Genomic DNA, 57671 nt, shown 5'->3' with positions numbered 1-57671 from the left:
TGTATAACTGCGCTAGAGCAGCTTTTTTGCTATGAAATCGAAAGTTTTGAATAGAATATAACTTATAAAATGTAAGGTATATGAAAGGTGTGAATTCTGTATAAGTCTTGTCCAATTAATAAAATGGGGTTAAAATTACATATTGTTAATGAAAAGTTGGAGGAAATACATCATGGAATTGTTTCAATTACCGAAAGCATTCCTGCAAATGAATACAATCTTTATCTCCATATTGATCGAAGCACTTCCTTTTGTGCTCATTGGTGTATTTATTTCAGGGTTCATTCAAATGTTTGTGACAGAAGATATGGTAGCAAAATGGATGCCGAAAAACCGATTTCTGTCTGTTTTAGTAGCTACTTTTTTAGGTATGATGTTTCCGGGCTGTGAATGTGGCATCGTTCCGATTGTAAGACGATTAATCGGAAAAGGGGTTCCACCATATGCGGGGATTGCATTTATGTTAACTGGGCCGATCATTAATCCAGTCGTATTATTTGCAACATACGTTGCCTTTGGAAGTAGTATGCACATGGTATGGTATCGTTCTATTGTAGCGATTATCGTAGCAATTATTGTTGGAATTATATTATCATTTATGTTTAAAGAACATCAATTACGAGATGATCACTTCCCAGAAGTGAATCATAAGCGTCCATTACGTAAAAAAATGTGGGATGTATGTACGCATGCTGTTGAGGAATTTTTCTCGATGGGAAAATATTTAGTATTAGGTGCGTTAATTGCAGCGGCAGTTCAAACGTTCGTACAAACTTCAACACTTCTTGCTATAGGACAAGGGCCGTTCTCTTCACCAGCTGTTATGATGGGACTTGCATATATATTATCACTTTGTTCAGAAGCGGATGCGTTTATTGCTTCATCATTCCAAAGTACATTTTCAACAGCATCACTTGTCGCGTTCCTTGTATATGGACCGATGGTGGATATTAAAAATATGTTTATGATGCTTGCAACATTTAAAACGAAATTTGTAATTGTCGTTATAGCTACAGTTACACTTGTTGTTTATGCAAGCTCACTACTCATTTATGCGATGGGGTGGTAGGTTATGTTTCGAGCATATATATTATTAGGTTTTACAATCTTAATCGAGCAGCTTCATATTTCAGGTAATATTACGAAGTATATCAATATGAAGTATGCCTATTTATCAACAACAGCAGCTATTATTTTAGGCTTTTTAACGATCGTTCAAATTATTATCGTATTCCAAAAAGAACATCAGAAAGAACAAGGAAAACAAGATTGTAGTTGTGATCATAGCCATTGCGGGCATGACCATTCAAAAGATGAGAATACATGGTGGAAAAAAGTATTTTCGTACTCATTGTTTTGTTTTCCGATTGTCTCAGGATTGTTTTTCCCGATTGCAACGTTAGATTCAGATATCGTTAAGGCGAAAGGATTTCATTTTCCTGTTGCGCAAGCAGAAAGTAAAGATCCGTTTATGACAAGGCAATTCTTAAGACCAGACACGAGTATTTATTACGGAAAAGAAGGATACCGTGGTGTAATGGAAAAAGGGAAGAAAGAGTTTGTTACGAAAGATAATATTGCTTTAAAAGATGAAGATTTCTTAAAAGGTATGGAGACGATTTATAATTATCCTGGCGAGTTTACTGGGAAAAAACTATCCTATAAAGGGTTTGTTTTCAAAGATGATTCATCTAAAAAAGAACAATACTTCTTATTCCGTTTCGGTATTATACATTGTGTAGCGGATTCTGGTGTATATGGTATGTTAGTGAAAAAGCCAGAAGGTGTAGAATGGAAAAACGATGATTGGATTCAAATAGAGGGAGAAATTTCTACTGAATTTTATCAGCCGTTCCATGCGAATATCCCTGTCTTAGAAGTAACGAAATGGAATAAAGTTGAACAGCCGAAAGAACAATATGTATTTAGAGGAGCCGATTGATAAAATCGGTTCTTTTTTGTGGACTAAAAGTTCTGAAAGTTGTTAATATTAAACGTGTAGTTCATTTAGTATAGTGATTATTGAGATATTAGGGATAAATCATTAAAGGGGTGATAACAATGACAGAAGTAAAGGGGAAAACTGCCAATGAATCAAGGGTGTTCAAAACGAGCCGAGTATTTCCAACAGATTTAAATGATCACAATACGCTATTTGGTGGAAAGATATTAGCCGAGATGGATATGGTTGCTTCTATTTCAGCAACGAGGCATGCGAGAAAAGAATGTGTTACAGCATCTATGGATTGGGTTGATTTCTTACATCCTGTTCGCTCTTCTGATTGTGTTAGTTATGAATCCTTTGTAATTTGGACGGGTAGAACTTCTATGGAAGTATTTGTGAAGGTAGTAGCAGAAGATTTAATTTCAGGCGAGAAGCGTATCGCAGCAACGTCATTTGTTACTTTTGTCGCACTTAGTAAGGAAAATAACCCAGTTCCTGTGCCGCGAGTAATCCCTGAAACAGAAGAAGAGAAAGAATTACATCGTATTGCAGTATTACGTGCAGAACAACGTCATATACGTAAGGCAGAGAGTAAGAAAGTAGCTACATTACTAACTTTTTGAATTGAATATTTAGTTGTTAAAGGTATTATAACAGAGCGAAATGTTCTTCATATGAAAAGCGGACACCTAAAAATAGGTGTCCGCTTTTATAGTTTTTCTATCCGCATATCATGTGACAATAACTACTTAGCAGAAGCAAGCAGCACCGACGATGATTAAGAGGATAAATAATACGACTAATAGCGCGAATCCATTACCATGTGCGAAGCCCATTGTTATTTCCTCCTTTTATTTTAAGATACAACATACAATATGCAAATGAGCTATCGTTTGATATGGACATATATCATGCAATGACATATTTTCTTGAATTATATTGTATTAAAAAAGGGAAGATATAGAAATAACAGTAAGTGGAGAAAGGAAAATATCCATGAAACACTTTTTCGTTGTAATCCTTTGTTTAATAGGTGTATTCATTTGGATGAACATCGATTTGGAAATGGGGAAAAAAATGGCTAGTGAACATGAATTAGGACAAGTTCGATTAGGCGAATTTCAACTGTATACGAACGGTGAAGAGTTATATAAGAAATTATTTGAGGATATACATAACGCAGAAAAAAAAATATATATTCATTTTTATATTGTAGGTAAAGATGAAATAAGCAAAGAGTTTTTGCAGTTGCTCGAGAAAAAGGCATCGAGTGGAGTAGAAGTGAAATTGTCAGTCGATCGAATAGGTGGATATAAGCTGGAGAAAAAGATAATTCGTCAACTAAAAAGCAATGGTGTCCAGTTTACGTTTAGTAAAAAGCCTAAAATGAAACACATATTCTATTCGTTGCATCAACGGAACCATAGACGCATTGTTACAATAGATGGAAAAGTATCATACATCGGTGGTTTTAACATCGGAAAGGAGTACCTTGGACAAGATCCGAAATTTGGTCCGTGGCGTGATTATCATGTGCGAGTCAAGGGGAATGGCGCCACGGATATGGAAAGAAAATTCGCTGCTGACTGGAAAGAAGATACGGGAGAAAAAATGCCTGTACATGAAAGTTTACCTACAATAGGCAATGTAAAATATCAATATTTATTTTCAGATGGAAAAGGTTTATGGGAAAAATATGGAGCGCTTTTAAAGCAGGCTAAAAAGTCTTTAATTATTGCTACGCCATATTTTATACCAAGTAAAGAAATGATGAAAGCGTTAAAAGATGCATTAAACCGCGGTGTCAATGTGAAAATTCTCGTCCCATTTAAAAGTGATGCCGTATTGTTAAAACAAGCTGCCTATCCGCATTTGAAGGACATGTTACATGCTGGAGCGGAGATTTATCAATATCGAAACGGTTTTTTTCACGGGAAAGTAACAATCATTGATGGAGAAATTGTGGATATTGGGACAGCGAATTTTGATAATAGAAGTTTTTATTTAAATTGTGAATCTAACTGTATTATATATGACAAAACAGTTGTTGCTGACGTATGGAACCGATTAAAAGAAGACTTCCATAAATCAAAAAGATTTTCGGAAGAAGATTTTGAGAAAATTAGTAAATGGGATTGGTTTTTAGCAAGAATAGCAAATGTTATAGCATCATATTTATAGCATATAGACAAAAAGAAGGGAGGCACTTTCATGGACTGTATGAAAGAATTAATGAGATATAGTTATATGCTAATTTACAAGGTAGGAGAGTATACTGGAAGGGTTTGTGATGAAGAGTTAAAGGATTTATTACAACGACATTTACCGTATATGTTACAAGCTTATAATGAACAAGTGAACTTTCAAGAAGGAGAAAATGTACAGCGGATAACTTGTGAACCAATGTCATTTCATTTACCCGAAATAGAAAAGGAAATAGACGATAAATACACAGGGGATATTCGTATCGCAGTTTGTTATATCTCACATTTAAAACGATTAGCATTAAAGGTGGCTCAAGTAGCAGTTGAAGTTGCAAATCCAGAATTTCGCTCGTTTTTGGAAAATTGTTTCCTGAAAATGAACCGCTATGCTTATAGTGTATGGCAATATGTTATGAAGAAGGAATATAAAATTAACCATGTATATGAAAATGAGAAATTTGCATAAGAAACTAAGGTGACAGGGGCCTTAGTTTTTTTGTTATTAGAAAATTTACAAATATTTACCGTATATTTACTATTTGTCAATCTCTCCTTTAAAAATAGAGAGTAATATGGGATTGTACATATTCTATCAAAAGGAGGAAACGCAAATGAACAAATGGGTTAAATCATTAACTGCTATGGCACTTGCAAGTTCTTTATTAATGGTAGGTTGTAGTAAAGATGAGGACAAGAAGAAAGAAGACGATACAACAACACAACAAGAGGACAAAAAGGATAAAGAAACAAGTGGCACTGAGAAATCTACGGATTCTAAAGAAAAGAAATAAAGTAATAATAGAGCTTCCTCTTATAAATGAGGAAGCTTTTTTGTTGTAAATTGATTGAGATTATTGAAAAATAGAGAAAGAATGAAAAGAGGAGGAAAACAAATGAAAGTATGTATATTGGGAGCAACAGGGCGAGTAGGTTCAAACGTAATAAAATTAGCATTAAAGGACTCAGCTGAAGTGACTGCATTAGCGCGTGATTTAAATAGAATAGAAATATATCATGAAAGGTTACGAGTAATAGAAGGTAATGTATTGAATGAAAATGATATAAAGAAAGCGATAGAAGGAAGCGATATAGTAATTAGTGCACTTGGAACGGATCAAAATGGGACGTTAGCGAAGAGTATGCCGCGAATTATAAAGCAAATGGAAGAAGAAGGAGTTCATAAAATCATTACAATAGGAACAGCCGGTATTTTACAAGCAAGAACAAATCTAAATTTATATCGTTTTCAATCAACGGAATCAAAAAGGAAATCGACAACAGCAGCAGAAGATCATTTAGCTGCATATAAGATACTTAGTAGTAGTAATTTATGTTGGACGGTCGTTTGTCCGACGCATTTAATTGACGGTGATGTGACAGGGGTATATCGAACTGAAAAAGATGTATTACCAGAAGGAGGAGCAAAAATAACAGTTGGTGATACAGCGCAATTTACGTGGAATCTGTGTAGTAAAAACAAATATGAGAATAGCCGAATAGGTATTTCATATTAAAAAACCATCCCGAAATTGGGATGGTTAAAAGACGATATAACATACAAATATGATAATCATAATGATTTGGAGAATGGCTTTCGCTACTGTACTGCTTAAAAAACCAACTACAGTAGCAACACCTACTAGAAAGGCGTCTTTTGGCGCTTTTTTATGCATTAGTTCTGTAATAAATACCGATAAGAACGGTATGATAATTAAACCGAATGGTGGGAAAAAGAAAGATCCGACGATGATAGAAATCATACCGACACGTTCTCCCCATTTAGAACTTCCATATTTTTTTAAGAAATATCCATTTGCAATAAAATCAGCAACGAAAATAAATAGTGTGAAAATCGCTTGAATAATCCAAAAAGAAATTGTTAGTTCTCCGCCATTTATACCGAAATGGTAAATTAAATATCCAGCCCAAACAGCGAGGATACCTGGAATGATAGGGTAAATAAAAGCGAGAAATGAAACAATGAAACAGGCAATGATACAGATTGTTAATAATACTGTCACTTTATAACTCCTTCTTCGTGTCTAATTTATGTACCGCAATTTTTTTCACTTGATGTCCATCAAGTTCTAGTGCTTTAAACTGAAAACCGGCAAATTCAATGGAATAACCAGCCTCAATATTTAAATCCACTGCTTGAGAGAGGAGCCAGCCACCAATTGTATCTAAATCGCTATCATCAATATGTAGGCCAAACATATCATTCACTTCAGAAATGAGCACCTTACCATCTAAAACAGTAAGCTTCGGCGTACGTTTTTCAATCATAGGTGATTCATCCGCATCAAACTCATCTTGAATTTCTCCAATGATTTCTTCAAGAATATCTTCCATTGTTAAAAGTCCAGCAGTACCACCATATTCATCCATAATGATTGCCATCTGAACGCGATTTTTTTGTAGATGAACTAACGTTTTACGAATTGGAACAGTTTCAAATACAGTTAGTACTGGATGTATGTAAGATTCAAGTGGCTTATGAATGCCTTTCGTTTGATCATGAAATACTTCTTTCGTATTGATCATCCCGATAATGTCATCTTTATCTTTTTCAATGATAGGATAACGTGTATATTTTTCGGTTGCGACGATATCCATGTTTTCTTCTAACGTATTTTCAGTAGATAAGCAAATCATTTCAGTACGAGGGACCATGATTTCTTTTGCAACGCGGTCGTCAAATTCAAAAATATTATTTACATATTTATATTCGGTTTGATTTATTTCGCCGCTTTTGAAACTTTCACCTAAAATGAGTCGTAGTTCCTCTTCAGAATGGGCAAGTTCATTTTCTTTCGCAGGTTCTAAACCGAGTAGTTTTGTGAAAAAGATAGCAGTACTATTAAGTAGCCAAATGAACGGATACATAATTTTATCAAATAAAATAAGTGGTCGTGCAAACTTAAGTGTGATTGCTTCTGCTTTTTGAATTGCGAAAGACTTTGGAACTAATTCACCTAATACAACATGGAAAAATGTAATCACACTAAAAGCAATAATAAAGGATAAAGTATTTGCCATTGTTCCAGTAATATTAATCTTTTCAAAGAGCGGTCGTAGTAAATGTTCCACAGTCGGTTCACCAAGCCAACCAAGCCCTAAAGAAGTGATTGTAATCCCGAGCTGACAAGCTGATAAATAAACATCTAAATTAGATATGACACTTCTTGCAGCTAAGGCTTGTTTATTGCCTTCATTTGCAAGCTGGTCAATTCGACTTTTTCGTACTTTTACAACAGCGAATTCTGATGCGACGAAAAAGCCGGAAATAAGGATAAGTACAAAGATGAGAAAAATATTTAATATGTCCAAGTGTATTCTCTATTCCGTCGTTTGGAATAAAGATGTCACCTCCTGCAATTATGTTATACTTTTATAATAAATCTAAATGAAAAGAATAGTCAAAGAAAAAGGGCAAATATTGGTATGTTTCTGTAATAGTTTTTGAATTTGTTGTTATTTTGTCCGCTATACAGAAGGAATAACCCTCTACTTGGAGATTATAGAGGGTCATTTCAAATTACGGTTTTGAAATACTTCTCGTTAAGGCGTATGATTGTTGTTTGAAGTAGTTTGTTGTCCAAAGTGTTTGAAGGAAAGAAAGTATGCTATATGGGATATAGAGTAGTAATAAACCAATTGTAACAATAATGGGTGCATTTCCGCCAAATTGAACGACAAATTGTAATAATCCGTTTGCATGAAAAACGCATTCCATAAAAACGAATGAAATAATAATGGAACTTAAAATCGATTTATGATTCGAAGTAAGCGCTAAAAACAATGTATCTACAAGAAAAGAAGAGTGTTTTATTTCATATTCATTTGTGTTATTTAAGAAAGGAATCCATTTTTTTATTGCTTGCATAACGATAATCATGGAAGTACTACATACGATGATAAAAGATGAGTAGTAAGGAAAGTTTATAAATTGTGCGACGTATAGAAGTAGTAATAAGACTGAACATTGTAATATTACAGTGCAAAAGGAGTAAGGTATCCACTTTAATACAGTAGTGAACTTTTTAAAAGAGTTAGGTGCTTTAAAAAATAAATGGCCGATACCTAAACTTATGAAGAATCCGATCGCAAGAGTAAAGGTAAAACGAACAATGGATAAAAAATATATTTCCCATATGTAAGGGAATAACGGTGTTGGATGATTCGAAGTATGTATCATTTGATTTGCTGAGACAAAGATAGATTCATGCATCCAATCAATTTTTGGAATTGATATAGAAGAAAGGTGAGCGAAGTTTTGAAAAATGCTAATAAAGCCATTTTGATAAGAGTAATTGTGTGTAATAAAAAGAGCTGGAATAGGACTTATGACAAAAATAACAATAACACCAAATAAAAATTTGCATATATGTGAGCGTAACAATGACATATAACCACCTACTCTTAGAATATTCAGAAAATTCTTATTCTTATTTTAGCGTTTTTTGAATGAAGTTACAATATATTTTTCATTGAGTTATTCAGAGAGAAGGTTGATAGTGAAAAATATGCAAGTGAAGGATTAATGAATAAATTATGACAAGAAAAAGAATAATTTTCAGAAAAATAAAATAAATTATTTATTTTTTTCTGAAAATATAATATAGTTATGGCACAGAAAGTATTTTAACATAAGGAGGCTATTTATGAGGATTAAAGGGAATTATGTGCTGAAAAGGGAAGTTTTATTTTGCTCAAGTTCAATTACAATAGGGGAAGCGCTAGAGCATTTAAATAAAACTGGCTATCGTTGTGTACCGGTTTTAGATGAAAAAAAAGAAAAATATTTAGGGAATATATATAAAGTAGATATTTTAGAATATAAAGGATCACTAGAAGAAAGTGTATTACAATTATTGAACGATAAAGATGGATATGTGAGAGAAGATTCTTCTTTCTTTAAAGTCTTTTTTACAATTAAAAAACTACCTTATTTATCAGTGATTGACGAAAAAGGGGTGTTCCTAGGAATTTTAACCCATAAGAAAGTTTTTGAGTTATTAGAGGATGCATGGGGCGTTCATTCTAGTAAATACTCTGTTATGATTGGAACGCAAGATTATAATGGAGCTATCCAAAAGTTATCGACAGTGTTAAAAAAATATACTGGCATCCAAAGTTTAATGACTTTTGATAATGATGCATTATTAGTTCGTAGAATTATGTTTACATTAGGAGAAGAGTTTAACGATGGTGAATTAGAACTGCTATTGAAAGATTTAGAAGATCACGGATTTAGAGTTGTGTACGTAGAAGAGATGAATAATCCACGTGAAGTTGAAACGATAGAGTAATTCGCAAAAGCCATCTCATATGTTGGATGGCTTTTGTTATGTCATTTACAAAAAAATATTTTAAGATAACTTTATGTAAATGGTGTACTGACTGAATAAAGTTTGTGTAGAAGAATGAAAAAGTAGATAATTTGGATTTTCAAAAAAATCACTTTGAAAATATGTTTTTATTTTTCAACTAAATATGTTACTATATGTGTGATAAAAGCAAAGAGGTCTGACAACTAAACTCCACGTAATACCACTCTAATGACTTAAATATTCAAAAAAATCAAAAATCAATAATTATATTAATAATTAGAGTAATAAATAAGGGGAATGGAGAAATTATGGAGAAAGACACTGCTTTGTAAGGGGCATATTTTATCATCTTGAGCAGAGAGGAGGATGCATAGCATTATTGTAAAGATAGAGATAAACAATGAAAAAGTGCTATGCAAATGAAAAGTATGAAGGGACGTTTAAGGCCAGGTGATACGGTAGCAATTGGTTTAATGCTATTTGCATTGTTTTTAGGAGCAGGGAACTTAATTTTTCCACCAGTTTTAGGGCAACAAGCTGGAGAAAATGTTTGGATTGCTACAATTGGATTCCTTGTAACGGGAGTCGGATTACCCCTATTAGCTGTTACAGCTGTCGCGTTTGTAGAGGGGGACTTGAAAGCGCTATCTTCTAGAGTTCACCCTATATTTGCGTTTGTTTTCCCATTGGTTAGTTATTTAGCGATTGGACCATTTTTCGCGATTCCGCGTACTGGAGCCGTTTCGTTTGAAATGGGTATGAAGCCATTTCTATCAGATGCAATGGTTTCAGAATGGTACATGCTATTTCTTTTCACTATAATTTTCTTCGGAATAACGTGGTATTTATCATTAAATCCATCTAAATTAGTGGATTGGTTTGGAAAGTTTCTTACCCCATTATTAGTATTAATTGTTGCTGTTATTGTCGGAAAGGCAATTATTGATCCGATTGGAGAACCAGCTGCGCCGTTAGCTGCTTACAAAGAAAATGCTTTCTTTGGTGGATTTATTCAAGGGTATTTGACGATGGATGCAATTAGTGCGCTTGTATTTGGAATTGTCGTTGTACAAGTTATTCGCTCTAAAGGGATAAAAGAGAGTAGTCAAGTTGCAAAAATAACAGTAGTTTCAGGTATTATTGCAGTACTTGGTTTAACGTTAATCTATTTATCGCTTGCTTATCTTGGTTCAACAAGTACATCACTTGGGGTATCCGAGAATGGTGGACTTATTTTAACGAATGTTGTAAATGAGTTATATGGAACAAGTGGTAAAATTTTATTAGGACTTGTTATCATACTCGCTTGTTTAACAACTTCTGTTGGATTAACATCTGCGTGTGCAGGGTTCTTTTCAAATTTATTCCCAAAGTTTTCGCATAAAATGATTGTAACGTTAGTATGTGGATTTAGTTTAATTGTATCGAATTTAGGATTAACACAATTAATTACAGTCACTTTACCAGTGTTAATGATCATTTATCCAGTTGCAATTGTATTAATCGTTCTTTCGTATTTCCATAAGTGGATAGGAAAGCGCAATACAATTTATATTGGAGCAATACTAGGTGCCTTGTCCATTAGCTTATTTAATGGTTTAGAAAGTGCGAATATCAAAATTGACGCAATTTCAAATGTACTCCAAATGTTACCTTTATATAAAGAAGGAATAGGGTGGTTAGTCCCAGCATTTATTGGTGGGGTACTCGGTTTCTTCTTCTATAAATCAAATGAATCAAGTGAAATGCAAAAGAAAGGTGCTTAGGCGCCTTTCTTTTTTTAAAGGGGATTTTTGTATTTTGTCTAAGTAATAATTGGGAGGAATGATATAATGGCTAATTTTGAAGATTTTTTAACTTTGGATTTACGAATTGGAACTGTAACACATGCAGAGGAATTTAAAGAAGCTAGAGTGCCAGCAATTAAACTAGAAATTGATTTTGGGGAGCTTGGGATAAAGCAGTCAAGTGCTCAAATTACGAAAAGGTATAATCCAGAAGATTTAGTTGGTCAGCAAATCGTTGCGATTGTAAATTTTCCGCCAAAACGTGTAGCTGGATTCAAATCGGAAGTACTTGTATTAGGAGGAGTACCTGAAGCGGGTGATGTTGTATTACTTCAGCCTAATATGGAACTGCCAAATGGTACAAAAATTAGTTAGTGTAAAGGTGGGGGAACATGGATATTGGACGAGAATATTTACAATGTGCCATTTCGAATTTTAAAGCAACAAAGAAGCAAGGAGAACGGGTGATTTCTCAATTATCATATGAACAGATTGAATGGTCTTCTCATGAAGAAACAAATAGCATAGCAATCATAATTAAGCATCTGCACGGTAATATGCGTTCGAGATGGACGGATTTTTTAGCGTCTGACGGTGAAAAAATAGATCGTAACCGAGATGCTGAATTTGAAGGTGGTTATTCTTCTAAGGAAGAGGTACTAACAGCATGGAATGAAGGTTGGGAATATGTTTTTAAAACGATGAATGTGCTAACGCCGGAACACCTATTAAGGACGGTCTATATACGAGGTGAAGCACATACTGTCATACAAGCAATTGAAAGACAAATTTCACATTATGCTTTACATATTGGGCAAATGATTTACATTGGTAAAATGTTAAAAGAAAATGAGTGGGAGTGTTTAAGTATTCCTAGAGAACAGTCTGCACGTTATGTAGAGAAAAAACGTTCAACATAATAATGTGAGAGAAACCGATATAAAATGGGAAGTAAGAAAATGAGCCAAATAATAGATGGTTCTGTGATCATAAGAAGACTGCCAAAAATAAGTCCATATATAATAAGAAAGGAATTAAAAAGTGTATTCACAGGGATAAATCGTGAGATAAACACTTGCTTTCGTTTAAAACAATCACTGTGAAATAAATACAAGCGTAAGTACCGTGTAGCAGTAATAAGATCTTTCTTTCGCGTAATTCTTTTTTTGCATATATGACAGATGAACGGTGGTCGCATTTCATTACGCTCCATTTTTTGTATTTGTAATAATGTAAGTTAAAAGTAGGTATAAGGTGTATATCCCTATATATGCTCCTGCGATAAGAAAAAAAGGATTGAGTAATATTCCATGAATGCTTGTCATGAAAACAAGATTTTGTATTAGAACGTCATATATATTAATAGAAAGAATTGTTCCGATTGTATACAATGCGAAGTACGCACAAATATGTAACGCGATACGAATTTTAGTGCTTTTAGCAAACAAATAAAACATAAATGATAGAGCGATTGGTAATATTCCGATTAATAGCTTCAATTCATTTCACCTTATTAACAATATAGCCGGAATTTAGACGGTCTATTCTCTAGAGCTTGTACATAACTTGAAATAGAGAGGGTGATAGTATGAATCGAGGCTTTTTTTATGTGAAATTCACGAGTGTACGTAAGTTAGTATTATTTATTATTGCTACAGTACTAGCGACTTTTTTTCTTATTAGTATGATGGTAACCTCTATGAAAGAGACAAAGTCAACGTATTTATATAATTGGTTAAATGAGTTATCAATGAATGGTTACATGTACGTTCTTGGGAAAGAGAATCATTATTTTACACAGGAATATCGAAATTTAAATCAAGATTTTTCAATATCTTCGTTTCTCTTTTCTATGGCTACGAATATTCGTTTTAACGATGTACGCAGTTTTGTCGGCAAAGAGCTACCAGGTTTCGGTAAGTACGATACAGAAATTGTTATTGCGGGTGAAGGAACAAATTATTCTAACTTGCCTATAGAGTCGAGCGTTCCACTTGAAGAAGTAGTAAAAGAACGGACTGGAGAAGGTGGACAGGCTCCAAAGTCGGATAAGAATAAAGAGAAAAAGCAACCAGCTCAAACGACAGGGAAACGACAAGTTGCATTTATTTATCATTCGCATAGTTGGGAATCTTATTTGCCGTTATTGAATTTAACAAATGATCCAAATCCGAATAAAGCAACAAGTTCCGTCACGAATATTTCAATAGTCGGCGACCGATTTCGTGAACAATTAGCAAGTGAAGGGATCGGAGCAACTAACGACAAGACTGATGTTGGTCAAAAGTTGATTAGTAAAGGGTTAAATAGTAATAGTTCTTATAAAATGTCACGGGAAATTGTACAAGAAGCAATGACGGGAAATAAGGAATTGCAGTACTTTTTTGACTTACATCGTGATAGTGCACGGAAAAATGTTACAACAAAAACGATTGGAGATAAATCATACGCTAAACTCGCATTTGTGATTGGAAAAGGTAATAAAAATTATGAAAAGAACTTGCAATTAGCAACGGCTTTACATGAGACAATTAATAAGAAGTATCCAGGGGTTAGCCGCGGTGTCATTCAAAAAGGGTTCCAAACAGGCAATGGAGTCTATAATCAAGATCTGTCAGGGCAAGCGATATTAATAGAAGTTGGCGGAGTAGATAATACAGAGGAAGAATTAAATCGATCAATTGATGCACTTGCAAAAGCGTTTGGAGAGTATTTTTGGCAGGCAGAAAAAGTGAATGGATAAAGTGAAACATAAATTAGTGGGAGAGTCTGAAAAACGTGAGTGTAATGCTTGCGTTTTTTTGTATTGATGAGACGTCACAGAATAGACATAATTTGTCGTTGTTATAGTAATATCGAAATTTGTCAAATTATACTGGGAGATTTGCAAAGGAATTTTCGGGAAAGTAGAGAAAATCTTTTTACAAGGAAAGTTTTTTATTATGAAACTGGTAGGGTGATTGAAGTGATTAGGGAGATCCAAATAGGAGATGCAGCATCATTTTTGCAATTAAGTAAGCAACTAGATGAAGAAACGAAATTTATGTTATACGAACCAGGAGAAAGAAAATTTACAGTTAAGCAACAAGAGCAAATGATTCAGCGATTTGTAGAAAATAAATATGCAACAATATTGGTAGCAGTTGAAGAAGAGAGAATAGTAGGGTTTATTTTAGTGAATGGAAATAGTATTCAAAGAAAGAGACATGTAGCAGGTATTGTTATTGGTATTTTGCAAGAGTATAACGGGCGAGGTATTGGGACCACATTGTTTAAAGAGGTCGAGAAGTGGGCAAGATTACATGATGTATGGCGTTTAGAATTAACGGTAATGGCCCACAATACAAGAGCTCAGGCACTATATAAAAAAGTTGGATTTGAGAAAGAAGGTGTCAAAAGAGCTGCTCTTATTATCGATGGAGAGAACATCGATGAGTATGAAATGGCCAAATTATTAAAATAAGAGGTCGTTATATGAAAAAAAGATGGATACTACTTGGTATCGTAGCGGCGATACTCATTGTTGGAGTAGCGGGAATCAATTATAAAATGTATAAGGATAAGCAGGCGCGCGAGGTAAATGTAAATAACATATTTCCGAAAGCGAAAGAAACGATTGCGAATATGGATGGCGATATTGCGGTAATTAGTAATCCGAATTCAATGCTTGTGCTTGTGAATAAAAGTAGACGTTTACCAGAGGGGTATAGACCGCCAGATTTAGTTATTCCGAAAGTGCGCTACTCAAGTGAAGGTGATCAAGAAAAGAAAAAAATGAGGAAAGAGGCAGCAGCCGCGCTTGAGGAAATGTTTCAGCAAGCGGATCAGGAGCGCATCTTCTTATTTGCAGTCTCTGGATTTAGATCTTTTGATCGACAAAAAGCATTAAATACGATGTATAAAAAACAAGATGGAGAAGCAAAAACAGCAATGTCGAGTGCAGTTCCTGGAACGAGTGAACATCAAACAGGACTAGCTATGGATATCACATCACAATCTGCTAAGTTTCAGTTAGAAACCATTTTTGGAGAAACGAAAGAAGGTCAGTGGCTTTCTGAAAATGCCCATAAATTTGGTTTTGTCATTCGATATACAAAAGAAAAAGAATCACTGACTGGCTATCGGTATGAACCATGGCATGTAAGGTATGTGGGGAACCCACAGGCTACATATTTATATGAAAATCAACTGACACTTGAAGAAGTAACGCAGTGAACAATTGAGGGGAGAGAAGTATTATGACGGTGTTATATAAGAAAAAAGTACACGCATATGTGACAAGAGAAAAAGAAGGAGTTATGCAACTGCTTGTTTTTAAACATCGTGATATACCTGAAGCTGGTATACAAGTGCCAGGGGGAACAGTTGACGAAGGGGAAACGTTAGAAGCAGCGATTTTACGTGAAGTACAAGAAGAGTCTGGGTTACGTCATTTATGCATAGAACGATTCCTAGCTGATTACATCATACATGTGAAAGAAAAAAAGGAATATCAAAAGCGCCATTTCTTCCACGTAACATTACTAACAGATGTAAAAGATGGCTGGGAACATATTGTAAGTGCCGGTGAGGAAGATGAAGGCTTAGTATTTTGCTACGAATGGATTGATATTGCAAAATGCCCTGAATTAGCGGGGAAACAAGGTGAGTTTTTACATTTGTTAGATGAGGTATACGCACAGTAATAAAAGAGTCTGGAACGTAAATCCATTCGTTTCAGACTCTTTTTATTTTTCAGGAAATAAAAGGTTTTTACATTGGTAAGTTGAATTCTTTTAAAGGGATTGTAGTTGTATATGTGAGGAGCGGAGAAAATGAAAAAGTAATAGATACATGTTAGCAATAAAAGGACTTATAGAAGGAGAATGAAAATGGAGATGCAGTTCAATGCACTATTACAAAAAGAATTAACAATTCATGATATACGAGCAGCGATGGAAGCGGGCCAATTAACTTCAAAAGAATTAGTTATGTATTACCTCCATAGAATCGCAAAGTATGATCAAGACGGACCTAAAATCAATTCTATTTTAGAAATCAATCCAGATGCTATCTTTATTGCAGAAGCGTTAGATTATGAAAGAAAGATTAAAGGTATAAGAGGTCCATTACATGGTATACCGGTTTTACTTAAGGACAATATTGAAACAAATGACTCTATGCATACAAGTGCAGGTACGATTGCACTAGAACAAAATATAAGTAGTGAAGATGCATTTCTCGTTACGAAGCTGCGAGAAGCAGGAGCAGTGATAATAGGGAAAACAAATATGACAGAATTAGCAAATGCAATGTCATTTGAAATGTGGGCTGGATATAGTGCAAGAGGTGGACAAACAATAAACCCTTACGGTGCAGGTGAGGATGATATGTTTGTTGGTGGCTCCAGTACAGGATCTGCCATAGCAGTTGCTGCTAACTTTACAGTAGTATCGGTTGGAACAGAAACGGATGGTTCTATTTTGAGTCCAGCTGTTCAAAACTCTGTAGTCGGTATTAAACCGACTGTTGGTCTAATTAGTCGTAGAGGTATTATTCCGTTCACATATTCGCAAGATACAGCAGGTCCATTTGCTAGAACAGTAACAGATGCTGCTATTTTACTAGGGTGTTTAACTGGGGTAGATGAGAAAGATGAAGCTACTCGTAAAAGTGAAGGGATGGCAGAACATGATTATACAAAATATCTTGATGTTAACGGCTTAAATGGAGCAAAGATTGGAGTATATAGCAATGCACCAAAAGATTACTATGAATCTGGTGAATATGATGAAATTTTGTTTAAGGAAACGATTCAAGTATTACGTAATGAGGGAGCGACAGTAGTAGAAAATATTGATATTCCTTCTTTTCATAGAGAATGGAGCTGGGGAGTATCGCTCTATGAATTAAAGCATAGTTTAGATAACTATCTTTCGAAATTACCGTCTACTATTCCGGTACATTCTATTTCAGAGTTAATGAAGTTTAATGAAAACATAGCAGAAAGGGCTTTGAAATATGGACAAACTAAGTTAGAAAGAAGAAAAGATTTTCCTAATACGTTAAGAAATCCAGAATATATAAATGCAAGATTAGAAGATATATACTTTTCTCAAGAACAAGGTATTGACTTTTCACTGAAAAAATATAATCTTGATGCAATTCTATTCCCTTCTTATATAGGCTCCACTATATGTGCGAAAGCAGGTTATCCGTCTATAGCAATACCTGCGGGGTATATGGAGAGCAGGAGACCGTTTGGGATTACGCTTGCAAGTACTGCTTTTCGTGAAGGAACTTTGATTAAACTAGCATACGCTTTTGAACAAGCGACAAAACATAGAAAAATTCCAGGCTTGTCATAAATAGAATATACAAAAAGGACAGGAATTCCTGTCCTTTTTGCTTTATTCATCACAGTGAAATATCTTTCTGCTTTGTCTTATGATATTTTAATAAGCTAAAAGATAAACAAGCAGAACATAAAATAAGAAAAGAAGCGATGATATAAATTGTACGAACACCGAATATATCAGTAATAATGCCAACGCTAAGCATAGAAAGACCAGAAGCTGTCGAAAGAAGCGCACCATGAGCTGTATACATTTTTGATAGTAAAGAAGGAGCGACACTTGATTGTAGAACTGTTGTTTGGGAAATATCTCTAATTTGATAACACGGTCCCATTAGAACACATAGGAATAGGGCAATCAACCCGCTGCTTGTCATACCGTATAAAAATGTAAGAATACTAAACATAAGAGAGCCTATCGCCATAGAGCGTATTAAATTGTTTTGAATGTATGTACTCATTTTCCACGCTAATAGACCGCCAATCAACGTGCCAACATAATAACTTGTATTAATATATCCCCACCATTCTTCTCCTTTATGAAGGACAGTCGTTACATAAGCCATCGTAATAGCACCGATCCATATCGTCCCTGCAAAAGTTTCAATTAAGTCCATACATGTAACAGTACGGAGAGAAGGGTTTTGAAATAAGAGTTTCCAACCTTCCAATAAAGCAGCACCTTTTGAAGAAGAAGGCCCTATTACTTGTTCAGTATGTATGGAACGTAATGAAAAGTGTAATGCAATACATCCGAAAATCATCAAAATATTATTAATCATGAGTGTAGAAGTAATGCCAATGAGAAGAACTACAATACTTGTAAATGAATAAGCGGCCGCTTGTGTAATTTGTGTTGAAAAGGAAAAGATACTATTTACTTTTACCAATTTTCCTTGCGGCGTCAGACGTGGAAGGATGCCGTATAATAATGGAGCACTCCAACCACTACATAATGAAATGAAAAAAATGAAAGTTAATAGGGCTAAAATGTTTGTGGAAAGGACTGGAAATAAAACCGTTAATAACAGTAAAAGAATTGTTTTCATCCATTGCAAAGTAAATAGCAACGAAAAAGACGGAAAACGATTCATGATAAGTGGTGCAGATATGTTAGCGATTAGATTAGTGATAACTTGCAATAATGGAAAAAGAGCAGTAATAGTAGCTGATTTAGTTGATATATAGATATGAGTTGTAATAATCATTACGTATACGATGTCAGCGAGAGTAATGCATATTTTCGATCCTAGATAGTAAACTAGTGAATGATTTTGCAATCAGAATCATCCCTTCTTAAAAAATAATAAAACAGTTAGAATTATTATAATTTGGGATTTGAATTTTTGAAAGAATTTAATTTTTTGTCATTTTTTGAAAGGGATTTTCATGTATAATGAAGAATATATTAATATAGTATTTTATTGATGCTATATTGTAACAGCGAATATGTACAATAGCTTGTTGCAAACGCCCATGTATGAGAAAGGGCGGATAAACCATTCTTTTCTTCATATACATATAAAAAATAGCAAGAAAGTGAGGGTTGCATATGGCTGGTTGGGTAATTTGGTTTATAATAGCTGGTATTTTATTTATAGCAGAAATGTTGTCGATTACGTTTTACATGCTGTGGCTTGGAATTGGAGCTGTTGTCGGAGGTCTTATTGCTTTGTTCGCTCCTGATGCGCTATTTTTACAAGTTGTTGCTGGTGCGATTGTAAGTTTAACATTGACATTCTTTACGAAAAGAATTTCAAAAAACTTTCGAGAAGCAAAAGGTTTTACTGATACAGTAGATATGCTTGTCGGTAAAAAGGGAATTATTATGCAAGCGATTACAAGTGAAGTGAATGGTATTGTGAAAGTAGATGGAGATACTTGGACAGCTATTGCGGATGATCCAATTGATATTGGAGAAAAAGTCGTTGTTATAAAGAGACATAGTACTATATTACAAGTGAAAAAGGAGAGTGAATAAATATGGTAGTAGCATTAACGTTAACGATTATATTCGCACTAATTGTAATTACATTTATCGCATTAACAATTAAAATTATTCCTCAGCAAAAGGTTGGGGTTGTTGAAAGATTTGGTAAGTTTCAACGTATAATGCATCCAGGGTTAAATATTTTAATCCCGATTGTAGATCGTGTTCGTGTATATCATGACTTACGTATTCAACAAACAAATGTACCACCGCAAAAGGTAATTACGAAAGATAACGTTCAAGTAGAAATTGATACAATTATTTTCTATCAAATTGTTGAACCAGAACTTGCGACATATGGTATTTCAAACTATGAATATGGTGTGCGTAACATTACTTCTGCAACGATGCGTCAAATTATTGGTAAAATGGAACTGGATGAAACATTATCTGGTCGTGAAAAAATTTCAACAGAAATTCGCTTAGCGCTTGATGAAGCAACAGAAAAATGGGGCGTACGCATTGAACGTGTTGAAGTTGTCGATATTAATCCGCCAAAAGATGTGCAAGCATCAATGGAAAAACAAATGAAAGCAGAACGTAATAAACGTGCGATTATTTTAGAAGCGGAAGCTGCAAAGCAAGATAAAGTCCTTCGTGCTGAAGGGGAAAAACAAAGTAAAATTTTAATGGCTGAAGGGGATAAAGAAGCACGTATTCGAGAAGCTGAAGGTATTAAAGAAGCAAAAGAATTAGAAGCGCAAGGGGAAGCAAGAGCGATTGAGGAAATTGCAAAAGCAGAACAGAACCGAATTGAATTACTTCGTGAAGCGAATTTAGATGAACGTATACTTGCTTACAAATCATTTGAATCATTAGCTGAAGTTGCGAAAGGGCCAGCAAATAAAATCTTTATTCCGTCTAATGCAATTGAAACACTTGGTACTCTCGGGGCAATTGGTGAAATCTTTAAAGAAAAACAAGCGAAGAAATTACCTTCGAATGATACAGACAAAGAACAATAAGAGTGAGGAAGAGGAATGGGATGCCATTTCTCTTTTTATTTTTGAGCTTGATAACAAATAGTAGTCCCTTTAAGATAACAGATTCTTGTTCCAGGTATTTCTTAATGAATAGAGATGCAATTAGGAGCGAATTGAATGGAGAAATAAATGAGTTGGACATGTTTATTTCTATATGTGTTTCAGAGGAAAAGTTATTTATTATAACTTCTTGAGTTTCAATAAGGTTTATAACGAATTTTAAATTATGAGTGGAGTAAAAAAGTGGTAGGTTTCTATCGCATTTTCATTAGGTTGCACGATTTTAATAAAAAATAAAATTATATATTTATTTTTTGTAATGTATTTCATATGATTTTAAGAGGGGAAAACAGGGGGAATCTTATGTTAGTAATATTAGCAACAATTGTAGCGTGTATTTGGTATTTTTTTGACCTGCCAAGTGCTACAACCGTAGTATTGGTTTCTGGTTTAATTATTGTGCTTTCTACAATTGTAAAAAGAAATGTAAAGAGTGTGTTGTTCTTTTTGGGTACTGTTGTCTTATTCTTTGTTGCTCTATCTAATTCTATTTTTTATGCCGCTTTTGCTTTCTTTGTCGTATTATTTGCAGCAGGAATATTGTTTGATTCTGCGAGCTCTGAAGAATTAGATGATGAAAGAAATAATGGTAGAGGTTTTAACAATGGACGACGAATTAGGGAACCTAAAACAAGAGTTGCTAATGCAAGACATGAGGGTTTTTATGGATATGATGATGAAGTGCAATACGACCGAAATAATTCTAGATTTTCTCATACAAGTGCAAAAAAACAGAGTGGGATGTCAGACGAGGAATATCGAAAGAAACAAGCAGAGGATGATGCATACTTTTATAGAAGACATAGCGGTTATAGACATAAGGTCGATGAAGCTGATGATATTCTAGGACGTAGTCAACGAGACAGAGACTATGAAGATGATAAGTATGAAGTTCGCTGTAACGGTTGTAATGAGCCTGAAAGTCATTGTAAATGCTGCGAAACTTGTGACCAGTATCCATGTCGTTGTTGCCGTCGATGTGACAGTTATCCATGCGAATGCTGTAATGAATGTGGAGAGGCAAATTGTCGCTGTTGTCGAAGGTGTGATTCATATCCATGTGAATGTTGTAATAGCTGCGGTCAACCGGATCGATATTGTAGATGCGATAGATAAGGCAAAACACCATCTTGTGATGGTGTTTTGCCTTATCTTGTTGTGCATAATGTAACAATGAATTTCTTAGTTTTGTAATGCGTTATTTATGTCAGTGACGATGCGGCCGGAAGTTCCATAAAAACTTGTCATTTCTCTTTTAGTACGTATATTACGAAGGGCTTGTACATATCCATGTATAAAGAAGGTGATATAGTGAAAAAGTATGCAACTCGTATACATGGAAAAAAACTAATTTCGTTACTTTTTTTATATGCACTAGTAGTAATTATTATAGCGTCGATTTTGACGTCTCTTTTACATACAATGAAATCAAATTATGCGAATCAGTGGTTTGGAAAAGTATCTATGCAAGGTTTTGTTCAAATGATAGAAAGTGAGAATCGCTATTATGGATTTGATTATTTTAAGCAGAATAAACGGGAGTCAGTTGGGAATGTAATGTTTTCTATTGCGACAGATTTGAAAATTAGAGATTTAAGGACATTTGTCGGTAAAGAAGTGCCAGGTATGTCAAAGTATTACTCTAACATTATTGTAGCTGGAGAAGGGACAAACTTTACAAATATCCCAAATGAATCTAGTGTACCGATTGAAGAAGTAACGAAAGAGAGAGAAGTTGCAAAAGATAAAGTTACAGAAGCGGAAAAGAATAATCCAGTGCAGAAAAAGAACGGAGCGAAAAAAGGGGAAAGTGCAGTATATATTTACCATACACATAGCTGGGAATCCTTTTATCCGTTATTACCAGGGGCTACCGATCCATCGAGTCCAGATGTAAACGTGTCCTTACTAGGGAAACGGATGAAGGAACAACTTGAAGGACAAGGAATTCCAGTTGTTCATGATAAAACGAATATGGGGGATTTATTAGCAAGTAAAAAATGGAAATGGCCGCAATCGTATAAAGCATCTCATGAATATGTAAAAGAAGCATTAGCGCAAAATAATAAAATTGCGTTTCCGATAGATATACACCGTGATGACCAGCGCAAGAAAGTAACTACAAAAGTAATTAACGGGAAATCATATGCAAGATTATATTTTATAATCGGGATGGAAAATGAAGGGCGTGCAGAAAATGAAAAAATTGCAAGAGCAATCAATAGTTATTTAGATGAAAACTATTACGGATTAAGTAGAGGGATTTTTCCGAAGTATAAAAAAGATGGAAATGGCGTTTATAACCAAGATTTATCTAAACACGCGATGTTAATTGAAGTTGGTGGCGTTGATAATACGTTAGATGAATTATATAACACTATTGATGTGTTAACGGAAGCGTTAAGTAAGTATTATTGGAATGATGCAGAGAAGGTAAATGGGTGAGGAACGGGAGACCGTTCCTTTTTTATTATGGAAAGTTAAAAATGTGATATAATGTAATTTTGTGAATATTGAATCAGGGAGTGGGGGAACGAATGCAAATACTATTAATACGACACGGAGAATCCGAAGCGGACATTCTGAATGTACATGAAGGACGAGCTGATTTTGAATTAACAGAAAACGGAAGACAGCAAGTACAAAGACTTGTCCAGAAAGTGAAAAAGGATTTTGCACCGGATTTCATTTGGGCAAGTACATTAAAACGTGCGCGCGAAACTGCTGAAACGTTAGCGGAAGCAATTGGTTGTCCAATTCAATTAGAAGAGGAATTAATGGAGTTTAATAATGGGGTACAAGCAGGTCTATCATTTGAAGAAGCGAAGAAGTATCCTGAGCCAAAGTTTCTTCATGACCGTTTTGAAAATGGAGAATCATTTATTGAGTTTCGAATGAGGATAGAAGGAATCTTTTCTAAAATCGTTACAGAAAATACATATGATCGGATAGCAATCGTTGCACACGGTGGTGTAATAAATAGTCTATTACGAGCATTTTTCCAAATGCCAATTTCAATGGATTATTACTTTAAAATGGGAGATACGGGAATAAGTTTAATTGAAATTGATGGTGAACAAAAAACGGTACATTTCATTAATGATACGAATCATTTAGACGGGATGTAGAGACTTATGTATAAAGTTGTATTTTTCGATGTTGACGGTACGCTTTTAAGTGAGATTGATAGAAGTATGCACGAAAGTACAAAAGAAGCGGTAAAAAGGTTAATAGATAAAGGGATTCATGTAGTTGTTACAACAGGAAGACCATATAGCTTGTGCTTACAATTTAAAGAGCTGGGCATAAATACGTTTATTTCTGCAAATGGTGCACATATAAAGTGTGCGGATGAAGTAATACACAAATCGGTACTTTCAAATGAAATTGTTCATGATATTTCAAACTTCGCTGAATTACATGGCCATAGTATTTCTTACTTTACAGAAGAATTTGCAATGAACGGAATAGCCTCGGATAATGAACGTGTAATTCAAGCGCTTAACGAGACGTTAAATTTAGCAAAGTATCCTGAAAAAAGCAGGGATTTGTCAGAAGAGGTCTATTGTTTATGTCTGTATGGGGATGAAATTGAAGCTCAAAAATTTCTTGAAAGATATCCAATGCTTACGTTTGAGCGTTTTCATAGTTACGTTATAAATGTATTGGAAGATAGTAAAGTATCGAAGCTAACTGCCATTCAAAAAGTATTGGATCACTTAAACATTTGTAAATCAGAAGCTGTTGCTTTTGGAGACGGTAGAAATGATATTGAAATGTTGCAGTATGTAGGATTAGGGATTGCAATGGGCAATGGCGGAGAAGAGTTAAAAACAAAAGCTGATTTCGTTACAAAGAAATCAAGTGAAGGCGGTATTTCTTTTGCCTTAAAGAAGTTTAGTGTGATTTAAAAATAATAGCTAGTCAGTTTGAAAATCCTGTTTGAATTGCAGGATTTTTTTGTCTAACAATATTCTTGCAATAAAAGGAAAAATGTGAGTATAATGAAAAAAGTAGTTAGGTAAGCTAATTAATTAAAAGGAAAGGAGAGTGAAGATGAATGAATTCAAAAAATGATTCTCTTCCTTTAGGGATTGGGCCGTATGCAGAGCTAATAAAAAAGACAGCATCAGCGGATACGGATCCAATCGCAGCAAAACTTGGTTTGTTAATGTTATGGACGTCTGATAATGTTCTTGATGCTGTTGACGTAGATTTAGCTCCGCTTGGTATTTCAGAAAGTAAATTAGATTTTTTACTGTTGTTTATTTTGCGTGAAATGGAATCAAATGGAGAAGAAGTGAACATGAGTCCTTCGGATATTGCGAGTCGCTTAGGGATAACACGTGCTTCTGTCACTGGCTTATTAGATTGGATGGAGAAACGAGAGTTAATCGTAAGATTTCATCATGCTGAAGATCGAAGAAGGTTAAAGGTGAAAATTACTCCGAAAGGAAAAGAATTAGTTACGCAATCTTTACCAACTTTTTGGTTATCTTGCGCTTCGTTAGTTGACGACTTTAATCAGGAAGAGCGTCAAGTTTTAGAGAAGTTATTAAATAAAATGCAAGTAAATATGCAGGTGAAATTAGGAGAAGGTAGGTAAATAAGTTGATTGTGAGGGTCAACTTATTTATTTGGGAATGTAATTAGCTTACCTTATTATATGTTTAGCTAACTTTGTGGGCAATCATATTTTTTACGATGTAATTAAAATAAGTAGCAGTTAAAGAAATACCATTTTGCGTACTTTAGAGGTTTTTTAATTGATAAAAAATCGTAATAAGGGAGAGAAATTATGATGGAAATAGGAAAGGAAATAAATAGTGAAAAGAATTACACAATAATGACAGTTGTATTATGTTGGTCGGGTATGGTAGTCATGTCTAGCTTATATGTAACAATACCTTTACTTGTTCTATTTTCAGACCTTTTTAATGTTTCACTAGCGCAATCCGCAGCTACAGGCAGTATATTTTCTATTGGCTTTGCTATAGGATGTTTGTTATTTGGGGCAATCTCTGATAAATATGGGCGAAAAAAAGTGATCTTCATTGGATTACTTGCTCTGTCGATTATTTCTTTTTTCTTAGGGTTTGTAGGGAGTATATTTTGGCTCGTTATTCTTAGAGGGTTACAGGGAATAGCAGCAGCTACATTTTCTCCAGTGGCATTAGCCTACGTTGTAGAAATGTTTCCAGTAGAAAAAAAGGTTACAACAATAGGATTTGTTAGTACCGGTTTTTTAGTAGCTGGGATTGTAGGTCAGGTAATAAGTACGGTTGTTAGTCAGCATTTTGGATGGCATATGGTATTCTTTCTTCTTAGCATTGTCTATATGATTACTGCTGTATGGGTTCATTATTCTCTTCCGAAAGGAGCAACATCCCAATCCTATACTGATATTTTAGGACCAATTAAACAGATGGGTAAAGTATTTACACATAAAGGTTTAGTATTGAGCTATATGATTGCGTTTGTTTTATTAATGGCTTTTGTTAATATGTATACTGTTTTAGGGAATTATTTGAGCTCTTCTATTTACAATTTAACTGCAGAACAAATCCTTTATTTTCGTTTAGCGGGGCTATTTGGTATGATTCTGTCACCAATCGCGGGTCGTTTAACAAAGAAGTTCGAAGTAAGGAAAGTTCTTCAGGGTGGATTGTTGGTCGCTATTTTTAGTCTAAGTGCAATGGGCTTTGTTTCATACCTACCTTTACTTGTCATAATGAGTGTCTGTTTTGTAATAGGTATTGCTATATCAGTTCCGTCTTTAGTTGCTCTTGTAGGCCAATTAGGAGGGAAAGCAAGAGGAATAGCAGTTTCTATTTATACTTTTATTTTATTTTTAGGTACTAGTATAGGACCCATTATTTCTATTTATCTTTTGAAAATAGGAAGTTATGCTCAAACATTTATTTTATTAGGAATGATACTTTTTATTGGTTTTATAGCTTCTCTATTTATAAATAATGAACATGTATTTGATGATATGTAGATTGGATAATGAATGAGTGGAAAATCACTCAAATAAAGGAATGCAAGGATCTTTCATATGCTCGCATAATAAAATATGAACTTGCCCGCGATGATGATAAAAATGCGAGAGGATTTCAAGTAACCATTCAAATCGGGAATAAGAAACACCCCAATAGGCAGTCATAACTTCCGCTAATTCTTCTTGGGAATAGGAAAGAAATGTTTTAGAGAGAAGGTTGTATCCTTCAAGCATTATTTGTTGCATGTACGCAATTGTTTTTGGTGTATGTTCTAAATAAAAGGTACGTAACTCTTTTTCTGTACTACCATTTAAAATGAGTAAATCTGCATGGCAAATAAGAGAAAGATGTGCACACATTTCAAATAATGATCGCTTCGAGTGAATTGGTTGTATTTTTAATTCGTCTTCTTTATATTGATTCAGCATTTGAATAGAAGTATCAATAGCAAGCTTAAGTTGATATAAAGCAGATTGTACAAACATTGTAATTCTCCTCATCTCCATATATAATAGTTTCTTGAGGGTATTATATCATACTCAAAATTCCGAAAATTCTAGTAGTTTGACTAGCATAGTGAAAAGTATTATATTGTAAAAGGTCATATGAAACGTGAAATAGAATGGAATGCAATTATTGAGTTAGGAGTTAGACCAATGAGTTTGAAATATGGAAGAGATACAATTGTTGAAATCGACGTAAATGCTGTAAAACATAATGTAAAAGAATTTAAAAAACATGTGAATAATGAACAGGTTGCAATGATGGCTGCTGTAAAAGCAAATGGGTATGGCCACGGGGCAGTGGAAGTTGCGAAATCAGCTATTGAAGCTGGGGTAAACCAACTCGCTGTTGCATTTGTAGATGAAGCAATCGAATTAAGAGAAGCTGGAATTACTGTACCAATTTTAATATTGGGTTATACATCAGTTGCAGCTGCTGAATATGCAATTCAATATGATGTTATGATGACTGTCTATAGAATAGAAGATTTGCAAGGCATAAATGAAGTTGCGCAACACCTTCAAAAGAAAGCACATATTCAAATTAAAATTGATACAGGAATGAGTCGTATCGGTTTACAAGAAGAAGAGGTTAAACCATTTTTAGAAGAATTAAACCGTATGGAGTATATAGAGGTAGTAGGCATGTTTACACATTATTCTACGGCAGATGAAATTGATAAATCATATACGAATATGCAAACAAATTTATTTGAAAAAGCTGTCAATACAGCAAAGGAATTAGGGATTCACATCCCATATATTCATAGTTCAAATAGTGCAGGATCAATGGAACTTAGCAACACATTTCAAAATATGGTTCGTGTCGGCATTGGAATCTATGGAATGTATCCTTCAAAAGAAGTGGATCATACTGTTGTATCCTTACAGCCTGTGTTGTCGTTAAAATCAAAAGTGGCGCATGTTAAACATGCGAAGAAAAATCGCGGTGTAAGTTATGGGAATACGTATGTAACAACTGGTGAAGAATGGATTGCGACTGTACCGATTGGGTATGCGGATGGATATAATCGTCAGTTATCTAATAAAGGGCATGCTTTAATTAATGGGGTCAGAGTACCTGTTATTGGCCGCGTTTGTATGGATCAGCTTATGCTTGATGTTACGAAAGCAATGCCAGTACAAGTAGGAGACGAAGTTGTATTCTACGGCAAACAAGGTGAAGAAGAAATTGCGGTAGAAGAAATAGCAGATATGTTAGGTACAATTAACTATGAAGTTACATGTATGTTAGATAGAAGGATTCCACGTGTTTATAAAGAAAATGAAGAAACGACTGCGGTTGTAAATATATTAAGAAAAAACTGAATCATATCGATTCAGTTTTTTTATTTGTTGTAAATGAAAAGTGGGCTATGTAACAAGTTATAGTAATCATGCTTCATTATAATTTCAAAGCCACAATGTGTATAAAGCTTCAAAGCATTATTATTTTTTGTTTCAACATCTAGTATAATCGTTGCAACCCCTTCAGAAAGGAGGCGATGAACTATATTAGTGAGGATATCTTTCCCATAACCTTTTCCTTGATGAAGAGGGTGCACAGCGAATCCTGATAATGTAGTAAAATGCTCTTGGTGAGTAACTGTAATTGTTCCTATCACGTTGTCATTGATAAGAGCGCTATATACTTGATGAGAAGATGAATGCAACATTTTTTGTAACCATATAGCCGTATTTTCTACAGAGTCGCCGAAAGCTTTACTAGAGACATCGATAAGATCAGGAAGTGCTTCTGTAGGTGCGAGTGTAAGTTGTATAGTATTCGCCAGTTTTTTTTGTGTTTTTTTTGATTGGAACTCCATACTATACTCGCTATATAGATAAGGTAATTTCAAGTAATCTGCAAATGATTTCCCTGAAGTGGAGTCGCCATTAATAATAAGAAGGGCTTCATCTATCTCTCTGTTCTGTATTTCTCTCATTGCAGTTTGTAAAAGAGTAGTGCCTATTTGTTGTTTTCTATAGTTCGGATGAACGAATCCTATTAACTCTAGTTTTGTCGGCCTTTCAAAGTCATACATACTTAGTGCACCGATTAATTGAGTATCATCATAAAATAAAAAATCATTTATTTCTTCTTTATTACGAGTAGTTAAAAAGTTTTCATGTAAATCTGACGAGTAATCAATTTGGTCGTGTTGTCCACAAATATAAGCTAAATTTTTCATTTGCTGCATTTCGTTTGCTGTTACAGATTTCTTTTGTTCAATATTCATTTCATAATCCCTCGCAATCGTTATTAAAAATAGGATGGATGACATAACCACTTTTTTAATTCTACATTACCTTGAACAGATAATAATCGATACAAATATCGATAAGGCTGTCTACATTCTTCAAGATGAGGAATGGGCATAATAGTCTCATAGCCTTGCTTAAAAGCATGAGCTTCTTTTTCTGTAAGTACATATTCTAATCCAATAAAATCAAACTCTCGTGGAGCAACTGCGTAAGCTTCAGTATCTACTAAGCCCGTAATAGTTGTGCCATCCGATAAAAACTGAGTAGGATCCATGTCGATTAAAGTGAGCGTCGATTCCTTTGGTGCTGGTAAGGAAGAGAGTTGTGATTCAAAAGTAGGAAATGCATTTTGTATGCTTTTATTTCCGTAATAAAACATATTCACAAGCTCTTTACTCACATTTAAAATGTGTGATTGGAAGCCAGATAGTGTAACTTGGAAGGAGCCTGACACATTTCCTATGTAATCAGCTTTAAATGTATGTATTTCTGCAAGCCCTTTTCCTAGGCTGAATAAAATAGAATCTGGTTGCCCGATAAAAGATTGAACTGTGTTACCTACTAACTTTTCGGCCACAACGAATTCACGACCATTTAAAATATGTTTTTCTAATATTGTTGGGATGGGGAGCTTAGTATGTTCTTGTAGCAATGTATGTACTGTTTCTAAATGATGGACGTTCCTTGGATCAATTCCAAATAGGTTTTTACATCCCCACCAAAAATCATTGTTTGGTTCTTCAGTCATTTTTGAAGAACGAACGATAACTTCTTCAGATGCTGTTTTAACAAGAAACACATCGCTTGCATGGTCTTCATAACCTGGGTGTAAGGTTTGAACAGATAATATAGGTACAGTGAATAGTTGTTTTAGCATGAAGAGTCTCCTTTTTTGTAAATTCTATAAATTAAGTATATAACATGTTGTAAGTAAGAGTTACAGTTTTTCGTTCTACATAAGAATTACCAAAAAGGTGAAAAATGTGTGTATATAAAGCAATTTCTTTGTATTTGCGAAAAAAATTAGTTATGATAATACTAAGAAAATATATAAGTTTTGGGGGTAATGAATGAAAAAAGTATTTGAATACGTATTATTAACAATTGGCTCCATTATTGTAGCGGGTTCATTAGAGCTTATTTTAGCACCTAATGGATTAGTAGATGGCGGGGTAACCGCTATTGCTATTATGGCAAATAAAGTTGCAGGATTACCGCTTTATGGTGTGTTTTTAGGACTTAATATCCCGATTTTATTGTTTACTGCAAAAGTAATGGGGAAGAAGTTCTTTATCCGTACATCTTATGCCAATGTTGTTACAACACTCGGATTGGTTTATTTAAAACCATTCCCGGCAATTACAACTTCTGAACTATTAATCGTACTTTATGGTGGAGTACTGTTTGGAATTGGTGTAGGGATTGTAGTGAAAATGGGCGGAGCAATTGACGGATCAGAAATGTTAGCAGTTTGGATGAACAAACATTTTAAAGTACCGATTAGTACATTTTTACTTGCTGTAAATGCGGTTATTTTCATATTTGTAGCGATTTTATTTTCAATCGAACAAGCGATGTTCTCATTAGCAATTTTCTATATTGTTACGAAGATGATTGATTTCATATTAGATGGTATTAATCAAGGTAAGAGCGTCATGATTATTTCTGGTAAGAATAAAGAGATCGGCGATCTATTAATGAAAGAATTGCAATTATCCGTTACGTATCTACATGGAGAAGGTGGTTTTTTAGGAGAGCATAAGAGAATCATTTATTGTATTACAAACCGTTTCATTTATCCAAAAATGAAAGATCTCGTTCTCTCTGTAGATCCAACCGCAATCATTGAAGCTTCTTATTCAACAGAAACAACGGGTGTTAAACGTCCGGGAAGGGCTTCACGATCAGGTGAATAACTAGAAGAAGGCTGTTTCAAAAATATTTTGGAACAGTCTTCTTTTTGTTTTGTTGAATTGTTAATGTATTACAAGTTAAACGAACTGTTAGCAAATGCCCTTTTAACTAGGAAACCAAGCGTTCTTCAATAATTTAACTACCGTTTCAATTTTGTTTTCCGGAATACTACCAAAACCGAGTAAAATGTAGGATTCCTTACGTAAGTCCGTTACAAAATCATATGGAGAAAGTGGATATAATTTAACACTTTGTTTCTTAGCAGATTCAATAAGTTCTTCTTCATTCATACTGTTATGGACGCATAGAACGATATGAAGTCCGGATTGTTCGCCAAGAATTTGAACGTTAGTACCCATTTCTTTCGTTATGAATTTTACTAATGTATGATGTTTTCTTTTGTATAATGTACGACTCCGATTAATGTGACGTTCCCAATTTCCACTTTGTATAAAGTGAGCGAATGCAAGTTGTTGTATAGTAGAGACTGTTTGTTTAAAAATCCCGTGCAAATCTTTATATGTTTTTAAAAGGTGCGGTGGTAAAACAGCATATCCCATTCGTAAAGAAGGTAAAAAAGACTTTGAAAATGTCCCCATATAAATAACACGTTCATTTGAGTCGAGACTTTGTAGAGACGGAATTGGTTTACCGGTGTAGCGAAACTCCCCATCATAATCATCTTCCATTATGTATCCGTTACAATCATTGGCCCACTTTAACAACGCTAATCTTCTAGACAAAGGCATAATCATTCCGAGTGGAAATTGGTGTGATGGAGTAACGTATGCGACATCAGATTTTGTATTGTATAAGCTAGAAATGTGAATCCCTTTTTCATCTAATGGAATGGGATGAATTTTACGATTGCAACTTTTAACAATTGCATGTACACGGTGAAATCCGGGGTTTTCAATCCCGTATTCTTTTGTAGGACCAAGTAGTTGGAGTAGTAGCCAAAGAAGAGGCTGGGTCCCAGCGCCAATCACAATTTGATCAGGTGAGGCATGTACGCCGCGCGCATGATATAAATATGTTGAAATATGATCTCGAAGAACAAACTCGCCTTGGGGGTCTTCTTTAGCAAATAAAGCATTTTCGTACTTTAGTATTGTTTCTTGTAATGCTCTTTTCCAGTGTGTAATTGGAAAAGCGGTTTGATCAATAAGCCCTTGGCTACAATCATATTCAAATTGTTCATCTATGGAATTGCTCGTTTCCTTTGTTATGTCTAATCTTTTATTTGGAATCACGTCAATATCGACGTTCGCTACAAAAATACCACGTTTCGGTTTGCTTTCTACATAACCTTCAGCTAGTAATTGTTGATAAGCAGATTCAACAGTAATACGACTCACATTAAGTTGTGCTGCTAAATTTCTGTGAGAAGGAAGACGTGTACCGGCAGGTAGTGATCCTTGAGAGATTTCTCGTTTCATATATTCATAAATTTGTAAGTAAATTGGTATTTTGCTTTTTAATTTCAATGGGATAGTAAGGTCCATTATTATCCCCCTCCTTTACAAACTGGCCTTATAAAAAAGAATTAATCTGGCACTTAAGATGAAGGCAGTTACTTTCTATAATAATGATATAACATTTAGAAAATTATATAAATAGTTAGGGGAGAGTTATTATGAACGTTAAAGAAGTCGTAACAGAAGAACAATTAGATGAAGTATTACCTGTTTTACAGCAATTACGAACACAGCTTTCAAAAGAGGAAGCAAGCTTTTTATTTCGAGAAATGAAAGAAGAAAAGTATAAACTATTTTCGCTGCGTAATGAAGAAGATGAAGTTGTTAGCCTTGCTGGTGTAACGATTTGTACGAATTTTTATAACAAAAAACATGTATTTGTATATGATTTAGTAACAGCGGAAGCACATCGTTCAAAAGGATATGGGAATGTATTGCTTTCGTATATAGAGAACTGGGGGAAGGAATACGGATGTGAGTCTATTGCTCTTACATCAGCGTTCCCTAGATTGGACGCCCACCGTTTTTATGAAAGGGAAGGATATGATAAAGTGAGTTATTCTTTTCATAAAAATTTATAAAGGAGTATAAGGTTCTATATGACATAATATATAGAACCTATTTCAATTAGAAAGGTTTATAATTTATTTTGTTGAATTGTTTGTATAAAGTAAGAAAGAGAATGATTGGAGCGCTTATACTTGGAGAAAATAAAGAAACTATCAATCCCTAATGATGTAAGAGTAATCGTAATATCTGATATTCATGGCGAATTATCACTTTTCAAAGAATTACTGCATAAAGTTAACTTTAAAGATGAAGATTATTTAATTATTAATGGAGATCTTTGTGAAAAAGGAAGAGATAGCGTAGGTGTAGTAAACTACGTCATGAATCTTGTGAAGAACAGTCCAAATGTTCACGTTGTTGAAGGGAATTGTGAAGTTTTAGTAGATGCTCTTCTAAATGAAAATCCTGGTCTCATTAATTATTTATGCTCGAGAAAGTATTCGATCTTTAATGAATGGTTAGAGCGATTGCATTTCTCTATTCATGAAGATACATCTATTCGAGAAGTAAGGGAATTACTAATAAGTCAGTTTTCAAAGGAAATACATTGGCTAACAGAGTTGCCAACAACGATTGAAACAGAAGATTATATTTTTGTACATGCAGGGCTAGAAGATAGAGAAGATTGGAAAGAAACAGAGAGGAAAAATGCGATAGCGATGCCGGAGTTTTTCAATAAATCGCATAGTGCACATAAGTATGTAGTAGTTGGGCATTGGCCGGTTGTGAACTATTCAGATAAGGCACCCTCTAACAATCCAGTAATTGATAATGAGAAAAAGATTATTGCAATTGATGGGGGAAATACGATTAAAGAGGCAGGGCAATTAAACGCATTTATCATTCAGAGGACAAATACTGGTGATACGTTTTCTTATACATATGTAGACTGTTTTCCAGAGTATGAAGTAATAGCAGATTTTCAGGCCGATGCAACAATGCAGGGCGGGGTTACCTATCCATATTATTATATTGAGCCTATTGAGAAGAAGGCAGATTACACAATATGCAGGCAAAAGGAAACGAATAAATTACTTTCTGTGAAAGATGAATACATTAAGCAACTGGATTCAGGTGAATACACAGTAAAAACGGATATTTCTTGTGCGCAAGTAAGCGTAAGAAAAGGTGACATTGTTTCTCTCATTGATGGAAGCTGTTCAGGATATGATTTAGTTAAAAGAGATGGAGTAGAAGGCTGGATAGCGAAAGGGATTTTAGTTGAGATAGAAAAAGTGAAAAGGAAAACATTACGCTGAAATAGGAGGATGTAACCTCCTATTTTTTTAATTACTTTTTTAAAGGAGTAGATTGCTTGCTGTCTTTAATAAGTAAATAAATCGTACTCGGTAAAATGATAATCGTTATTCCTAAAATAATCGCTAATATGCCATAACCTCTATACGGAGCAGAAACGATAAACGGAAGTATCGCCAAAAAAACACCTGCTATCATCATTGAACTACCGCAAATGTTTGAAGCTCTTTTTTCAAGATGCTTATCATTCCATTCCAATGAAACTGTTGATTTATTCGTATCAATTTTGGAACTGAAATAGCCTATTAATATAAATAAAGCCCTAATGCTAAAAATATTAAATGATCAAGAGGGAGTGAGAAACCAAGAGCAATGAGTGCAATGACAATATCGACAAAAAATAAGAATAGTAAAATTGTATTACCAGTCCAAATGAGAAATTTTTGGTTACCTGCAGCTTTAGATAAAGCTAAAAATAGAAAGAATAAGAAGGAACATATAATTATATTTACGATCACAAAAGTGCTTTTATCCATTGTTGATGTAGGCGTTCCATTGAAGTCCCATTTTGTAACAATACTTAGTGGCAAGAAGAAATAGAGAATAATATTTATCGTAATAATAGTGAGAAATAAAGCGATACTAAATCAATTATTCATTGAATCACCAGCTTTCTAAATGAATAATTGGTATCTTATAACAAAATTATACAATAAAATAAACTATATTTGTTTTGATTTTTCTGAAAAAATATTATAATTATATATGAAATGAAGAGGGATGTAGGAGGTAATTATGCAAAACGTTATATTAAAAGGAAAGAAAGTTACTATTCGTACAATAGAAGAATCAGATATAAAAACATTATGGAATATAGTATTTAAAGAAGAAAATCCAGAATGGAAAAAATGGGATGCGCCGTATTTTCCTTTTTCAATGCAAGAATATCCGTCTTATAAAGAGAAGATGCAGATTCGTTTGCAAGAAGAACCGCTTTCAACTTTAATTATAGAACATAAAGGCCGAATGATTGGGACAGTTGTTTTTTATTGGGAGCATAAACCGACGCGTTGGTTAGAGATGGGAATTGTTATTTATGATCCAGCATACTGGAATGGTGGTTACGGTACAGAAGCATTAACATTATATCGAGATTTACTATTTGAAAAGATGGAGATTGGTAGAGTAGGGCTCACGACTTGGTCTGGTAATGAACGAATGATGAAAGTAGCAGAGAAAATAGGAATGAGATTAGAAGGTAGAATGCGAAACTGCCGATATTATAACGGAACGTACTATGATTCTATTCGAATGGGAATGATTCGTGAAGAATGGGAAGTGCTACGTGTAAAGAAGGGGTGAGGAAGTATGTACGCTACGATTGCTACATTTGATGATGTATTTGCTAATAAAATTAGAGCGTTGCAAAATGAATTAACAAATATAATTGGAACAAATCAACTAGCTGGAGTAGAACCCCATATTACACTTGCCGATTATAATGAGTTAGATGTTACTGTATATATTGAAAAGTTAAAGGAGTTTGTAGCTATTCAAGAAAACTTGGCTACAGTAGACTTTCCTTCCATTGGAACTTTTCCTACTAATGGAACAATTTTTCTGGCGCCGACTACTACCGAGGAAATGTTAAGATTTCATCATTCTTATCATGATTATTTCAAGACGTTTCAGGATAATCTAAATTCGTATTACGTACCAGGAAAATGGATTCCGCATTGCACGATTGCTAATAGGGTAAATACAAATCAGTTTTTAAGTGTAATGGAATATGTATATGAAAAATTTGATTTTACAACAGCTTCAATTGAGAAATTAAAATTAATCAAGGTAAATTATGACAATGGTTCTGCCATTTCTTCTAGTATATTAGCAGAATGTAATTTAAAGAGAATGGAGACATCGAGATGACATATGTAATTAGAGAAATGAAGCAAGAAGATATTCATGCTGTACAATTAGTAGCGAAAATAGCTTGGCATGATACATACGAAGGTATTATTCCGAGAGAGATTCAAGATCGTTTTTTAGACGAGGCATATTCTGATGAAAAAATGAAATACCGTCTTAAAAATACACATTTATTTGTTGCAGAAGAAGAGGGGAAAGTGATTGGCTTTGCAAATTTCTCACCTGTTAGACTGCAAAATGAAGCGGAATTAGGTGCGATTTATTTATTGCCAGATCAGCAGGGAAAAGGAATAGGTAGTGGTTTATTACAAAAAGGGCTGATGGTATTAAAAGGAATTCGGAAACTATACATACATGTAGAAGCGGCAAATGAAAAAGGAAAGCGTTTTTATGAGGCGAAAGGTTTTGATGAATTGGAGCAATTTGAAGAAGATTTCGAGGGACATTTAATGCAGACGGTAAGGATGGTTTTATACATATAAGGAGGACTAAAAATGAAGATATTTAATTTTAGTGAAAAAGTAGGAAAACACTTATCGGTATTTCAGTCTAATTTCATAATGTCGAAAATAGTAAACTATCAAGGGGATGTACATATCGGTGCTATGCATTTACAAGCGAATGGAATTATTGGATATCATGAAGCAGTTGTATCACAACTGCTTCTTATTGTGGACGGAGAAGGGTATGTATGCGGGACAAATAAAGAAAAAGTAAAAATAAATGCTGGACAAGCTGTGTTTTGGAAGAAGGGAGAGCTTCATGAGACAAGTACAGAAAATGGATTAACGGCAATTGTTATGGAAGCGGAAAATCTTGAACAAGCGATATTAATGCCTATTATTCAAGGGGAGTTGTGAGAAATGATAATTAAGGCAAATCAAGAAGATACCAATGAAATATTAAAATATGCAGCTCAGTCACTTTTTGAAGGGACGAGAGGGAATTGTCAGCTAAGTATAGAGAAAGCCTTTGAAATTACAAAGCCGATTATAGATAAAGGAGCATATTATTTAGTCATTAAAGAAGAAAAGAAAGTACTAGGATGGATATTAATAGGGGAAAATGTAGACTATTTTTCTCGTGAAAAACTTGGATTTATATATGAGCTGTACGTTTTTCCAGAATATCGCGGTAGAGGATTATCACGAGAGTTGATGGAAGCTGGTATTAAGGAATTGAGGGAGAAGTATTTAGAAATTCGTTTGAATGTATATGCTGGAAATTTTGCAAAAGAGATATATGAAGATTTTGGGTTTGTTGAAAGGCAAGTAATAATGAGTTTGAAGTGAAAAATATTGCGAGTGGGAGAAGAGAAAAATAAAAAATACATTTTAAACAACTTTAATAACCTCCTATCATATTGTTTGAGGGGAGATTATTGCCTTTCAGAAAATAAATGTATAGAGTATGATTGAAAAATATATAAATTAACATTATATAATATATTGTTATTATAGTAAAAGAGAAATTTTGGGAAAATATCATTTTTTTGTTTAGAAATTTTTAAATTATTGATATAATCAATTTGTAGAATTGATTTTGGATTAATTTTACTATTTTTTAATTTTAAGGGGGATTTAATAATGGCAGGACAAATTCGTATGTCACCAGAGGAGCTTAAATCGAAAGCGACTCGATATGGACAAGGGGCAAATCAAATTGAGGACATTTTACGTCAGCTACAAAATTTACAAAATGAATTAAGAGGGGAATGGGAAGGTCGTGCTTTTGAAGGCTTTGATCAACAGTTCAATCAATTAAAGCCAAAAGTACAAAACTTTGCTCAGCTATTACAAGAAATTAACATGCAGCTTAATAAAACTGCAGAAGCTGTTGCTAGACATGACGAAGATCTTTCTCGTAATTTCGGTCTACAATAAGACAGATAAAAGAACTATATAATTTAGCCATGCAACCATACGTTGTATGGCTAAATTACTTTAAAACTAGAGTAAGATACGAAGTCTTTAACTTAATAGACTCGCAGTCGCAGGAGTGATAGGTAGTGAAAAAATTCAAGTGGAGCATCTTGTTGTTTATTATTTTAGCTCTTGTGCTATCAACAGGGGTCTCCTATTTAGCGTTAAATCAAAATGTTAAGAAAGCAAATGAGAATACCACGCAAAAAATGACAGTTGCATTGGTGAATGAAGATCAAGGTACTGTATTTGAAGGTAATAAAATAGCGTTTGGAGATCAATTTGTTAAAAATGTAAACAAAAATACGAAACAAGAATGGTACGTAGTCAGTCGCGGAGTAGCAGAAAGTGGTTTGAAAAATAATAATTACAATATGATGATTGTAATACCTAACGATTTTTCTAGAAAGGCTGTTGCGATTGATTCCGAACTTCCAGAGAAATTAACGTTAAATTATAAAGTAAATGCAACTGGGAATAAAGATTTGAAAGCTGAGGCAGAAAATACAGCTTCTGCTATTTTAGAAGATTTTAATAAGCAAATCATCGATGTTTATTTTGCAAGTATTATCGGTAAGTTGCAAGGTGCACAAGATAATATAGGGAAAATAATTGAGAAAGGGACCACTCAAACGACTATGTATAAAAAAGATGTACATAGCCCGTTGGCAAATTACACAAACCAATTTAAAACGGTACAAGATTACACCGGTATTTCTGTTAATAGTTTTAAAGGATTCCAGGATGTTTTAAAAGGGTTTGGTCAAGCTTTAGATGAAGGTAATAAGTCTAATAATACGTATTTAGAAGGATTTAATAACTTTCAAAAAATGCAAACTGATAATAATCTGTTAGCGAATAATTTTACAAATCAATTTAATCAGTATATGAGCGATATGAATACAGGCGATGTTTTAAAACAATTAAGTGCACTAGAATCTGCAAATAAAATTATCGCAAATCAATTTACGCTTTCAGAGAAAGATCCTAATATTTTAGCTGATGCTTCAGCAATTCAAAAATATTTAACTGATGTCAAAAAACAAGTGTCAGAATATGATACAGAACTTGCAGGGAAGTTAGAGAGTGACATTCAAGCGACAATCCTTAAACGATTACAAAAGTCTATTTCAAATGATGGACAACAGGAAGTAGTTATAAATTCGTTAATGAAACAACCAGATATCCGAATCAAGCAACAAATTGAAAATTTAATTACGAAGTTGCCTAGTTTAAATATAGAAGAAATCGTTCAAAGTGATTTGCCTGATGTAACGAAATTACAATTGAAAAACGTAATCCAATTTACAAATAAATATAGTAAAGAAAATAATTTTTATTATGATCCTGCAAATAAAATATCTTTAGGAAATTCAATTAAAGAAGTAAAAGAAAGTTTGTTTAAAGATGGAATTACATTCAGTGATACAGCGAAAGTAATTGGAATGGATTCTTCGCAAACTATGAACGTAAGTATTCCTAGTGGCTTTGAGCTATATGGAAGTACAGATTCACTGTTAATTGATGGTGTGGACCGTACAAGTGAATTCTTGCAAAACGGATCAATTGCAATATCTGCGCGTAATGAAGGAGATTTAAATATTAGCCTTCGTGTGAAGTTAATAGATCCAAGCGTCAATATAGATGTTTTCTCTCCTGTAACGTGGGAATGGAAATTGAATGGGAATTACGAGAAAGAAACTAGTTCTGGAAACGAAGAACCTAAAAAAGAAGAACCAAATAAAGAGAATGAAGGAACAAAAACAGAAAACAGCAAGGTAGAAAAGGTAGTTAATAAAACGCAGTATGGAATAATGCCACTAGTAAACACTGTTAAAAAGCCTATCATTCAAAAGACAGAACAGAGTAACAATAATACCGAAGGGAATCCAGAAGGCGGAACGGGAACAGATAACGGAAACGGAGGAAACCCAGGAGGCGGAACGGGGACAGACAACGGAAACGGAGGAAACCCAGGAGGCGGAACAGGGACAGATAACGGAAACGGAGGAAACCCAGGAGGGGGGAACGGGAACAGATAACGGAAACGGAGGAAACCCAGGAGGCGGAACGGGAACAGATAACGGAAACGGAGGAAACCCAGGAGGCGGAACAGGGACGGAAACGGAGGAAACCAAAATCAAGGTGGGGGCTCAACAGTTATTGAACGTACAAATAATCATATTGTACATCAAAAAACTGAGAAGCTAACAAATAATACATCTAATGTATTAATTAAAGAAGCAGTGGAGACCGTCCAAAGTTATCAAGGTTTAATGAGTCTGTACCAAATGTATTATGGAATTGATTTAAGAACAAATGATGTGGGGCCTAAGCTTGAAGAAGGAAGTTTAGATGCGATTGCGACTGATCATTCATTGTACTATATGTTAAATAAACAAAGTGTAATTGATTTAATTTCAAATCTTGTTTCAGCTAGTATTACTAGTGAAGTAAAGCAAGATATGACAGGTTTAAAACAAAAAATAGACTCTTATCAACAGATCATTACTAGTGCAGATCAAAATTCGATGTTGCTAGCAGAGAAACTAAATGAAACGATGCAGCAAGCAACTAGTATGAATCAAAATTTAGGAGAGTATTTAAAAGGTTTAGCGAAATGGCGTGAGAGTAGCTTAAAGTTAGTTGAAGAGCAACAAGTATTAACGACTAATAACGCTGGTGAACAAACAGCTGTACTATCGTTAGACTCTGGTATTAAATCTTTAACGATGCAAACTCAGTCATTAGTAGAGAGTTCGAAGCATAGTTTAGCGACATCAGATGATGTGTATAAAACATTTGACCAAATTAACGGACAAGCAAAAGAAATTCAAGAAAGCGGAACGACAATTGTTTCGAAAGCAGATTCTTTATTAAATGATTTTACGAAGAAAATGGAAGACGATAAAGCATTCTCGAAAAACTTTACGAAGATTTTGGCGAATAGTCGTATTGGAGATCGTCAAAATGAGATGTTATATGAGTTTTTATCCAGTCCAGTTCAGAAACAAAATGATGGGGTAATTGTAGCTGGTAATGCCTTTACACCATACTTAATCGTATTAACTTGTTTCATTGTTGCGTTATTTACAGCATACGCAATTGCGAATCAAGAAAAGAAACGAACGCAATTAGATCATTTTGAAGAGAAATTTTCTTTAATTGATATGAATGTACCAACTACAGTAGTAGCATTCGGAATTTCGATTGTGGAAGGGATAATTATAGGAATCATTTCCGGGCGCCTTTTAAAGTTCGGTCAGGATCAAAGTTTACTGTGGATTGCGTTTATCACAATTATTATGATGGCGTTTGTATTAGTTTCAACATACTTACTGCGACAAATAAAAATGGTAGGGATGTTTATCTTATTAGTATTTTTAAGTATGTATCTATTTTTAACTGAAGCAGTTGGAAGTAAAGTAGATCAGCTTTCCACTGTCGGAAAGATACGTCAATTTTCACCACTTCAGTATATCGAAAGTTTTCTAAATGATTTTATTAGCGGTAAAGATACTGGAAAAGTTATTTTTATCGTATTGTTTGTAATTGCCATTATAGGGTTAGTTAGTAATCTATTTGTATGGCATAAGAAATGGGAGGAAAAAGAAGTAAATGATCAAACAATGGAGCATAGTGGTTAAGTTATCATTTATTTGTTTCCTTTTACTGTTTGTCGCGCTACCGATAAGGAGCGCGGCTGACAGTTATCTTGGCGATGATGGAAAGATTCAGTTTAAAGTGGACCGCTTTGAAGATAAAGACCAAGAAAAAAATAAAAAGGAACATAAGGAAACAGAATTAGATAAAGCATCGATTGATTTGTTTAACGAAGAAGTGGAAGAAGAAATTCAGAAAAAGCAAAAGAAAGAACAAAAAGAGATGGAATCTTTACGAGATTCTCTTTTTATAAAACAAAAAGAAACAAATAGTATGAAAGATACGAAAAATAGTTTGTTTAGCAGTGAATATGTTGTCAGAAAAAGCGCTGATGAAGTAGCAAGTAATCAAACAATGAATGAAAAGCCAATTAGTACAACAATAATAATATTGTTAGGTGGCAGCGTTTTACTTATTTGCATCGGTATCTATACGGTTCTTCGAAAAAGTTGGAGGTAAAGTAATGGCGATACAAACGCATATTAACGTAACAGTAGATTTTAGTAAGTGGAATGGAAATGCATATGATTTGCGTATTCCGAATCATCAATCTATTAAATATTTATTGAAAAATTTAATAGATACGTTAAAGATTGATAATCATAATGGTTCACATTTTGTAATGAAAGTAAAAAATAAATCAATTGTTTTAACAGATAATGATCGTTTAATTGATCACCAAATAACAGATGGAGATATATTACAAGTTTTATAAAGAATATTTCTTACCTTTAGTTATTTGAAAATAAGTTATTACGGGTTATAAAGAAAAGGAGAAGAGGATAAACATGACGGAAAAAACAATTCAAATTGATGCAATGAACTATCAATTTCAAATAGAAAAAGAAATTTGGAAATTGGAGATGACAAAATCTCAAACAAGTATAAAAGATTTCCGTCAATTCGATATAATTACGGGCGTGTCATCTGAGTTTGTACCATTAACGATAGAAGAAACGGATGACATGTTTACGTTTCTATTTCAAGTAGATAAAAAATTACATAAGTGGACCGATCTTAGCCGTTTTGGAAGAAATGAGAAATTAAGACTGCTTCGAAATATTGCGCAGTTTCGTAAATATTTAAATAAGCGAATCACATTCTTTTTACATCCAGACAATATAGTTTTTAATGCGAATTTAATGCCAAGTATTATACATAGAGGAATTCGAGATATTGTTCCACCAACCCCGTTGTTAGAAGAGCAATTTTTAACGCAATATAAGTGTCTAATTATTGCTTTATTCTCCGAAAAGCACAATTTTGATGATTTATATGCTGGGTTACTAAAAGATGCAAAAGAAACAACATTTGAACAAACAGTTGCTCAAATGGAAAACTTAGATGCATTACTGCAGTTTCTTGATGACAGCTTTGAGAAGGAACAAACAAAAACAGAAAAAAATATGCAGTTAGTACCTAAAAAAAGCTATAAATCGTTTAAATACTTAGCTTTTTCCTTCATAGCGGCGACAGTTATTTTAGCTGCTCCTTTAATATATTTCACTTTTATTAAATTTCCTTATCAAAATAAATTATTAGAAGCAAATGCGAGTTTCATAGCAACGGATTATGACAAAGTAATTACACAATTAAATGAAGAAGAATTTGAATCATTACCGATTGCATCTAAATATGAACTAGCATTTGCATACATTACAGCTGAAAAGCTAGGTGAAGATCAAAAGAAAATAATTATGAAAAATATTAGTTTGAAAAGTGATGAAAAGTATTTGCTGTATTGGATGTATAACGGAAAAGGTAATTTTGATAAATCATTAGATTTAGCTAAGACACTTGATGATCCGCAGCTTATTATGTACGGCCTTGTTAAACAAATTGAATCGCTGAAAAATAATCCGGATTTATCAGGAGAAGAGCGGGATCAAAAGTTAAAAACATATGAGCAACAACTAGATGAGTATGATAAGAAATATGGCAAATCATCAAACGATAAAGACTCGTCAAGCACAGAGAAAAAAGAGTAAGCAACCACTTGATGAGACAGTTGAAAAGGAGCAGTGAACACGCATGGAGCAACTATTAGTATTGACTTATGGAGACAAAATATATAAGTGCACATTACATCCAAATGAGCAATCAATAGTGTCGATTGGAAAAGAATGGACAAATGATATTACGAATCCTAGTTTAGAACAAGAAATAGAATTAAAGTGGAATAATGAAGTAAACGCTTGGATGGTACAAAATCAATTGATCGAATTCAATAAGGAATTTGAGATTGGAAAAACTAAAGATGTGAGCTTGAAAATCTTTATATCTATTATTGGCACAACGAAAGTGTTTGATATCGGAACGAAACATTCTCTTACAATGAGTCAAAACAGCTATGATGATATTTCCATTAACGGGAGTAGTGTAGATTTAATGCTATCCCGTGAAACGTTATACGATTCTTTTAAAGTGAACGTATATGAGGGGGATGTATTTCATAATTATACGAAGCTAAAAGATAGCGCAATGTTAGAAATAGGAGACATATTATATTTTGATGGTGTTTTAGTGGAGATTGGCAGTGAAGATATTCAAGTACTCTCTTCAGAAGATAATGTGAAATCTGAGTTACCTATTTTAGTAGAATCAGAAACGAATTATAAGAGCGGTTATCCAGACTATCATCGTTCACCACGTATTATTTACCGTGAACCAGAAGAGAAAATGACAATTGCAAAACCTTCAAGTATGCCGTCAAAACCAACGGAGCATTTGGCGAGAATCATTGCACCTTCTCTTGTCATGATTGTCGTAACTGTATTACTTGCTATTTTTATGAAATACGGAATGTTTATTATTGCTTCGATTGCGATGACATTAGTAACGATTATTGTTTCTGTCACATCTTATATAAAAAATTTAAAGCAATATAAAATCGACATTGTGGAACGTGATAAAAGTTATAGAGAGTATATAAAACAAAAAACGAAAGATTTACATGCAGAAAGTGAAAAGCAGCGTCATGCATTGCAATATCATAATCCAAATGTTGAAGTAATACGTAATATGGCTGTGCAAGTAAATCCACGTATTTATGAAAAAACAATGCTACATCATGATTTCTTAACATTTAGCGTTGGGACAGGACAAGCTAATACGAGTTTTGAAATCCAATTTAATGAAGAAGAATTTAGTCAAACGAAAGATGAATTAATTGATATAGCGCGCGAACTAAGACAGCGTTATCTATCATTGGAAGATGTACCAGTTGTTACAGATTTAATGAATGGACCAGTTGGTTATATTGGACAACGCTCTTTAGTGTTAGAACAATTACAATTATTAGTTGTACAAACCGCGTTATTTCATAGTTATTATGACTTGCAGTTTATTACTATTTTTCCTGAAGAAGAAAAGGAGAAGTGGGACTGGATGCGTTGGTTACCTCATGGAAGTGTTCGGGATATAAATGTACGTGGATTTGTATACCATGATCGTAGCCGAGATCAAGTGTTAAATAGTTTGTATCAAATATTGAAGGAACGAAAATTAAAACTAGATGAAAAGAGTTCAACTAATGAAAAAATGTACTTTGCACCGCACTATGTCGTTCTCATTACAGATGAAAAACTAATACTAGACCATGCTGTGATGGAATTCTTTAATGATGATCCGAGTCAATTAGGTGTATCACTTGTATTTGTACAAGATGTTATGCAAAGTTTACCGGAGCATGTGAAAACGGTAATAGACATAAGAGATGCAAAACACGGGAACATCATATTGGAACAAGGAGAGCTTGTTAACCGTCAATTTAAATTAAATCACGTACCGAAAGATTTCAATTTAGAAGATGTTTCACGAGCATTAGCACCGTTAAATCATTTGCAAAACTTAAAAAATAGCATTCCAGAAAGCGTAACATTTTTAGAAATGTACGGTGTTGAAAAAGTAAAAGAACTGAATATCACAAGTCGTTGGGAGAAAAATGCAGCACATAAATCTTTAGCTGTACCACTTGGACTACGTGGTAAAGAGGATATCGTAAACTTAAACTTACACGAAAAAGCTCACGGACCACACGGATTAATAGCAGGTACAACAGGTTCAGGTAAATCGGAAATTATACAATCGTATATTTTATCTCTAGCGGTCAATTTCCATCCTTACGAAGTGGCCTTTCTACTAATTGACTATAAAGGCGGCGGTATGGCGAATTTATTCAAAAACTTACCGCATTTATTAGGAACAATTACGAACTTAGATGGAGCACAAAGTATGAGAGCGCTCGCATCAATTAAAGCTGAATTACAAAAAAGACAACGATTATTTGGTGAAAATGATGTAAACCATATTAATCAGTATCAAAAACTGTATAAAGAAGGCTTAGTGAGTGAACCGATGCCACATTTATTTTTAATTAGTGATGAATTCGCGGAACTGAAGTCAGAACAACCAGAATTTATGAAAGAGCTAGTTTCAACAGCACGTATCGGTCGTTCGCTCGGAATTCATTTAATATTAGCTACGCAAAAACCGAGCGGTGTTGTAGATGATCAAATTTGGAGTAACTCGAAATTTAAACTAGCATTGAAAGTTCAAAATACGTCAGATAGTAATGAAATTTTAAAAACACCAGATGCGGCTGAAATTACATTACCAGGACGTGCTTACTTGCAAGTTGGGAATAATGAAATTTATGAACTATTCCAATCAGCATGGAGCGGGGCGGACTATGTAGAAAATAAAGAGGATAAAGAACATTTAGACGCAACAATCTATGCAATAAATGATCTAGGACAATATGAAATATTAAGTGAAGACTTAAGTGGACTTGGTAGTAGTAAAGAAGTAATAAGCGTTCCATCTGAGCTAGATGCTGTCATTGACTACATTCACGATTACGCAGAAGTAAATGAAATTGAGGCATTAGCAAGACCGTGGTTACCACCACTTCCAGAAAGCGTATATTTACAAGACTTACACGCTATTCAGTTCAAAGAAGCATGGACGAAAGAAAAGAAACCATTAAAAGCAACAGTTGGTCTACTAGATCAGCCTGAATTACAATCACAAACACCATTAACATTAGATATTAGTAAAGACGGACACGTAGCAGTATTCTCAAGTCCAGGTTACGGAAAATCAACATTCTTACAATCGGTCATTATGGATGTAGCTCGTCAGCATAGTCCGGAGCATTTGCATGTGTATTTATTAGACTTCGGAACAAACGGTTTAATGCCATTAAAATCTTTACCGCATGTGGCAGACATCATTACATTAGATCAAGTTGAAAAATGCGAGAAATTTCTTCGCCGCATAGAAGATCTATTAAAAGATAGAAAGCAATTGCTAAGTAAATATGGCGTTGCGAGTCTTGAAATGTATGAGAGGGCCAGTAAAGAAGTATTACCAACAGTATTAATTACGTTAGATAACTATGATTCTGTTAGAGAAGCTGGATTCGTCGAAGACTTTGAACGCATTGTTGCACAAATTGTACGTGAAGGGGCAGCGGTAGGAATTCATTTAATGCTTACGGCTACACGTCAAAATGCATTGAGAGTACAAGTAAATACAAATATTAAACTACAAATTGCTCTATATATGATAGATGAGGCAGAATCTAGAGCTATTGTAGGAAGAACAGACTTAAAAATTGAAGAATTAGCAGGACGTGGTTTAGTTAAAATTGACGAACCAACAATCTTCCAAACAGCTTTACCGACAAATGGAGAAGATGTACTTACTCGAATTGAAAATATACAAGCTGAAGGAAAAGAGATGGATTCCTTCTGGGATGGAGAAAAACCGAAAGCAATTCCTATGGTACCTGAAGTTCTGGAATACAAGGAATTCATTGCATGGCCAGAAACAAGGAAAATTATTGAAGCAGGCAAACTAACATTTGGTGTAGAAACAGAAAGCGTTACACCTCTCGAATTAGATTTAACGGAAGCGTCTAATATTGTTGTAGGGGGAATCAAGAAAGATGAAGTTGAAAATGTAGTTCATCAATTCCTTCAACAGTTAGCTGACAGTGGACACTTTGACCTAGGCTTAATCGATACTAGAACACGTAATTTCTCAAACTATAGAGAGAGCGCTGCTTTATATGTAGCTGAAAAAACAGGAATTGAGAAAACGATTAAACAAGTTACAAATGCTTATAAATCAAGAGAAGCGGCGTTTAAAGAGGAGCAGGAAGCATCAAGTGAAACAGTGAACCCGGCCGAATTTATTAAGAAATTTAAGCCGATTGTAATCGTAATTGCAGATGTAAATGATATTTTAAGTAATTTAGAAGATAGCGATATATATAGTTTAGCGGAATTAATAACAAATGGTGCATTTATGGGTATCCACTTCGTAATTGGCTGTGATGTTGATTCAATTGACAGCCGATACGACTTAGTTTCAAAAACAATAAAAACGCAATCTCATGTTATTTTACTTAGAAAGTCATCAGGCCAAATGGTCTTCGATGTATCTAATAAAGATTTAAGTAGTACAAAATTAAATCCATTTGAAGGGTATTTTGTTGAAAATCGTTTTGCTACTAGAATTAAAGTGCCAACTATTTAAGGGGGGATTTGCATGGGGATAGAGGAATTAAATAGTCAAAAATCTGGCTTGTTAAGTAGTATAAGTCATCAACAAGGGCAATTGGCTGAATTACAAATGAAATTACGAAGGGTAATAACTGCTAAAGGGAAATTTGTAAATAATCTTGAAGCAATTAGACAAAATCAAGAGCAGTTTAAGTCTTTAGAAATAAACGAGAGTAGTTGGAAAGGGCAAAGAGCAACTACTTTTAAAGAAACGTATGAACAACAAGTTATTTCGAATTTAGGGAAGTTTATCGGAGAACTAGGGAGAGTGCAAGAAGACATCGATCAAGCCATACGGCGGCTTGAAAGAGAAATCGCTACATGTGAGTCTAGTATTCTTTCTTTAAGTAGAAGTGTTTCAATGGTTGACGCTAGTATTCAAGTAGAAGTACAGAAGGCGGGGAAATGATAAATGGGGGAAATTAAATTAAATAAAGGGGTATTTGATGCGAAAGTAAGTGAATTGAAAAGTGGGGCTAGTGATTTAGGTAAGACTAAATTTAATGGTATGCAGTTACATCGTACGAATTTAAGTAAACTGAAAAAATATTGTGAAGCGATTGAAAAGTTATCGAAAAAAGTGCAGCAATATGAACAAATACTACAAAAGGATATTAGTAGAATTCAGCAAACAGGACAAGAAATGGTTCAGCAAGATGAAAAGCTTGGAAAAGATTTGAAAGACAGTTCAGCTCACCGTGCTATGTAAAGGGATAGGAGGGGGAAAATATGAGCAAAATCATAGAGTTACAAGAAGTAAAAGAACTGCAAGAGCGGTTTAATTCAAGTGCTGAAGAGTTAAATCAACATTTGGAAACATTGCAGCAAAAAATAGAGGAGTTTACACAAATTAACTCTTTTCAAGGGAAAGCTGCTGATACTATTAAGAATCATTTATCTACAGTTCATGGAGCTGTTATCACTGGATTTACAGTTACAACGGAAATGTTAAAAAGTCAATTTCAAAAAGCAGTAGAGGAGTTTAACAGTCAGGTCGATAGCGATGCAGATGCAAAAATTCATGGAAGTTATTTGGATGATGTAAAGAAAAAAGTTAATGGATATAGTGAGGGATTTAGCCACTCTAATGAAGCGGCGAAAAAAACAGTAGGTACGATTAGTGACATCGTCGCAATTCAATATCCATCATCATCAAGCATCACTGAAGGCGCTGTAAAAAGCCAAAAAGAAATCAGTGATACATTAGAAAAATTAGAGACTTATAATAGTAAGCAAAGTGACCTGCAAGAGTTTGATGAATTAATGCGTAAGATAGATGAGGGAATGAAACAAATAAAAGTGAATAATGGGAATTTGTCTATCGCTTCAATAGGGAAGTTATTAGCTGACACATCAATTGGAAATATCATTAAGGGATTGGCAGATGGCATGACTAAGTTTGATATTGGGAACAAGGGAGCTAAGGCTACTTTAAATGCCTACATACGTATGCATTATGTTACAAAGAAATTGGGTTTGGAAGTCCTTTTTGATCCTAAAGGCCGAAAAGGTAAAGGGGCATATACATTATCGACTTCTAAGAAAGAAGATATGGTTTTAGCAGAAAGAATACTTAAAATGGATAATAAAGATGACGTTTTATTCAAATATTTAAAGGATAAATTAGAATTTAAATTCGAGGGTTTGAAAACAACAAAGGAACAAATAAAAAAGGCACGCAGAAATATTTATAAATTACCAGAGTTTCAAAATTACGCAGATTTTCGGATGGATCGGGAGAACAAAGGATTGCCTACCGCGATTGGGAAAAAAGGACTGAGTTCATTTAAAGCTGCTTGGGCAGACGGCTTAAAGGATATTAATCCTATGAAATGGAAAGAATCGTTTAAAGGCCTAGGTAAAGCAGGAGGGATATTGAAAGGAGCAGGTATTTTTGGAGCGGTTATGTCAGTTGGAGGTAATGTTGTTGATGCTAAAGAAGGCGGTTGGCAGTTAAAAGATGTAGTGGATATAGCAACAGATTCAGCTGTAGATATTGGAGCGAATGCTGGAGCTATGGCAGCTGGTGCTGTAGCAGGATCATTTTTCCTTCCGCCGCTTGGTACTGTGGTTGGGGCTGGTGTTGCAGTAGGTATTACAGCCGTAGCAAATATAAAATGGAAAAAATTCGGCGGGGACAGTGCGATTGATCTTGCTAAAAAAGGAGTAAAAAATGTAACTGAAAAGATAGAAGAAAAATTTAAAATAGGGGAGAAACTTAAATCTATATTTTGGTAATCAGACTACACGAAAGGTGCAGATAGATGATGTGGGATATAAAAGAAGAAGATTTAGATGGATTTCGAGCAACATGTAGCAGTCGTTTAAGCCCTGAAGGTGCTATGGTTTTCTTTATTGGAGGGATAGTTTATACTTCAGTATTTATGTTTTTTATTTTTATGGGGGGCTTGGAGTATTATAATACTTTCTTTGACAAAACAATTGTTAAAATTGAAATTGTGTTATATAGCTTACAAATAATGTTTTTAATTCTATATTCATTTCCAAAAGTGTGTTTTAAATTACAAAAACTACAAACTTTTGTAATATTATTATATGCATTTCAATTAGGTACTATAACATTCACAGCGTTGATTCTTCCTGGAATTTCGGAGGATTCAATTGACAGAATTACATTAATATATGTAGGTATGTTATTCCTAGGAGCAGTCATTGTTCACATTGTGACAACTATCGATACATTTAAACAAGCGAGTGAAGGTGCGTTCAGTAAGGATGAAAGATCTACCTCATTTTTTAGTAAAACAAAGGGGAATGTGATGAAGTGGGCTACACTATATGCACTAACCCTTCTTGTTTTGATTTATTTTCATACTAATTATGCGTTCGATGTTTTAGTCCTTTATGTAGTGGGTACTGTATTAATGTATACAATTGCTGTCGGTGCAGCTGAATTTCAACTATTAATGTATTGTAGATTTAAGTTCCCTTCATTTAACATATCATGGGAGCAACATAAAAGAGAGTCTCCAAGATATCAAAAGAAAAATAAAAAAGGTAAATCAAAACGTAAGGCGTAAAGGAAATGAGTATAGTAGATTTAAATGTTTGTCATTTACTATAATGTGGAAGGAATATGAAGGAGAGCGTAAGTGACATTTGAAGAAACATAAAAAATATAGCCAAGAGAAGGTATAGTAAAAGGAGTAGGTATTATGAAAATTCAATATAAAGCATTATCACTCTTAAATTTAATTAGCATTACCCAAATTGTAAAAAAAGAAGATTGGTTATTACCTGCTATCGCACTGAGAAATCAAGTTGTTCATAATGGAATATATGCTGTAGGTCCCGTTCTTTTTAAATATCAGCCATTGGAAAATGAACCAGAGTACGGCGAATATACATATTCTGTTCCAGTAAATGAACGTGTTAAATTAGGAGAGAATTCTGCATATGAGTATGTTGATGGATTAATTATTGAAGAGGCATTAAGTGTTCGATTTACTGATGAAGATGGTGATATTGAAGAGGCTTATAATTTAATACATGAGTTTGCAGAACAGCATCATATTAAATTAGAAAACGGTTTTTATCACGTATGTTTAGACGTATACGGTGACATGTGGCTAGATATTTATGCTCCTATTATAGAAGTAGGTGAAACAATAAAATGATAATAGAAGGACAAAGTATTGCGTATACAAATGTTGTTTCGAAAGAATACTATTTTCATTACAAAGATATGGAAGAAGCAATTGAACATTTTATGTCAGAAATTGCAACAGCGAATTTAACAGTAAAAGGTCCGATGTTTTATGCTTTGAAAAATATACCATCTGATGAAAATATGTATGTTGAATTATTCATGCCAGTAAATGAAGATAAAATTCTAACATCAGAAACACTTCAATTTAGGAGCTATTATTATGTTGATGAGATGCTCATGAAACGATATACGGGAGATTATGAAAAATTAACAGAGCAGGTATATGGTGAAATGCTTCAGTATATGGAGGATAATAATCTGAATTTAGCCTCGCCAATTTATCATGTGTTTAGCGGTGATGAGTCTTTACAGTATGTTGAAGTGAAGATTGCTGTATTTAATGAAGAATAATATTTTAAGCTTGTGATTTTTAAAATATGGAAATATCATAAAAGAAATAGTTTTGAATAGGGTTTGGGGAAATAACATAAATAAAACCTTCTCTTCTCGTTAGAATGAGGAGGTTTTTCGTTCTCAAATCTACATATAATTAACTTAATATTTCGACATGTGATTTTCAGTTGAATCATTCTGTATTGGTAGTAGTTACGTTCTATAGTTCGCTTTGTTGCTATTTTGAAGGGGAAAGTTTATTCAAAAGTCAATTTGTAAAGAGAGGAAGGTGTTACTTTGAATAAGGAGCGGGATGTTTTGAAAACAGAGAAAAGTTTTTTTGAAAGGACAATAGTATCTATATATAAAGCGTTAGAATTTATAATGAAGTATATAATGATTCTAATAATAATAATGTCAATATTTGTGATAATTGCTGCTGTTTATTTTAAAATATATGAGGGGATAGGGGCGGGTGTATTCCTCTTAATCTCGTCATTATTTGCATATGTGGTGTTTTTTAAGAAAAGTAAAAATGCCTAGAGGAACCAACGAGGTATCAGTATGAAGTTAAAGAAAAAAGCTAAGATGATGATAGTTCTGTCAATAGTATCAAGTTTATTAAGTGGATGTGGTTAAGTACGGATACGGGACCAATATGAAAAATTGCCGCAGTCTTATAAATGAATATGATCCTTTGTATGGCGCCATTAAAGCCGCAGATTTTGTAATACCTGGACAGGTTTATAAAATGGAAATTGGGGATATTTCGGTATTTTTATAGTTAGGAAAAAGTTATTCTAAAAGGAGTATGTTGGGTGAATCATAGACGTAAGAAAAAGAAACCGAAACAAATAAGAAAAGAATCTGTTAAGAAAAAACCGATAGTAGAAGAAAAACCACTAAAGAAGAGTAGCAACAAGTTAGTTGATATTCTCCTAGGTATTCTTCTTTTCCCAATTTTTATATGGGCTGTCTTGGAAGGTTCTACAACACAAGTAAGCAAAGGGAAGACTTTCCTTATTATCGTTTTCTTTATCTTAATTACAATAGGGTTATCTATGATAGGAAACAAATAAGGGGGAGTTCAGATGTTTAAGAAGAAGGAGAAAAAAAGCATTTACGTTAGACTGGTAAACACACAAGGGGAAATCATTCGAGAGTTTAATTGTACAGAAAAAGACTTGCAAAAAGTAAAAGGAAATGGTGCTGAAATTCGTGTGGTTGGAGATAACTCATATGAGATGGTAGCAACCGATGAACAACTAGAAAAACTAGCAAGAGTCGAAGCAGAAATCGAAGCAGAAATCAAGGAATGGGAAGACGCTTTAAATGAGAGTTTGGATGAACGAGAGGAAAGAGAAGCAAGGCAGAAAGAATTGAAAGAAAAGAATAAATGGAGTACAAAGAAGAAAGTAATCGTATTTGGACTGATATTCTTTGTATTTATTGGATTACCTATTATTGAGGGGTATCAGAATAGTAAACTAGTTGAAGAAGGAACATCATTAAATGCAGAAATTGTAGGTAGGCATGTAGAGAAGGAATTCATGTTTACACACCCCACATTAGTAGTTGAGGTAGACGGTAAAAAGCATAATGTATGGGTAAGTGAAGAGACATATAACGGAGCAGAGTGGTTAGGTAGACTAAAAGTCATCAAAACAAAAGATGGTAAAGTTGAGAAGGACCCTAGATATGAGGATGAAGACTTAATCACGAGTTATTAAGCAGTATGTTTTTAATAATCGCTTCTCGAATTAAACAACATTATTATTTGCAAAAATCGAATCCATTAAAATAAAAAACAAATTTTAAATAACTGTAATAACCTCCTAACATATTATTGATGGGAGGTTATCATCTTTCTGAAGATAAAATTAAAGAGCTTTATTATCTCGATACAATTGTGATGACAGTAACCTTTTTACTAAGTGAGTGCAGTTTCGGGGAAATGAAAATAGAGTATGAGGAATTAGAAAAGGTATTGTATGAAGGGGAGATGAATACGATGATGCCTGCAAGTGATGAGGGATATGCTTAAGTGAAAGAGAGAAGAATATTTAGAGCTTTTGAGGAGAAAGAAGGCTATTTGTACTATCAAAAGCATTCTGATTATGTACGGTAATTAATGTAGTGATGATATGCATAAAAGATTATCTAAATTTAGTTATACAAAAGAGGAAGATACTTAAAAAAGTTACGAATGTAATGGGATTTTAGTGAATGAAAATTATTTAAACTGTATAGAAGGTGAAAAACTGAATGTGGAACATAAAAGAGGAAGATTTAGATCAATTTAGGATTACATGTAGAAATCGTTTAAGTCCTGAAGGTGCGACGGGATTTATGATGGGAACAATCATTTTTGTTTCACTGTTGATGTTTTTTATTTTCGTAGCACTAGTTACAGATGGTTGGGATTACTATTCAACTTTTTTCGACAAAATAATAGTTAGTATTGAATTAGTTTTATATAGTTTACAAAAGCTCGTTGTAATATTATATGCATTTCAATTAGGTACAATAACATTTACAGCGTTAGTTCTTCCTGGAATGACTGACTATTCAATTGATCGAATGACTTTAATTTGTGTAGGGTTATTATTTATAGGAGCCGTTATCGTTCATATTGTGACAACATTTGATACGTTTAAGCAAGCAAGTGAAGGTGCGTTTAGTATGGATGAGAGGTCTCAATCATTTTTTAGTGAAACAAAAGAAAGAATGATAAAAGGTAGCATGGTATATAACTTAGTCCTTCTAATAATCATTTATTTCCATAATGATTATGACTTTGATACGTTAATTTTGTATGTAGTAGGGACAATTGTAATGCATGCAGTAGCCATCGGAGCAGCAGAATTCCAGCTCTTAGTGTACTGTAGATTCAAATTCAAGTCATTTAATATGACGTGGGAAGAGAATGAGAGAATGCGAAAGCGAAATACAAAATCCAAAACGAAAAGTAAGTAAGAGTGAAATAGAATTTAAGTGTATGAGAATTATTTAAACTGTATAGAGGGTGAAGAGTCAGGATGTGGGATATAAAAGAAGAAGATTTAGATAAATTTCGAATAACATGTCAAGGGCGTTTAAGTCCAGAAGGTGCTACGGGTTTTATGGTTGGAACAATATTTTATATTTCAATATTTATGTTTATTATTTTAGTAGGGGATTGGAATTACTACAACAATTTTTTTGATAGAACAATTGTTAAAACTGAAATTGTGTTATTTAGTATTCAAATTATATTTTTAATTATATATCTATTTCCGAAAGCATGTTATAAATTTCAAAAGTTACAAACGCTAATCGTATTACTATATGCGTTTCAACTTGGAACAATATTATTTGCGGTTTCGGTTGTTTCTGAAATGGCTGATAATTCAATTGCTAGGATATATACAGGGCTATTATTTTTAGGGGCAGTCATAGTACATAGTGTGGCGACAATTGATATATTTAAACAAGCAAGTGAAGGTGCGTTTAGTAGTGATGAAAGATCCACTTCGTTTTTTAGTAAAACAAAAAGAACTATGATAAAGGGTGCTACAATATATACACTAATAATTCTTATATTAATGTATTTTCAAAATGATTATTCGATTGATTTTTTAGTTATGTATGGAGTAGGAACTGTTTTAATGTATGCGGTTGCAATTGGAGCGGCAGAATTCCAACTATTGGCGTACTGTAGATTCAAATTCAAGTCATTTCATATGACGTGGGAAGAGAATCAGAGAATGCGTGGAAGATTTCGAAAACAAAATAAGAAATTCAAAACGAAAAACAAATAATATATTAATAGAATTTTAGTGTTCGGAAAATAATTGAAACGTATAGAAGGTGAAAAACTGAATGTGGAATATAAAAGAAGAAGATTTAGATAAGTTTAGGATGACATGTAATGATCGTTTAAGTCCTGAGGGTGCTACAGGATTTATGTTTGGAGGAATACTTTATAGTTCAATAGCCGTTTTTTCTATTATTGTATCAGGTGGTTGGGAGTACTGTATGGTTCTCCTTAACATAGGAATTGTTAAGCTAGAGGTGTTGGCATATGCTCTGCAAATAATTTTTTTCGTGCTATATTTATTTCCAAAAGCACAATTTAAATTTCAAAAGTTACAAACACTTGTCGTATTATTATATGCATTTCAAATGGCTACTATATTACTTACAGTTTTAGTTGTTTCTGAAATAGCTAATAATTCAATGGATCGTATTACGTTGAATTATGTATGTTTGCTATATTTAGGAGCGGTAATTTTCCATATTGTAACAACAATAGATACATTTAAATTGGCAAGTGAAGGTGCGTTTAGTATGGATGAAAGATCCGTGTCCTTTTTTAGTAAAACAAAAGGAACTATGATGAAAGTTGCTTCAATATACGCATTAATCGTTCTTATTTTGATTTATTTTCATAATGATTATGCGTTTGATACTTTTATTGGATATGTAATAGGTACTGTTTTAATGTATACAATAGCAATCGGTGCAGCTGAATTTCAGCTATTAGCATATTGCAGGTTTAAATTTCCGTCATTTAATAAAACGTGGGAGCAACATAAAAGAGAGACTCCAAGATATCGAAAGAAAAATAAAAAAGGTAAATCGAAACGTAAGGCATAAAGAAAGTGTGTATTGTAAGTTTTGATGGTGAAAAGTAATAATTTATAGGAGAGTATTTGAACTACTAAAAGAAAATTTACTTATGTAAGGTGATTCAAGTGATTGGTAGGTTATCTGATCGAAAATGTAGAGTGGGTAGTGTGATGATGAAATGAACAAAAAAGGGTTTCTAAAATGATTACTATCATAATAGCGACATAAGTGTGATAAATATTTCTATTTGTAGTGGAAAGAATTTGAGAATAAACAGGTAGCCCCAATT

61 protein-coding genes and 5 pseudogenes are annotated in these 57671 nt (G+C 33.9%); 54 read left to right on the top strand and 12 right to left on the bottom strand.

Annotated features, from left to right (window positions below; all coding sequences use genetic code 11):
- Nucleotides 1-172: 172 nt before the first annotated feature.
- The 3 genes from DN410_RS04380 (at nucleotide 173) to DN410_RS04370 (ending at nucleotide 2568) form a co-directional block, all read left to right on the top strand.
- Nucleotides 173-1069, top strand: a complete 897-nt coding sequence (locus tag DN410_RS04380) for a permease (protein WP_149175499.1) — start codon at nucleotides 173-175, stop codon at nucleotides 1067-1069.
- 3 nt (nucleotides 1070-1072) lie between these two features.
- Entirely contained in the window at nucleotides 1073-1942 is an 870-nt protein-coding gene (locus tag DN410_RS04375) for a TIGR03943 family putative permease subunit (RefSeq protein ID WP_149175498.1), read from the top strand.
- A gap of 119 nt (nucleotides 1943-2061) precedes the next feature.
- Nucleotides 2062-2568 (top strand): acyl-CoA thioesterase, encoded by a 507-nt coding sequence (locus tag DN410_RS04370; protein WP_000141167.1) that lies wholly within the window; start codon nucleotides 2062-2064, stop codon nucleotides 2566-2568.
- A gap of 126 nt (nucleotides 2569-2694) precedes the next feature.
- Here DN410_RS04370 and DN410_RS04365 read toward each other — a convergent pair whose 3' ends face one another.
- Nucleotides 2695-2781, bottom strand: a complete 87-nt coding sequence (locus DN410_RS04365) for a YjcZ family sporulation protein (protein WP_000505094.1) — start codon at nucleotides 2779-2781, stop codon at nucleotides 2695-2697.
- A 160-nt stretch (nucleotides 2782-2941) separates the two neighbouring features.
- Between DN410_RS04365 and cls the strand changes: the two genes are divergently transcribed.
- From cls to DN410_RS04345, 4 genes are all read left to right on the top strand, one after another.
- Nucleotides 2942-4126: a cardiolipin synthase gene (gene cls / locus DN410_RS04360; protein WP_149175497.1), complete on the top strand. Its 1185-nt coding sequence runs from the start codon at nucleotides 2942-2944 to the stop codon at nucleotides 4124-4126.
- A gap of 30 nt (nucleotides 4127-4156) precedes the next feature.
- Nucleotides 4157-4615: a spore coat protein gene (locus DN410_RS04355; RefSeq protein ID WP_149175496.1), complete on the top strand. Its 459-nt coding sequence runs from the start codon at nucleotides 4157-4159 to the stop codon at nucleotides 4613-4615.
- Nucleotides 4616-4760: 145 nt separating this feature from the next.
- Nucleotides 4761-4940 (top strand): hypothetical protein, encoded by a 180-nt coding sequence (locus DN410_RS04350; protein WP_001045957.1) that lies wholly within the window; start codon nucleotides 4761-4763, stop codon nucleotides 4938-4940.
- Nucleotides 4941-5042: 102 nt separating this feature from the next.
- On the top strand, nucleotides 5043-5663 hold the full coding sequence (locus tag DN410_RS04345; protein ID WP_149175495.1) for an NAD(P)-dependent oxidoreductase: 621 nt from the start codon (nucleotides 5043-5045) through the stop codon (nucleotides 5661-5663).
- 24 nt (nucleotides 5664-5687) lie between these two features.
- On the opposite strand, the gene DN410_RS04340 is transcribed toward DN410_RS04345, so the two are convergent.
- From DN410_RS04340 to DN410_RS04330, 3 genes are all read right to left on the bottom strand, one after another.
- Nucleotides 5688-6170, bottom strand: coding sequence for a DUF456 domain-containing protein (locus DN410_RS04340; RefSeq protein WP_149175494.1), 483 nt, complete (start codon nucleotides 6168-6170; stop codon nucleotides 5688-5690).
- Between the two features lies 1 nt (nucleotide 6171).
- Entirely contained in the window at nucleotides 6172-7479 is a 1308-nt protein-coding gene (locus tag DN410_RS04335; protein WP_149175493.1) for a hemolysin family protein, read from the bottom strand.
- Nucleotides 7480-7687: 208 nt separating this feature from the next.
- Nucleotides 7688-8557 (bottom strand): hypothetical protein, encoded by an 870-nt coding sequence (locus tag DN410_RS04330; RefSeq protein ID WP_149175492.1) that lies wholly within the window; start codon nucleotides 8555-8557, stop codon nucleotides 7688-7690.
- 256 nt (nucleotides 8558-8813) lie between these two features.
- On the opposite strand from DN410_RS04330, the gene cbpA reads away from it, so the two are divergent.
- The 4 genes from cbpA (at nucleotide 8814) to DN410_RS04310 (ending at nucleotide 12189) form a co-directional block, all read left to right on the top strand.
- Complete coding sequence (gene cbpA / locus DN410_RS04325) at nucleotides 8814-9461, top strand: cyclic di-AMP binding protein CbpA (protein ID WP_149175491.1); 648 nt, start codon at nucleotides 8814-8816, stop codon at nucleotides 9459-9461.
- Between the two features lie 449 nt (nucleotides 9462-9910).
- Complete coding sequence (brnQ4, locus tag DN410_RS04320; protein WP_472926180.1) at nucleotides 9911-11248, top strand: branched-chain amino acid transport system II carrier protein BrnQ4; 1338 nt, start codon at nucleotides 9911-9913, stop codon at nucleotides 11246-11248.
- A 66-nt stretch (nucleotides 11249-11314) separates the two neighbouring features.
- The gene (csaA, locus tag DN410_RS04315) at nucleotides 11315-11644 is read left to right on the top strand and encodes a chaperone CsaA (protein ID WP_149175489.1); all 330 of its coding nucleotides are present in this window, start codon (nucleotides 11315-11317) and stop codon (nucleotides 11642-11644) included.
- A gap of 17 nt (nucleotides 11645-11661) precedes the next feature.
- A complete protein-coding gene (locus tag DN410_RS04310; RefSeq protein ID WP_149175488.1) occupies nucleotides 11662-12189 on the top strand; it encodes a DUF1572 domain-containing protein in 528 nt (175 codons plus the stop codon).
- Here the strand turns inward: DN410_RS04310 and DN410_RS04305 are convergent.
- Complete coding sequence (locus DN410_RS04305; protein WP_149175487.1) at nucleotides 12162-12467, bottom strand: permease; 306 nt, start codon at nucleotides 12465-12467, stop codon at nucleotides 12162-12164. The two genes, DN410_RS04310 and DN410_RS04305, sit on opposite strands and share 28 nt — an antisense overlap.
- Nucleotides 12468-12471: 4 nt before the next feature.
- Nucleotides 12472-12768: a hypothetical protein gene (locus DN410_RS04300; RefSeq protein WP_149175486.1), complete on the bottom strand. Its 297-nt coding sequence runs from the start codon at nucleotides 12766-12768 to the stop codon at nucleotides 12472-12474.
- An 89-nt stretch (nucleotides 12769-12857) separates the two neighbouring features.
- On the opposite strand from DN410_RS04300, the gene spoIIP (DN410_RS04295) reads away from it, so the two are divergent.
- The 5 genes from spoIIP (DN410_RS04295) to DN410_RS04275 all read left to right on the top strand — a co-directional run bounded on the left by spoIIP (DN410_RS04295) (nucleotide 12858) and on the right by DN410_RS04275 (nucleotide 17616).
- Entirely contained in the window at nucleotides 12858-14012 is a 1155-nt protein-coding gene (gene spoIIP, locus DN410_RS04295; protein ID WP_149175485.1) for a stage II sporulation protein SpoIIP, read from the top strand.
- Nucleotides 14013-14234: 222 nt separating this feature from the next.
- Nucleotides 14235-14732, top strand: a complete 498-nt coding sequence (locus tag DN410_RS04290) for a GNAT family N-acetyltransferase (RefSeq protein WP_149175484.1) — start codon at nucleotides 14235-14237, stop codon at nucleotides 14730-14732.
- An 11-nt stretch (nucleotides 14733-14743) separates the two neighbouring features.
- Nucleotides 14744-15484 carry a M15 family metallopeptidase gene (locus tag DN410_RS04285; protein ID WP_149175483.1) on the top strand — a complete coding sequence of 247 codons (741 nt, stop codon included), beginning with the start codon at nucleotides 14744-14746 and terminating at the stop codon, nucleotides 15482-15484.
- Nucleotides 15485-15507: 23 nt separating this feature from the next.
- Nucleotides 15508-15954 (top strand): NUDIX hydrolase, encoded by a 447-nt coding sequence (locus DN410_RS04280; protein WP_149175482.1) that lies wholly within the window; start codon nucleotides 15508-15510, stop codon nucleotides 15952-15954.
- Between the two features lie 186 nt (nucleotides 15955-16140).
- Nucleotides 16141-17616 carry an amidase family protein gene (locus DN410_RS04275; protein WP_149175481.1) on the top strand — a complete coding sequence of 492 codons (1476 nt, stop codon included), beginning with the start codon at nucleotides 16141-16143 and terminating at the stop codon, nucleotides 17614-17616.
- A gap of 49 nt (nucleotides 17617-17665) precedes the next feature.
- Here DN410_RS04275 and DN410_RS04270 read toward each other — a convergent pair whose 3' ends face one another.
- On the bottom strand, nucleotides 17666-18883 hold the full coding sequence (locus tag DN410_RS04270; protein ID WP_149175480.1) for an MFS transporter: 1218 nt from the start codon (nucleotides 18881-18883) through the stop codon (nucleotides 17666-17668).
- A gap of 272 nt (nucleotides 18884-19155) precedes the next feature.
- Between DN410_RS04270 and DN410_RS04265 the strand changes: the two genes are divergently transcribed.
- The 8 genes from DN410_RS04265 (at nucleotide 19156) to DN410_RS04230 (ending at nucleotide 26637) form a co-directional block, all read left to right on the top strand.
- Nucleotides 19156-19584 (top strand): NfeD family protein, encoded by a 429-nt coding sequence (locus DN410_RS04265; protein ID WP_149175479.1) that lies wholly within the window; start codon nucleotides 19156-19158, stop codon nucleotides 19582-19584.
- Between the two features lie 2 nt (nucleotides 19585-19586).
- Nucleotides 19587-20558 (top strand): SPFH domain-containing protein, encoded by a 972-nt coding sequence (locus DN410_RS04260; protein WP_149175478.1) that lies wholly within the window; start codon nucleotides 19587-19589, stop codon nucleotides 20556-20558.
- Between the two features lie 381 nt (nucleotides 20559-20939).
- Nucleotides 20940-21752 (top strand): hypothetical protein, encoded by an 813-nt coding sequence (locus tag DN410_RS04255; RefSeq protein WP_149175477.1) that lies wholly within the window; start codon nucleotides 20940-20942, stop codon nucleotides 21750-21752.
- 174 nt (nucleotides 21753-21926) lie between these two features.
- Nucleotides 21927-23081 (top strand): stage II sporulation protein P, encoded by a 1155-nt coding sequence (gene spoIIP, locus DN410_RS04250; RefSeq protein WP_149175476.1) that lies wholly within the window; start codon nucleotides 21927-21929, stop codon nucleotides 23079-23081.
- Nucleotides 23082-23173: 92 nt separating this feature from the next.
- Nucleotides 23174-23764, top strand: coding sequence for a histidine phosphatase family protein (locus DN410_RS04245; RefSeq protein WP_149175475.1), 591 nt, complete (start codon nucleotides 23174-23176; stop codon nucleotides 23762-23764).
- Nucleotides 23765-23770: 6 nt separating this feature from the next.
- On the top strand, nucleotides 23771-24547 hold the full coding sequence (locus DN410_RS04240; protein ID WP_149175474.1) for a Cof-type HAD-IIB family hydrolase: 777 nt from the start codon (nucleotides 23771-23773) through the stop codon (nucleotides 24545-24547).
- Nucleotides 24548-24696: 149 nt separating this feature from the next.
- Nucleotides 24697-25242, top strand: coding sequence for a MarR family winged helix-turn-helix transcriptional regulator (locus DN410_RS04235; protein WP_149175473.1), 546 nt, complete (start codon nucleotides 24697-24699; stop codon nucleotides 25240-25242).
- A 195-nt stretch (nucleotides 25243-25437) separates the two neighbouring features.
- Nucleotides 25438-26637: an MFS transporter gene (locus tag DN410_RS04230; protein WP_149175605.1), complete on the top strand. Its 1200-nt coding sequence runs from the start codon at nucleotides 25438-25440 to the stop codon at nucleotides 26635-26637.
- 24 nt (nucleotides 26638-26661) lie between these two features.
- Here the strand turns inward: DN410_RS04230 and DN410_RS04225 are convergent, their stop codons facing one another.
- A complete protein-coding gene (locus DN410_RS04225; RefSeq protein ID WP_149175472.1) occupies nucleotides 26662-27123 on the bottom strand; it encodes a DinB family protein in 462 nt (153 codons plus the stop codon).
- Nucleotides 27124-27294: 171 nt separating this feature from the next.
- Between DN410_RS04225 and alr the strand changes: the two genes are divergently transcribed.
- Nucleotides 27295-28470: an alanine racemase gene (gene alr / locus DN410_RS04220; RefSeq protein WP_149175604.1), complete on the top strand. Its 1176-nt coding sequence runs from the start codon at nucleotides 27295-27297 to the stop codon at nucleotides 28468-28470.
- 20 nt (nucleotides 28471-28490) lie between these two features.
- On the opposite strand, the gene DN410_RS04215 is transcribed toward alr, so the two are convergent.
- Entirely contained in the window at nucleotides 28491-29381 is an 891-nt protein-coding gene (locus DN410_RS04215; protein ID WP_149175471.1) for a GNAT family N-acetyltransferase, read from the bottom strand.
- Nucleotides 29382-29404: 23 nt separating this feature from the next.
- Nucleotides 29405-30283, bottom strand: coding sequence for a nitrate reductase (locus DN410_RS04210; protein WP_149175470.1), 879 nt, complete (start codon nucleotides 30281-30283; stop codon nucleotides 29405-29407).
- A 193-nt stretch (nucleotides 30284-30476) separates the two neighbouring features.
- Here DN410_RS04210 and DN410_RS04205 point away from each other — a divergent pair, with 193 nt between their 5' ends.
- Nucleotides 30477-31322, top strand: a complete 846-nt coding sequence (locus DN410_RS04205; RefSeq protein ID WP_149175469.1) for a YitT family protein — start codon at nucleotides 30477-30479, stop codon at nucleotides 31320-31322.
- Between the two features lie 102 nt (nucleotides 31323-31424).
- On the opposite strand, the gene pdxR is transcribed toward DN410_RS04205, so the two are convergent.
- A complete protein-coding gene (gene pdxR / locus DN410_RS04200) occupies nucleotides 31425-32825 on the bottom strand; it encodes a MocR-like pyridoxine biosynthesis transcription factor PdxR (RefSeq protein WP_149175468.1) in 1401 nt (466 codons plus the stop codon).
- A gap of 131 nt (nucleotides 32826-32956) precedes the next feature.
- On the opposite strand from pdxR, the gene DN410_RS04195 reads away from it, so the two are divergent.
- Nucleotides 32957-33379 (top strand): GNAT family N-acetyltransferase, encoded by a 423-nt coding sequence (locus DN410_RS04195; RefSeq protein ID WP_149175467.1) that lies wholly within the window; start codon nucleotides 32957-32959, stop codon nucleotides 33377-33379.
- Between the two features lie 120 nt (nucleotides 33380-33499).
- Nucleotides 33500-34627: a metallophosphoesterase gene (locus DN410_RS04190; RefSeq protein WP_149175466.1), complete on the top strand. Its 1128-nt coding sequence runs from the start codon at nucleotides 33500-33502 to the stop codon at nucleotides 34625-34627.
- Between the two features lie 31 nt (nucleotides 34628-34658).
- Here the strand turns inward: DN410_RS04190 and DN410_RS04185 are convergent.
- Nucleotides 34659-35266 (bottom strand): annotated as a pseudogene (locus DN410_RS04185) (DUF1648 domain-containing protein).
- A gap of 154 nt (nucleotides 35267-35420) precedes the next feature.
- Here DN410_RS04185 and DN410_RS04180 point away from each other — a divergent pair.
- From DN410_RS04180 to DN410_RS04060, 26 genes and pseudogenes are all read left to right on the top strand, one after another.
- Nucleotides 35421-35987 (top strand): GNAT family N-acetyltransferase, encoded by a 567-nt coding sequence (locus DN410_RS04180; protein WP_149175465.1) that lies wholly within the window; start codon nucleotides 35421-35423, stop codon nucleotides 35985-35987.
- A 6-nt stretch (nucleotides 35988-35993) separates the two neighbouring features.
- The gene (locus DN410_RS04175) at nucleotides 35994-36554 is read left to right on the top strand and encodes a 2'-5' RNA ligase family protein (protein ID WP_149175464.1); all 561 of its coding nucleotides are present in this window, start codon (nucleotides 35994-35996) and stop codon (nucleotides 36552-36554) included.
- Nucleotides 36551-37036, top strand: a complete 486-nt coding sequence (locus DN410_RS04170) for a GNAT family N-acetyltransferase (RefSeq protein WP_149175463.1) — start codon at nucleotides 36551-36553, stop codon at nucleotides 37034-37036. Before DN410_RS04175 ends, DN410_RS04170 begins: the two co-directional genes overlap by 4 nt.
- 12 nt (nucleotides 37037-37048) lie before the next feature.
- On the top strand, nucleotides 37049-37414 hold the full coding sequence (locus tag DN410_RS04165; protein ID WP_149175462.1) for a cupin domain-containing protein: 366 nt from the start codon (nucleotides 37049-37051) through the stop codon (nucleotides 37412-37414).
- Between the two features lie 3 nt (nucleotides 37415-37417).
- Nucleotides 37418-37846: a GNAT family N-acetyltransferase gene (locus DN410_RS04160; RefSeq protein WP_149175461.1), complete on the top strand. Its 429-nt coding sequence runs from the start codon at nucleotides 37418-37420 to the stop codon at nucleotides 37844-37846.
- 294 nt (nucleotides 37847-38140) lie between these two features.
- Nucleotides 38141-38437, top strand: coding sequence for a WXG100 family type VII secretion target (locus DN410_RS04155; RefSeq protein ID WP_000918601.1), 297 nt, complete (start codon nucleotides 38141-38143; stop codon nucleotides 38435-38437).
- Nucleotides 38438-38562: 125 nt separating this feature from the next.
- Nucleotides 38563-42123, top strand: a pseudogene (esaA, locus tag DN410_RS04150) (type VII secretion protein EsaA).
- Nucleotides 42095-42598 (top strand): type VII secretion protein EssA, encoded by a 504-nt coding sequence (gene essA / locus DN410_RS04145; RefSeq protein WP_149175460.1) that lies wholly within the window; start codon nucleotides 42095-42097, stop codon nucleotides 42596-42598. The pseudogene esaA and the gene essA overlap by 29 nt, the downstream one beginning before the upstream one ends.
- 4 nt (nucleotides 42599-42602) lie before the next feature.
- Nucleotides 42603-42854, top strand: a complete 252-nt coding sequence (locus DN410_RS04140) for an EsaB/YukD family protein (protein ID WP_149175459.1) — start codon at nucleotides 42603-42605, stop codon at nucleotides 42852-42854.
- A gap of 73 nt (nucleotides 42855-42927) precedes the next feature.
- Nucleotides 42928-44127 carry a type VII secretion protein EssB gene (gene essB / locus DN410_RS04135; protein ID WP_149175458.1) on the top strand — a complete coding sequence of 400 codons (1200 nt, stop codon included), beginning with the start codon at nucleotides 42928-42930 and terminating at the stop codon, nucleotides 44125-44127.
- Between the two features lie 43 nt (nucleotides 44128-44170).
- Nucleotides 44171-48682 (top strand): type VII secretion protein EssC, encoded by a 4512-nt coding sequence (essC, locus tag DN410_RS04130; protein WP_149175457.1) that lies wholly within the window; start codon nucleotides 44171-44173, stop codon nucleotides 48680-48682.
- Between the two features lie 12 nt (nucleotides 48683-48694).
- On the top strand, nucleotides 48695-49117 hold the full coding sequence (locus tag DN410_RS04125; RefSeq protein WP_149175456.1) for a YwqH-like family protein: 423 nt from the start codon (nucleotides 48695-48697) through the stop codon (nucleotides 49115-49117).
- A gap of 3 nt (nucleotides 49118-49120) precedes the next feature.
- On the top strand, nucleotides 49121-49417 hold the full coding sequence (locus tag DN410_RS04120; protein WP_000503891.1) for a TIGR04197 family type VII secretion effector: 297 nt from the start codon (nucleotides 49121-49123) through the stop codon (nucleotides 49415-49417).
- Between the two features lie 20 nt (nucleotides 49418-49437).
- Nucleotides 49438-50946 (top strand): T7SS effector LXG polymorphic toxin, encoded by a 1509-nt coding sequence (locus tag DN410_RS04115; RefSeq protein ID WP_149175455.1) that lies wholly within the window; start codon nucleotides 49438-49440, stop codon nucleotides 50944-50946.
- Between the two features lie 29 nt (nucleotides 50947-50975).
- Nucleotides 50976-51749, top strand: a complete 774-nt coding sequence (locus DN410_RS04110; RefSeq protein WP_033665476.1) for a hypothetical protein — start codon at nucleotides 50976-50978, stop codon at nucleotides 51747-51749.
- A 135-nt stretch (nucleotides 51750-51884) separates the two neighbouring features.
- The gene (locus tag DN410_RS04105) at nucleotides 51885-52346 is read left to right on the top strand and encodes a DUF5085 family protein (RefSeq protein ID WP_000701787.1); all 462 of its coding nucleotides are present in this window, start codon (nucleotides 51885-51887) and stop codon (nucleotides 52344-52346) included.
- Nucleotides 52343-52789 (top strand): DUF5085 family protein, encoded by a 447-nt coding sequence (locus DN410_RS04100; RefSeq protein WP_088230460.1) that lies wholly within the window; start codon nucleotides 52343-52345, stop codon nucleotides 52787-52789. The genes DN410_RS04105 and DN410_RS04100 overlap by 4 nt, the downstream gene beginning before the upstream one ends.
- A gap of 279 nt (nucleotides 52790-53068) precedes the next feature.
- Entirely contained in the window at nucleotides 53069-53314 is a 246-nt protein-coding gene (locus DN410_RS28710) for a hypothetical protein (RefSeq protein WP_001031439.1), read from the top strand.
- A gap of 21 nt (nucleotides 53315-53335) precedes the next feature.
- Nucleotides 53336-53407, top strand: a pseudogene (locus DN410_RS28895) (DUF3952 domain-containing protein); the annotation flags it as partial.
- Nucleotides 53400-53552 (top strand): annotated as a pseudogene (locus tag DN410_RS04090) (lipase); the annotation flags it as partial. The pseudogenes DN410_RS28895 and DN410_RS04090, both read left to right, overlap by 8 nt.
- 37 nt (nucleotides 53553-53589) lie before the next feature.
- Nucleotides 53590-53850, top strand: a complete 261-nt coding sequence (locus DN410_RS04085) for a hypothetical protein (RefSeq protein WP_001016551.1) — start codon at nucleotides 53590-53592, stop codon at nucleotides 53848-53850.
- A gap of 12 nt (nucleotides 53851-53862) precedes the next feature.
- Nucleotides 53863-54501, top strand: coding sequence for a hypothetical protein (locus tag DN410_RS04080; RefSeq protein ID WP_149175454.1), 639 nt, complete (start codon nucleotides 53863-53865; stop codon nucleotides 54499-54501).
- A gap of 182 nt (nucleotides 54502-54683) precedes the next feature.
- Nucleotides 54684-54812, top strand: a pseudogene (locus DN410_RS04075) (DUF3952 domain-containing protein); the annotation flags it as partial.
- A 224-nt stretch (nucleotides 54813-55036) separates the two neighbouring features.
- Nucleotides 55037-55747, top strand: a complete 711-nt coding sequence (locus tag DN410_RS04070; RefSeq protein ID WP_149175452.1) for a hypothetical protein — start codon at nucleotides 55037-55039, stop codon at nucleotides 55745-55747.
- Between the two features lie 62 nt (nucleotides 55748-55809).
- Entirely contained in the window at nucleotides 55810-56571 is a 762-nt protein-coding gene (locus tag DN410_RS04065; RefSeq protein ID WP_149175451.1) for a hypothetical protein, read from the top strand.
- A 61-nt stretch (nucleotides 56572-56632) separates the two neighbouring features.
- On the top strand, nucleotides 56633-57409 hold the full coding sequence (locus tag DN410_RS04060) for a hypothetical protein (RefSeq protein ID WP_149175450.1): 777 nt from the start codon (nucleotides 56633-56635) through the stop codon (nucleotides 57407-57409).
- Nucleotides 57410-57671: the final 262 nt, after the last annotated feature.

It is taken from the genome of Bacillus sp. SH5-2, from assembly GCF_008368905.1.
Classification (GTDB): Bacteria; Bacillota; Bacilli; order Bacillales; family Bacillaceae_G; genus Bacillus_A; species Bacillus_A luti.
The sequence above is the reverse complement of the archived record's forward strand: the minus strand, read 5'-3'. Positions and strand labels throughout refer to the sequence as shown.

What these genes read in the sequence shown, in the direction of transcription:
- DN410_RS04380 (WP_149175499.1), top strand. Translation starts at nt 173, where the DNA reads ATGGAATTGTTTCAATTACCGAAAGCATTCCTGCAAATGAATACAATC.
- DN410_RS04375 (WP_149175498.1), top strand. Translation starts at nt 1,073, where the DNA reads ATGTTTCGAGCATATATATTATTAGGTTTTACAATCTTAATCGAGCAG.
- DN410_RS04370 (WP_000141167.1), top strand. Translation starts at nt 2,062, where the DNA reads ATGACAGAAGTAAAGGGGAAAACTGCCAATGAATCAAGGGTGTTCAAA.
- DN410_RS04365 (WP_000505094.1), bottom strand. Translation starts at nt 2,781, where the DNA reads ATGGGCTTCGCACATGGTAATGGATTCGCGCTATTAGTCGTATTATTT.
- cls (WP_149175497.1), top strand. Translation starts at nt 2,942, where the DNA reads ATGAAACACTTTTTCGTTGTAATCCTTTGTTTAATAGGTGTATTCATT.
- DN410_RS04355 (WP_149175496.1), top strand. Translation starts at nt 4,157, where the DNA reads ATGGACTGTATGAAAGAATTAATGAGATATAGTTATATGCTAATTTAC.
- DN410_RS04350 (WP_001045957.1), top strand. Translation starts at nt 4,761, where the DNA reads ATGAACAAATGGGTTAAATCATTAACTGCTATGGCACTTGCAAGTTCT.
- DN410_RS04345 (WP_149175495.1), top strand. Translation starts at nt 5,043, where the DNA reads ATGAAAGTATGTATATTGGGAGCAACAGGGCGAGTAGGTTCAAACGTA.
- DN410_RS04330 (WP_149175492.1), bottom strand. Translation starts at nt 8,557, where the DNA reads ATGTCATTGTTACGCTCACATATATGCAAATTTTTATTTGGTGTTATT.
- cbpA (WP_149175491.1), top strand. Translation starts at nt 8,814, where the DNA reads ATGAGGATTAAAGGGAATTATGTGCTGAAAAGGGAAGTTTTATTTTGC.
- brnQ4 (WP_472926180.1), top strand. Translation starts at nt 9,911, where the DNA reads ATGAAGGGACGTTTAAGGCCAGGTGATACGGTAGCAATTGGTTTAATG.
- csaA (WP_149175489.1), top strand. Translation starts at nt 11,315, where the DNA reads ATGGCTAATTTTGAAGATTTTTTAACTTTGGATTTACGAATTGGAACT.
- DN410_RS04310 (WP_149175488.1), top strand. Translation starts at nt 11,662, where the DNA reads ATGGATATTGGACGAGAATATTTACAATGTGCCATTTCGAATTTTAAA.
- DN410_RS04305 (WP_149175487.1), bottom strand. Translation starts at nt 12,467, where the DNA reads ATGCGACCACCGTTCATCTGTCATATATGCAAAAAAAGAATTACGCGA.
- spoIIP (WP_149175485.1), top strand. Translation starts at nt 12,858, where the DNA reads ATGAATCGAGGCTTTTTTTATGTGAAATTCACGAGTGTACGTAAGTTA.
- DN410_RS04285 (WP_149175483.1), top strand. Translation starts at nt 14,744, where the DNA reads ATGAAAAAAAGATGGATACTACTTGGTATCGTAGCGGCGATACTCATT.
- DN410_RS04280 (WP_149175482.1), top strand. Translation starts at nt 15,508, where the DNA reads ATGACGGTGTTATATAAGAAAAAAGTACACGCATATGTGACAAGAGAA.
- DN410_RS04275 (WP_149175481.1), top strand. Translation starts at nt 16,141, where the DNA reads ATGGAGATGCAGTTCAATGCACTATTACAAAAAGAATTAACAATTCAT.
- DN410_RS04265 (WP_149175479.1), top strand. Translation starts at nt 19,156, where the DNA reads ATGGCTGGTTGGGTAATTTGGTTTATAATAGCTGGTATTTTATTTATA.
- DN410_RS04260 (WP_149175478.1), top strand. Translation starts at nt 19,587, where the DNA reads ATGGTAGTAGCATTAACGTTAACGATTATATTCGCACTAATTGTAATT.
- DN410_RS04255 (WP_149175477.1), top strand. Translation starts at nt 20,940, where the DNA reads ATGTTAGTAATATTAGCAACAATTGTAGCGTGTATTTGGTATTTTTTT.
- spoIIP (WP_149175476.1), top strand. Translation starts at nt 21,927, where the DNA reads ATGTATAAAGAAGGTGATATAGTGAAAAAGTATGCAACTCGTATACAT.
- DN410_RS04245 (WP_149175475.1), top strand. Translation starts at nt 23,174, where the DNA reads ATGCAAATACTATTAATACGACACGGAGAATCCGAAGCGGACATTCTG.
- DN410_RS04240 (WP_149175474.1), top strand. Translation starts at nt 23,771, where the DNA reads ATGTATAAAGTTGTATTTTTCGATGTTGACGGTACGCTTTTAAGTGAG.
- DN410_RS04235 (WP_149175473.1), top strand. Translation starts at nt 24,697, where the DNA reads ATGAATTCAAAAAATGATTCTCTTCCTTTAGGGATTGGGCCGTATGCA.
- DN410_RS04230 (WP_149175605.1), top strand. Translation starts at nt 25,438, where the DNA reads ATGGAAATAGGAAAGGAAATAAATAGTGAAAAGAATTACACAATAATG.
- DN410_RS04225 (WP_149175472.1), bottom strand. Translation starts at nt 27,123, where the DNA reads ATGTTTGTACAATCTGCTTTATATCAACTTAAGCTTGCTATTGATACT.
- alr (WP_149175604.1), top strand. Translation starts at nt 27,295, where the DNA reads ATGAGTTTGAAATATGGAAGAGATACAATTGTTGAAATCGACGTAAAT.
- DN410_RS04215 (WP_149175471.1), bottom strand. Translation starts at nt 29,381, where the DNA reads ATGAATATTGAACAAAAGAAATCTGTAACAGCAAACGAAATGCAGCAA.
- DN410_RS04210 (WP_149175470.1), bottom strand. Translation starts at nt 30,283, where the DNA reads ATGCTAAAACAACTATTCACTGTACCTATATTATCTGTTCAAACCTTA.
- DN410_RS04205 (WP_149175469.1), top strand. Translation starts at nt 30,477, where the DNA reads ATGAAAAAAGTATTTGAATACGTATTATTAACAATTGGCTCCATTATT.
- pdxR (WP_149175468.1), bottom strand. Translation starts at nt 32,825, where the DNA reads ATGGACCTTACTATCCCATTGAAATTAAAAAGCAAAATACCAATTTAC.
- DN410_RS04195 (WP_149175467.1), top strand. Translation starts at nt 32,957, where the DNA reads ATGAACGTTAAAGAAGTCGTAACAGAAGAACAATTAGATGAAGTATTA.
- DN410_RS04180 (WP_149175465.1), top strand. Translation starts at nt 35,421, where the DNA reads ATGCAAAACGTTATATTAAAAGGAAAGAAAGTTACTATTCGTACAATA.
- DN410_RS04175 (WP_149175464.1), top strand. Translation starts at nt 35,994, where the DNA reads ATGTACGCTACGATTGCTACATTTGATGATGTATTTGCTAATAAAATT.
- DN410_RS04170 (WP_149175463.1), top strand. Translation starts at nt 36,551, where the DNA reads ATGACATATGTAATTAGAGAAATGAAGCAAGAAGATATTCATGCTGTA.
- DN410_RS04165 (WP_149175462.1), top strand. Translation starts at nt 37,049, where the DNA reads ATGAAGATATTTAATTTTAGTGAAAAAGTAGGAAAACACTTATCGGTA.
- DN410_RS04160 (WP_149175461.1), top strand. Translation starts at nt 37,418, where the DNA reads ATGATAATTAAGGCAAATCAAGAAGATACCAATGAAATATTAAAATAT.
- DN410_RS04155 (WP_000918601.1), top strand. Translation starts at nt 38,141, where the DNA reads ATGGCAGGACAAATTCGTATGTCACCAGAGGAGCTTAAATCGAAAGCG.
- essA (WP_149175460.1), top strand. Translation starts at nt 42,095, where the DNA reads ATGATCAAACAATGGAGCATAGTGGTTAAGTTATCATTTATTTGTTTC.
- DN410_RS04140 (WP_149175459.1), top strand. Translation starts at nt 42,603, where the DNA reads ATGGCGATACAAACGCATATTAACGTAACAGTAGATTTTAGTAAGTGG.
- essB (WP_149175458.1), top strand. Translation starts at nt 42,928, where the DNA reads ATGACGGAAAAAACAATTCAAATTGATGCAATGAACTATCAATTTCAA.
- essC (WP_149175457.1), top strand. Translation starts at nt 44,171, where the DNA reads ATGGAGCAACTATTAGTATTGACTTATGGAGACAAAATATATAAGTGC.
- DN410_RS04125 (WP_149175456.1), top strand. Translation starts at nt 48,695, where the DNA reads ATGGGGATAGAGGAATTAAATAGTCAAAAATCTGGCTTGTTAAGTAGT.
- DN410_RS04120 (WP_000503891.1), top strand. Translation starts at nt 49,121, where the DNA reads ATGGGGGAAATTAAATTAAATAAAGGGGTATTTGATGCGAAAGTAAGT.
- DN410_RS04115 (WP_149175455.1), top strand. Translation starts at nt 49,438, where the DNA reads ATGAGCAAAATCATAGAGTTACAAGAAGTAAAAGAACTGCAAGAGCGG.
- DN410_RS04110 (WP_033665476.1), top strand. Translation starts at nt 50,976, where the DNA reads ATGTGGGATATAAAAGAAGAAGATTTAGATGGATTTCGAGCAACATGT.
- DN410_RS04105 (WP_000701787.1), top strand. Translation starts at nt 51,885, where the DNA reads ATGAAAATTCAATATAAAGCATTATCACTCTTAAATTTAATTAGCATT.
- DN410_RS04100 (WP_088230460.1), top strand. Translation starts at nt 52,343, where the DNA reads ATGATAATAGAAGGACAAAGTATTGCGTATACAAATGTTGTTTCGAAA.
- DN410_RS04080 (WP_149175454.1), top strand. Translation starts at nt 53,863, where the DNA reads ATGTTTAAGAAGAAGGAGAAAAAAAGCATTTACGTTAGACTGGTAAAC.
- DN410_RS04070 (WP_149175452.1), top strand. Translation starts at nt 55,037, where the DNA reads ATGTGGAACATAAAAGAGGAAGATTTAGATCAATTTAGGATTACATGT.
- DN410_RS04065 (WP_149175451.1), top strand. Translation starts at nt 55,810, where the DNA reads ATGTGGGATATAAAAGAAGAAGATTTAGATAAATTTCGAATAACATGT.
- DN410_RS04060 (WP_149175450.1), top strand. Translation starts at nt 56,633, where the DNA reads ATGTGGAATATAAAAGAAGAAGATTTAGATAAGTTTAGGATGACATGT.